A 57,671-nucleotide genomic window follows, 5' to 3' on the forward strand; every position below is an offset into this window, starting at 1 on the left:
AGAGAACGTTGTTCTCTGAAAACTAGATAGTTGTTCAACACATTTGCTTGCTTGAAACCTTCACCGAAAGTACCCTAACCTACGTTTGTGGTTAAGTCCTCGACCGATTAGTACTAGTCCGCTCCATACATTGCTGCACTTCCACTTCTAGCCTATCTACCTGATCGTCTCTCAGGGGTCTTACTTCCTTATAGGAATGGGAGATCTCATCTTAAAGGGGGCTTCACGCTTAGATGCTTTCAGCGCTTATCCCGTCCACAGATAGCTACCCAGCGATGCCCTTGGCAGGACAACTGGTACACCAGCGGTGTGTCCATCCCGGTCCTCTCGTACTAAGGATAGCTCTCTTCAAATCTCCAACGCCCGCGACGGATAGGGACCGAACTGTCTCACGACGTTCTGAACCCAGCTCGCGTACCGCTTTAAGTCGCCCAGAAAAAATGGTGACAAATGCGAAAATAAATACGATAAGAGAATAGGCCGTATAAACTTCTGTTCTCTCCCATCCGAAGGCATCGACTAATGACTGGTTAAACAAACTCCACGTGTAGATCCCTCCAATACATAGCTGCATCATGACACCGCCGAGCAGCACTTTCCATCTTTCTGCAGATTGTTCCATATTCATTCCCCTTTTCAGAAATAGTATAGCAGATTATTAGTTTGGCAATCAAAGCGAATTGACTTATTCTACTCCATATTTAACTATGAATTCCCTTTCACAAGACATGACTGATAATGGTATACTGTTGTTGCATATAGAAAGGTGGAGATTAACTGTGCTGGCAGTCCTTTTACAGTCTTTTCAATTTTTACTGGTCATACTAGTGGCCTACTTATTCAAACAAGCTAAAATACTGAGATCAACTGACGGAGTAGCCCTGCAGAAAATCATACTTAACCTGACCCTTCCTGCGACGATTGTTGTCGGATTTAACGGGGTTTCAGTAGAACCTATTTTGTTTATCATGATCTCTCTCGGTCTCCTCACGAATATCGCTCTTGTCACCCTGGGTGGCTTTTTATGGCGTAATAAAGAAGCCCCACTTCAGTCCCTGATGATGTTCAGTCAGGCTGGATACAATATTGGCAACTTTACTATCCCTTTTGTCCAGGGGTTTTTCCCGGCAGCCATTCCTTATATAGGTAGCTTTGACATGGGAAATGCACTCATGCTGTTCGGCGGATCCCCAATGATCGTCGATAAAATGACCGGACAGAATCACTCGAACGATGGTTATATCAGAAGGATCTTGAGGTTGTTCCGATCCCCTTCTTTCACTACTTATATTGTCATGTTTCTTCTTGCACTTATCGGTATTGTTCTGACAGAAGAAATGCTGTTAGTTTTCAGACTCTTTTCAAGCGGGAATGCTTTCTTGTCCATGTTCATGGTCGGCTTGTATCTAGAAATACGCATCGACTCAGTATCGTTCAAGCGAGTCAGACAGCTCCTGGCTACCCGGTATATTATCGGTAGCCTAGTCGCCGCTATATTTTTCCTGGTCCTACCACTGCCAGAATTGGTCCGTATCTCATTAGTACTCGTTGCCTTGGCACCGATCGGAACAGTTTCTACTATTAATATGATAATTTACGGCAATAAGCGGTCCTTAGCCAGTTTTCTGTCCTCAGTAAGCATCATCATCTCCTTAATTATGATGACCGGTGCTCTTCTGCTGATTATGTAAGTCCTGATCGGTACCGAAGTTGTTTTCACTTTGCTTTTTTTCTGTCAGATGAGGAAATTGGGAAGGGTTCATCCTTAGCGAACCCTGATGGCAATAGTTATGGATAAAACTCGTTTCTTTGATAGCAATGTTTTGTGATCTTTACGCCCTGTTTTATTGAGGAAGTAAAGTTCCTTGATCCAACGGGGTATTTGCTTGTTCTGATTTGGAGTAGTTGGATACTTCCAGTGATTTGGGGGATTGGGAGATTTTTTTGGGGAAAAAGTGTCAGCTCGCTGGGTATGGAGGTGTCGAGTTGGACATAAGATCCGTTTTGCGACAAACTCGACACGCTTTCTACCTCCGAGTTGGGCATAAGATCCGTTTTGCAACCAACTCGACACGCTTTCTCCCTCCGAGTTGGACATAAGATCCATTTTGCGACCAACTCGACACGCTTTCTACCTCCGAGTTGGACATAAGATCCATTTTGCGACCAACTCGACACGCTTTCTCCCTCCGAGTTGGGCATAAGATCCAACTATTGCTTTCGTCACAAACAGAATCTTTAATTGGATGGCAGCTGTCAGCATGACAGCTACCTAATGAAAGTTAGAACACAAAAGTTATCCATAAGCAGAAACTTTCCCGAGCTTCTTTTCTGCAACAAAAAAAGCAATGAGGTGCCATTAAATATGGAACAAACTTCACTGCTTTAGCGTATTTAAATTGGTATCTATCAATTCCCAGGTCAGTTAAACGATTCTGTGTACATGAACATTTCTGTGATGCCTTTTTAGTAATCTTCAGGCATTATCATGGCCAAAATGATGTACAGAAGCAGGTTTGATGGAAGGATCAGGAAAATCAGTCTGACAGCCAGTGACGAAATACCGAAAAACTCTGCAATTCCTCCACATACGCCTGAAATAACTCGATCATCTGAAGATTTTCTTAATTTATTGCCGTTCATAGTCTATTCCTCCTCAATTAATTATCTCTTCTTTCACTTTACTCCAATAAATCAGTAATCTCAAGCATGAGCATAATTCTTCACAAGTATTTTTTCCTTCTCAGATAAATTGCCACTGCTGCTCCAAGAAGGACTGATATCAGGATAACAACAATCGTTCCAAATGGGGACTGCCGGCCGACCAATCCCCCGGTATTCATCCCGAACAAGCTGAAAATAAGGGTCGGAATGGATATGACCAGGGCGATTGATTCAAGAAATTCCATGATGCTGTTCAATCGGTTATCGATGCTGTCCGAGAGAAGTCCACTTGTGGATTCAATCAGTTCTTTATATAGCTGACTGTTGAAGAGACTTTTACGTATAAGGAGTCTCACGTTTTCTCTCTCTTGGTGAGTACATGTTCTCTCTATCGTTGAATCTGATAACCACTGATGAAAGGTTTCACCATAATCTTCAAGCCGTTTAGAAAAGATAACCATTTCCTGTTCGATATCAGCCAGACTCAACAGCACTTCTCTATTGGCTTTTTCTACAGTTTCCGACTTCGCCTCACGGATGTTCTGGCTTAATCGGTCCATTCGATTGTCCACCGCAATATACATACTGACTATCAGATCCATCATTACCTGATGAGGCGATCGGTCTGAATTGAGCTTATCAAGCAACCCTTCGTCTGAATACCCGTTCAGTACGACTAAAACAGATGCCATTGAAAAAATGAACGTAAGTGTTGTGGATGTATCTGCAAGATGATTACTTTCCAGATCGTTAAAAACAGGGAGGTGCAGTACAGACACACGTTGCCCGTAATGATCCTTCAGGCAACTATAGTAGGACACTGTCCTATCTTCCAAGAGAGAGGAAATATCCAAATCTGCTGAAAATTTATCGGTCTCTTTTTTCACATCGTCTCTTACAGGATCAGTTACCAGCACCCATTCAGTAATAGAGTCCGTCCTTTCCGTATTCCCTTTACTGATCATGTCACACCTGCTTCCTCAATTGTCCTAAGTCAATCATACTCTAAATTGACTTTAATCTCTATTAACGACCGTTGACTATTTTAGTGTTCCCTACTGAAAATATATGACGAATAGTGTACACTTTGAGTATTACATAAAGATAGACTGGAAGAAAGAGAGGACAGCTGTCTCAAACAGCTCAACTGATTATGTGGATACCTTTAATTTTGGCTGTCAGCTTCGTGCTGATTCATTTCTTATCTATATACATATCATTACCGAAAGCTTTATTAAGACGATTCATTTCGTTTTCTGCTGGTGTGGGAATCGCCTATGTCTTTATCCACCTGTGGCCCCAAGTTGCACACACCCAGGAACTGGCTGAACAGGAAATACGCTGGCTGGAAGGACACATGCTGCACTATGCCTTATATATCATTGCCTTGCTTGGTCTAACCGTTTTTTATGCGATGGACCGTCTGATTGCACGCGCTTATGAAACTAAAGAGCAGACCAATCCCAACTTGATTGAATCCCGCCTGTTCTGGGCCCACATTGCCTTCTTTTCTTTATACAATACCATGATCGGCTACCTTCTGACAGAAAGGCGAGAACCGGATGCCACATTAGTTGTATTCTTTATTGCTTTTGCTCTTCATTTTGTGACGAATGACTGGGGGCTCAGACATCACCATGAATCTGTATATGATCAGTACGGTCGGTATATTCTTTCCCTGGCTATTATTGTCGGGTTCGGAATCGGGGTATTTTCTGATTTTCCAGAGTATATATTTGGAAGTGTTGAAGCTTTTGTAGCGGGCGCGATGACACTGAATGTCATTAAGCATGAGCTTCCGTCTGAAAGAGAAGGAAATCTAGAAGGCTTTCTGACGGGGGTAATTTCAGCCGGTTTCCTGTTTATATTCATATAAAAGAAGTGATGCGGCCGTCTGAAAGAGACCGGGCATCACTTCTTTTATTATAAATAGTTTCTAAGTTCCCCTATATAGGAGATGAGCAGATCTGCTCCTTCGAGTTCCTCACGTTTTCCGAAGCCATAGGTGCATCCTATAGCGTAGACTCCTTCAAGTTCAGCTGTTTCGATATCCTGGAATCGGTCGCCTATCACAACAATATCTCCTTCAAAGTCCTGTTTTAGCAGTTTAACGATATCTTTCTTTGATTTCCTGAAGTTGAACTGTTCCGTACAGTACAGTCTCTTAAAATAGTCATTCAGTCCAAACTGTTGGGCATGCATCTCCATGTAACTGATTGAGCAGTTGCTTAAGAAAATCAGGGTATATCCCTGATCTTTGAGATACTGAAGAGTGTCAACTGCGCCTGCATACCACCGGGCTTCATTTCTCTGAATCATTTCAAGCATCGTTTTACCGATAAGTCCAGATGCATCCTGACGAAATTCCGGATCGAGGTCGGGCATGAACAGCTCCCACATTTCCTGCTTGCTGTAGCCCAGCCATTGGGTAATTTCTTCATCTGACCAGTTTTTTTCTTCTGCTTTGTTATTCTTCACAAGATACTTGTATGCGCGTTTAAACGCGGGAATGTATATTTTACTGCTGTCATGAAGCGTACCGTCATAATCAAAAATGATTGTTCTGACGTGACTCAATTCATTCTTCATTTCAATTTTTTCATGAGGTTGGCCATTTCGATTGCTCCAACGGCTACTTCTCCACCCTTGTTACCAGCTTTTGTTCCGGCACGTTCAATAGCCTGTTCGATCGTATCGACTGTCAGCACGCCGAACATGACAGGTACACCTGTCATGTCTGATGCTGAAGCCACTCCCTTGGATACTTCTCCACAGACATGGTCGTAGTGAGAGGTTGCACCTCTGATCACTGCACCAAGAGTAACCACTGCATCATACTTTCCGGATGCCGCCATTGTTTTCGCTACTAATGGGATTTCATATGCTCCAGGTACCCAGGCAACGTCGATATCCGACTCTTCCATTCCGTGTCTGACTAATGCATCTACAGCCCCATCAAGCAGTCTTGACCCGATAAAGTCATTGAAGCGTCCCACGACGATTCCCATTTTTAAATCCTGTGCAATTAACTGTCCTTCAATCTTATTCATAATTCTGTTCCTCCAGATTCATTTTTTAATATTCTAAATAGTGTCCCATTTTTTCTTTTTTCGTGCGCAGATACTCCTTGTCTTCATCGAAGGGCGTCATCTGTATCGGTACCCGCTTTTCGACTTTCAGCCCGTACTGATCCAGACTTGATATCTTGAGGGGATTGTTGGTCATCAGATTAAGTCTGCTGACACCAAGATCATCAAATATCTGCTTGCATTCGTAGTACTCCCTGGCATCTATCGGGAAGCCTAGCAGAACATTGGCCTGAATGGTATCGTGCCCCTGATCCTGCAGCGCATATGCTTTGATCTTGTTGACCAGTCCGATTCCGCGGCCTTCCTGTCTCATGTATAGAAGCACGCCTCTGCCTTCTTCTGCAATTTTTTCCATGGCAGAATCGAGCTGCTGACCGCAGTCACACTTTTTAGATCCGAACACATCCCCAGTTAGACATTCCGAATGGATGCGACAGAGAACAGGTTCCCCATCTGATATATCTCCTTTGACAAGCGCGACATGATGTTCACCGGTAAATTTATGTTCATACACATAAATATCGAATTCACCGAATTTTGTCGGCAGCTTGGCTTTTGATTCCCGGAAAATAACCTGTTCATTGGCTTTCCGGTATTCGATCAGTTCACTGATCGTTGCCATTTTCATATCGTGTTCTTCTGCAAAAGCCACAAGATCATCACGTCTGGCCATGCTCCCGTCATCATTCATGATTTCACAGCACAAGCCGACCGGTTTCAGACCGGCGAGTCTCATCAGATCTACAGTGGCTTCCGTATGGCCATTTCTTGCCAGCACACCCCCGTCAACCGCTTCAAGTGGAAACATATGACCAGGACGTTTAAAATCTTCCGGACGGCTGTCATCATCCACTGTCTTCATAGCGGTCAGTGAGCGCTCGCCAGCTGATATTCCTGTAGTGGTATCTATATGATCGATGGAGACTGTAAAGGCTGTCGTGTGATCATCCGTATTGTACAGACTCATTTGAGACAGGCCCAGTTTCTTCGTATAGTCCTTAGTCATAGGCATACAGATAAGCCCCCTGGCATACTTGGCCATAAAGTTGACATTTTCAGCTGTCGCGAATTCTGCTGCACAGACGATGTCTCCCTCGTTTTCTCTGTCTTCATCATCTACGATAATGACATTTTTCCCCTGTTTCAGATCTTCCAGTAATTCTTCAATTTTATTGAACATGCCCTCACTCCTGTTTCTTTCTATCTATAAAAACCCGTTAGTCTGCAGAAAGTCTTCGCTCAGTTTTAACTTCGTCTCGCTCTTTGGAGCCAGGCCCATCAGCTTTTCTACATATTTTCCGATCATGTCGCATTCAAGATTGACCTTGTCGCCGATTGAATGGCTCAGCAATGTGGTTTGCTCAGACGTATGTGGGATGATCGATACTTGAAAGTCATTATCTGATACAGCTGCGACCGTCAGACTGATGCCGTCGATTGCTATGGATCCCTTTTCGATAATGTATTTCAGCAGGTTCCTGGAGGCACCGACTGTGACCCAGACCGCATTATCGTCTTTTCTGAAATGAGTAATGACTCCTGTTCCGTCGATGTGTCCGCTGACCATATGGCCACCTAGTCTGGTCTGAAGCGTCAGCGCACGCTCAAGATTGATGCGGCTACCGGAAGTCAGCGTTCCTAATGTTGTTCTGTCAAGTGTTTCTGACATGACATCAGCTGTGAAAAATGTTTTTTCGAAAGTTGTGATCGTCAGACACACGCCATTAGTCAATATACTGTCTCCTATGGCTGCATCTTCCAGAACTTTCTCTGCTTTAATAGTCAATTCGCTTGATTTAGCACCTTTTTTTATGGCTTTGATTACTCCTATTTCTTCAACAATTCCTGTAAACATTTAATTTTCACTCCTATCTATATAAGCTTCAATATGCAAATCGTCTTCAATCCTAGTTGTTTCAACTGATTTCACTTTGTAGGCATCGGTCACGTGCTGGACCCCATGTCCCATGACTGGAGATATCGCTTCTGCTCCACCAAGGAGCTTAGGTGCAATGTAAACGGAAAGTTTGTGTACAATTCCAGCTTTCAACGCAGCTCCATTGAGGGTTCCTCCCCCTTCAAGCAGAAGGCTGTCTACGCCATATTCCCCGATGATGCGCATGGCTTCGTCCAGATCGACATGTCCGTCAGATTCCTTGACAATCTTAACCATCACACCTCTTTTTTCAAGTGCCTCTTTTTTTGCCGAAGGTGCTTGATCAGTCGTCAGTATCAATGTCTCCGCTTTATTCTGCTCAGTCAGGACTCTTGCGTCCATAGGGATTTTCAATTGACTGTCCATAACAATACGCACTGGCTGAGGTAGTCCATCAACCCGACAGGTCAATCGGGGATCATCCTTCAAGATCGTTCCTATTCCAACCATTATCCCGCTGAGCTGCCCTCTTAAATGATGCGCATGATTTCTTGATGCAACCGATGAGATCCATTTCGACTCTCCAGTTTCCGTAGCTATTTTTCCATCAAGTGTCATTGCGTATTTCATTACGACAAAGGGACTTCTAGTAGTAATAAAATAGTTGAACACTTCGTTCAACTTTCTACTTTCTTCCTCAAGAACGCCTGTCACCACTTCAATTCCTGCATTTCTTATACGCTCAATGCCGCTTCCAGAAACGACCGGGTTCGGATCGAGCGCGGCTACAACTACTCTCTTCAGCTTTTTGTCGATAATCAGATCCGAACATGGCGGCGTGCGGCCATAATGAGAACACGGTTCAAGCGTGACATATATCGTTGCCCCTTCTACTGGTTCATCCGCAGAGTTGATCGCATTGACTTCTGCATGCGGTTCTCCAGCCTGATGATGATACCCTTCGCCGATGATTCGCCCGTCTTTTACTATGACAGCCCCTACCATAGGATTAGGAGAAGTATGCCCCTTCGCTTGCGCTGCTAAATATAATGCCCTTTTCATATAGCTTTCGTCCGTTGTCACTTTTTCACCTCATTAAAAAACCCCGAATCAATTAAGATTCAGGGCTTGAAAAAATTTGATCAGTTATACACATGGTAGTCACAGAGAATCGCCAGTCAAACTGGACGGCTGGACCTACATAAGAAAAACCCTGGAATAAACTATTCCAGGGCTTGAAAGGTCATCTCAATCTGCACTTTGAAAAGGCCTAGTTATCCTCTTGAAAGTCCAATTGTGCATATACTTGTCTTCTTTCATCCAGACTATACTGTCGGCTTCGGAATCTAACCGAATCTGCCTTGCGGCTCGTGGGCTTTACCACCGGTAGGGACTTGCACCCTGCCCTGAAGACTATTTACTTGGTGAACTACCCACCACTTAAATCCTTTGGATTTTGAAGTGGGAGCTTCCTACGAACTCCATTCTTGTTTGCACAAAATTCATGCAGACAGAGGAATCGGATATGGGTAGGCTCAAAAGGCAGTCCCTGCCTCATAGGTTTTCTTTTACTTGGCTAATGCCAAGGAATACTTAGTAGGCTTGGTTATCGCCTAAGTATAGACTTGGTTTTCGTCTACACAAGAAGTATACCAAATGAAACGGAAGTTCGCGACTTCAAGCTATCGCTTGACCGAAATTCATCTCCCACTTTCACTGGTGCTTCGTACCCATACGTTTAGAAGTGGGAGACTTCTTTCGGAATTACGTTAAATAAATCATATATGGAAAATATAACGGTGTCAACTATTAATATTCATTATCTGTATTTTTAACCAGAACAGCTACTCCCATGCCTCCACCGATGCATAATGACGCCAGACCGTATGTCAGTCCACGCTGCTTCATCAGATGAACAAGTGTGACCAGAATACGGTTCCCACTGGCACCAACTGGATGACCAAGCGCAACAGCTCCTCCATTGAGGTTTGTCCGTTCAAGCATATAGTCTTTGTCTACTCCAAATTCATCCGATATTTCTTTGATGACACCCAGACTCTGACTGGCAAATGCTTCATTCAGCTCGAATACATCGATGTCTTCAAAACTTATTCCTGCACGCTTGACTGCCTGCTTGATAGCTGGAGTTGGTCCTAGACCCATAACTGAAGGATCAACGCCTCCTTGACCTATCCCGACGATTTCAACGAGGGGAGTCAGATTATTTTCAGTCAGGTAGTCTTCCCCAACGATCAGAGTTGCGCTGGCCCCGTCATTGATTCCGGAGGCATTCCCGGCTGTAACGGACCCGTCTTTTTTGAAAGCCGGTCTTAGGCTGTTCAGTTTTTCTTCTGTCGTATTACGATTGGGGTATTCGTCTGTGTCGACAGTAACCGTTTCTCTACGGACTTTAGTCTCCACTGGAATGATTTCATTATTGAAGGCCCCCTTGTCTATCGCTTCGATCGCTCTCTTTTGAGATGTGTAGGCAAAGTGATCCTGATCTTCTCGAGTCAGATTGTATCGTTCAACGATATTCTCTGCCGTCACTCCCATATGATAGCCTTCAAAAGCATCTGTTAAGGCATCATCTAGCATGTGGTCTCCCACTTTATAACCGCCCATTTTTTGACCACTACGGGTGCTGCCTGGAATTAGGTAGGGTGCCTGACTCATTGATTCTGTGCCCCCTGCAATGATCGCTCGATATTCACCGGCTTTAATTCCCAGATAAGCGTTCATTACCGATTTTAATCCACTTCCGCAGACCATATTCAATGAATACGCTGGAACGTCAACTTGAATTCCTGCCTTGATTGCTGCCTGACGAGCGACACCTTGTCCCTGTCCAGCCGGCAGTACATTTCCCAGAACAACTTCATCGATGTCCTTCTGATCGATTTTGCTCTGTTCCAGCACACCTTTTATTGCGTAACTGCCTAAATCGGAGGCCGACACATCTTTAAGTGCGCCTAAAAATGATCCAATGGGTGTTCGTTTTGCTCCTGCGATGTAAACTTTACTCATTCCATTCTCCCTTTCGTCAGCTGCTTTGATTCTTTCTAGTCATAGTATTGACCACTAGTTGGAACAAGTAAAGTCATATGCAGTAATTTTAGAACAATCTTAAACTCTTTATTTTTTATTCGTCAACTGGTAGAACCGCACCATCCCAAGTGTCCAGAATGAATTCCTGAGTTTCTTCTGCTCTAAGCACTTCAACCAAACGGGCAATCAGCTCGCTGTCTTCGTCTTCTGAACGTACTGCAACGATATTGGCATACGGCGACGAACTGCTTTCCAGAGCGATTGCTTCTTCAACTGGACTGATGTCCTGATCCACTGCAAAGTTTGAGTTGATGAAGAACACATCTCCTTCGTCCTGAGCGTACAATGTCGTCATCAGCGCTGCATCGTATTCATATTCGAACTGAAGGTTTCGTTCATTTTCTACAATATCATCGAACGATGCGTCAATCAGATCGATCGAGTCGTCTACTGTGATCAGCCCGGCATCCTGAAGAATACCCAGAATACGTCCGTGATCGGCAACACTGCTGCTGGCAAGAATCGTTGCCCCTTCAGGCAGATCTTCCAGGCTGTCGTGACGGTTTGAGTATGCTCCTAGAGGTTCGATATGAATCCCACCTGCATTGGCGAAGTCAAAGTCGTTTTCTTCTACTTGTGTTTCAAAATACGGCACGTGCTGGAAGTAGTTGGCATCGATATCCCCATCAGAAAGAGCTAGATTCGGTATAACGTAGTCATTATACGTTTCGATCTTCAGTTCAATGCCTTCTTCTGCCAGTGTCGGCTGAATGAATTCCAGGATTTCTGCGTGAGGCACATTGGTCGCCCCGACTCTCAGAACCTGAGACTCTTCAGTTGCCTCTTCTGTTGTTTCAGTTCCATTGTCTTCTGCCGGCTCCGGGCTGTCTCCAGCTGTATCGCCATTTCCATTCCCGCATGCTGCCAGTAAGAATGCACTGCTCAATAAACCTAGTCTGATTGCTTTTTTCATAATATATTTCTCCCCTATTCTCTATTTTTTATCTTTTATCAATATAAGAAACCCAACGGTCCCCTATAAACTGGATAACAAAAACAATGAGTAAAATTACTAATGTGGACACTAATGTGACGGTCGCCCTTCCTCGCTGGAAACCTTCCAGATAAGCCAGATTCCCTAAGCCTCCTGCTCCAATCACCCCAGCCATCGCCGTGTAACCGACGAGACTGATCGCCGTAACTGTAATCCCGGAAATGATGGAAGGCAGGCTTTCCGGAATATACACTTTCATGATGAGTTCAAATTTAGACGCACCCATCGCTTCCGCTGCTTCGATCACGCCTTTATCCACTTCTCTGAGTCCCGTTTCCACCAGCCGTGCATAGAACGGTGCAGCTGATAAAATCAGGGCAGGAAGTCCTGCAGTTGGTCCTGTAATGCTGCCGACGACCACCCGTGTAAAGGGAATCAGCAGAACGATCAGGATAATAAACGGAATCGACCGGAAAATGTTGACCATGACTGATACTGATTTGTATAAGGCTACTGACCAGATCGTCTGGTTGTCTCTCGTTTCATATAGAATCAGACCAAGTATCAGTCCGAGAACGAAGACGGCAATGACTGACAAGGCGCTCATATAAATCGTTTGCTTTGTTGCCATCCATAATCTATCCCATGAAACAGTTTCAAAATTGGTATATTCTGTCAAGATACCTGCTATTGTCAATTGATTTAACATTTTTATTCAATCACCTCTACTTGGACCGGATAGGTTTTGAACAGTTCGAGTGCCTGTACTTGCTTGCTCTGGTCACCTAGAACCTGGATGATCAGTGTACCTACCGGCGTGTTATGTGTCGACTGGATCGTCCCTTGAATAATGTTGATGTCGCAGCCGCATTGTCTGCTGACTTGAGTGATCACTGGTGAGCCGATGTTGTCTCCTTGGAAGAACAGCTGAATGATTTGACCGTCCGGATAAGCTTTTTTTAGTTCAGTCAGTGCCTGACGTGTTTCCTTATTGTCTGTTTCCCTGTCCTGACGGATAAATCGTTTAGTAATGTCTTCCTGAGGATTTCTGAATACCTGGAGGACAGAGCCTTCTTCAACAATGTTACCTTTGTTCATAACCGCTACACGATCACAGATTTTTCTGACTACTTCCATTTCATGAGTGATCAGAACGATCGTGACATTCAGTTCCTCATTTATCTTGGCGAGAAGGTCAAGCACTTCATCTGTCGTCTGAGGATCGAGGGCGCTGGTCGCTTCATCACAGAGCAGGACTTTCGGGTCATTCGCCAGTGCTCTGGCAATCCCGACCCGTTGCTTCTCTCCACCAGACAACTGTGCAGGATAGGCTTTTTCCTTGTCACTTAATCCGACCAGGCTGATCAGTTCTCTGGCTCGATCTACCCGTTCAGCTTTAGGTACACCGGCAATTTCAAGTGGAAAGCAGATATTTTCCAGTACAGTCCGGCTCCAGAGCAAGTTGAAATGCTGGAAAATCATACCGATGGACTGACGTTCTTTTCTCAACTCTCTTTTTCCTAGAGGAGACAGTTCCTTGTCGTCGATGATGACAGAACCTGAAGACGGCCGCTCAAGTCCATTAAGCATTCTGAGCAAGGTACTTTTACCGGCTCCGGAATACCCGACTATGCCGTAAATTTCTCCTTTGTTAATTGTTAAATTAGTTTCTTTCACAGCTTCAAACGGCTGTTTTTTGTTTAAAAATGTCTTGGTCACTTTATTTAAAGTAATCACTTTTGTTCACTCCTGTTCTAATACGGTCTCTAAACCTGAAAGGGATAATTTCCTGATAGGTCCAGAGAAACTCTACAGATTATAAAGAGCAATAAAAAACGCCCTTTTCAAGTCTCTAAACTTAAAAAGGGCGAATAGGTCTATTCGCGGTTCCACCTTCGTTCGTCACTTCATTGCTGAAGTAACCTCTGCCAGTACTTAAAAGCCTGTCTGCTTCTGCATACTGCGGCACTATAGCGGGTGCACCCGGAAATGGCTCATACATGTACTCACCATTTCAGCTCAAAGACCATTTTCCAGATCGATCCTCATGCTCCCTTTCACCAGGCGAGAGCTCTCTGAGATGAATCTCTAATCTGTACTTATCTTTTCAACGCTAACTGTTCTCATTTAAATTTAATTAATGTTGTGACTGATTAATAGTCTATCAGATGGACTAAATCCGTGTCAACACTTTTATTTTTTATTTTCTAAATCTATGTCAACGATCTGAGTACCATGGAACTGGTCCGTGTGAATCAACTCAGCTGCTTCGGCCAGGTTTCTATATGTCAGGCCACCACCAGCAAGAATTTCAAGACGTCCTGAAGCTTCTTCAACAAGCTGATTGATCCATTTATAATGTTTTAGAGCCGACCCTGCTTTTGCCCCTCGTGTCAGCAGTCTGTTTATTCCATGACCAATCAGTTCTGAAACTGCAGCCAGCTGAGTTGTATCGGCGAGCTCGTCAAATGCCATATGGAAAACCGTTTCCTTGTTTCCGCCGCATTCGACCAGTTTGTCGATAAATGGCCAGTCGATTTGTCCATCTGGCGTGAGTGCACCGAAGACGATTCCGTCTGCTCCAAGTTCGACTGAACGAGCAGCAGATTCAACCATCATCGCTTTTTCTTTGTCCGTGTAGACAAAACTGCCTCCACGTGGCCTGATCATTGTTATAACCTTGGCCTGATGCTGATGAGCGAATGCCAGTACCTCTTTCTGGACCTGTTCAGAAGGGGTGGTTCCTCCAACATCCAGCCTGTCACATAATTCCACCCGGTCAGCACCAGCACGGATAGCTTCAGGTATGTTGCGAAAGTTTTCAGCACAAAATTCTCTTAACATGTTATCTCCCCTCGTTTTACCCTTCATTAGTGAGAGGCTGCGCATGTTTAGTGCCGTAAAGATACCCCAGTACACATACAAGCGCTGAGAATCCTATGAAGATCGGCATGTAAAACGGATTTGAGAACCAGCCGCCCAGCAGGATGACCAGCGAGCCGATCGTACCCAGTACTGGGGCAACGTAACCTAAGAATACACTAGTGATGCGTTTTTCCTTCTTCAGCTGAATGACTTTGATATACAAAATGATATAAAGAACATAACTGAATACGATGGCGATCTCACTGATATCTCCTCCGGCCAGGATATCCCATCTTTGAGTAATGTAATGCATGACAAGCCAGAAGACAGATAATCCGTAAGCTGTCAATGCAGCGAAAGGAGACAGACCTTTTGCTTCATCCAGATTCCTTATCCGACCGCTCATCGGCATCATATTTTTCATGGCCAGAGTATGAGGCAGGCGAATATAACCCAAGCTGATCCCATTGACCACTCCAAGGATGGATATGAGCACAAAGCTTGTCAGTATTCGTTCACCGTAGATGTCCAATATCGACTGTCCAACCTGACCGATTGCCTGTTCGCCTGCAGAGAGAATAAATTCCACTCCAACGATTGCTATCAGCCCAAGGAAAAAGGCCAGATACACAGCAAGAACAACAAGTGGACCGATTGTCAGAGCCAATGGCATCGTGCGACGGTGATTTCTCACTTCCTGAGTGATCGTTGTAGATACAATCCATCCATCGAAAGAAAAGGCTACCGGAGCCAATGCTCCAAGCCATGCCCATCCCACATTGCTTCTTTCAACCAGAGCTATTCCTTCAGGAAGAGCCGGTGCATTTTGGTTCCAGAAAATACCTAGCAGTCCGATTCCAATCAGAGGAATCATTTTAACAACTGTGGATATATTCTGGAAACGACCTCCGCTCTTGTATGAAAAATAGTTCATAGCAAAGAAGAATGTCATGTACATCAATCCTAGAATAGTCTGCAGTTCCAGACTGGACTCCAGACCAAACAGAGAAATGGTATAAATTCCTGATACCCAGCTGACAACTGCTGTGATTGTCGGGAAATAGACATAGAGCTGGAACCATCCAAAGGCATTCGCTGCTTTTGATGAAACAAATTCCTCATAGTAGGAGACGACTCCTCCTCTCATGGAAGACCGACTTGCAAGTTGTGATAATGTGATACTTCCGAATATGACACAAAGTGCCCCGATAACGAAAACCAGAATGCCCAGCCAGACACTGCCTCCAGTTGCAATCAGAATTTCATCTGCTTTAAAAAATATACCTGAACCAATACTGATTCCAACGATCATGGAAATGGCCGTTCCCAGACCGTAGTGTTCTCTTTCTCTCATTATTACTCCCTCCTCCATTGCTTAAAGGCAATGGTTAAAAATGCATTATTCAACTATATCAAAAAGAGGAAGTGAAATAAAGAGATAGAACATGTGTTATTTATGATAATGGTCTCAGTTAATAGTGTTCTCATTCTCATTAGACATAAGGATTTAATACCTTACTACTTTTCTCATAAAGTGATAGTCAGATTCCGGCTTCGAGTACTGTTCTATAAATCCAAATTTTTCCTAAAGATGTCTTGCCCGTTCATTTCCCAAGCCTCAACTGTTCTATCTTATTCAGCGCATACCCGTCCTTATGATATAATGTAAGCAAACGACGCTATAGAAAGGACAATTAAATGTCAGCCGACACACTGATTTACCGCCCTATTGAAACAAGAGATTATACAGAGGCGGCCCAGATGATCAAAGATACCTGGCAGTACGAGAAAGTTGTTTCCCCACGCAACGCCCTGCATATGGCATCTGTATTTCTATATTCCAGTCTTGCCCATCATAATTTTTCACAAGTGGCCATCCGAGACGGAAAGGTCGTTGGACTGATTCTGGGGCGAACAAATGATGTTCCACTTAAAGAAAAGCGCTATTATCTTAATATGAGCTATCATCTGATCAGGCTTCTTCTGACTTCTGAGGGGAAACAGGCCGTTCAGTCTTTCCGAAGAAATTTACAGGTCAACCAGGCCCTGCTTAAACAGACTTACGAAACATACGATGGAGAACTGACATTTTTTGCGGTTGATGCGTCAACCAGACAGTCAGGCATCGGTTCTCATCTCTTCTATTCCTATCTGACTTTTATGAAAAATGAAGGAGCCAGAACATTCCGTCTGTTTACTGATACGAGCTGCACTTATGGATTTTATGAATCTAAAGGGATGACGCGCATCGGAGCTGTCACCAGACGCATGCCGTTTTTAGATAAGGAAATGAGCTTTTTCCTATATAGGGGAGACCTGCAGGAACTAAAGACAGACAAGGCCTTATAGGCACTCATCTTTATTTTCAGCTGCTTATCACATCCACTTAGATCGGTTATATCAGAATTGGCCAGTGAAGAGTTTTCACTGGCCTTATTTTGTTGTTATTCTATCAGTTATCAGACACTAAGTATTTTTACATCTAGGTCATCCTGCCGTTAATGATTCAATTTATTACAGCCGGAAGAGGGATAAACTGTCACTAAGATAATTCTACTTGCAGCTGCGAGCACAAATTCCTTCACTTACTCCCATCAGAACAGATCTAGATGCATCTCCATCGATAATTATTGTCACAAATACCGCTATAGAGGTTCTAGTTATAGCCCTGAAAGAATCTTTATAACTAAACTACTGCTAGACCCCTTCTAACTGTATCTTACAAAATTCCCTATCCATATAATTCAGTTAAACACGCATTACTTTGAGTTCAGTACTCACTTTAGTCTTTATACTGTAATTAAAAGCAGTCATAGCTGTAGTTCGCTGTTTCTAATTGGTGATGAGCTGCCATTTAGACACCTATTTTCGACTTTTACATTCCTTAAGTGACCTGACGTGACCCGTCTCTCAGACAATCGTAACATTTCTGCACTATTTGAAGCATTTTATAATCAGAAGATTTGAGAAGCTCAAATCTGACCTAATTTGATCATTTCCTTCCTAAAGACAGTAGAAACGATCGAGCTGACAGGTGCAAAGAAAAACCTCATCCGGATAAGAGCAGGCTTTTACTCCATAGATGAGGTTAATCATTCTTAAGTTTTAATTAGTCTGTTCAGCTGTCTGGGCTTTTCCTTTTCTTTTCGGATTGAATTTAACCAGCCCGAAGACCAGGAAGAACACGGTGATGACGGTCGAAATAATCAGGAATACTACGGGGCCGAACTGATAAATGAACGGCAGTGATGCAGCCGTCACCAGTCCCCCTCCAACGAAAGGTTCAAACAGGATCTGTTTGTAGCCGAATCCCATCAGCGCGGGAGTCTGATATTCCGGATCGGCAATTTTCATCAGTAGAAGTCCGGTCGCTGTCATACCCGTTGCCTGTCCAAAATCACCAAGTCCTCTTTCAAACCAGTGCTCCGGAATCATCCGTGGACCGAGGTACAGGAATGCAAAGACGTTCCAGGCTGTAGCGACGATTGCCAGCAGGAGGAACGCCAGGATATTTTCTCCAATGACCTGCAGAGATAATGTAGCCAGCGCAGATACAAGAAGCACATCCAGAGCAAATCCGGATATTTTGCTGATCAGGTTCTGATCAATATACATATGAATATCTAGCTTATCGAAGAAAATCTGAACGATGACTCCACCGATCATAGCGAGCGGGAACAGGGGCACATAAGGGAATAAGACTACATCTGTCCACGCTCCCCATGTACTGGCTTCCAGCAGGATAAGACCTTGCTGCAGGACATAACCGATCACTATTGCAAATGCAATGAGTGACAAGTGAAAGGCAAGTGGTTCGATCGCTTTGGCTTCTTTCACTTGAGGTTCCATTTCGAATCCGTGAGACTCACCTAAACGTTCTTTTTCTTCTTCAGTAAAGTAATCTTTCCCTCCGACATGTTTAGCGAAGCCTTTTCGGTATCCAATATTGATGATGATGATTCCTGCAACAACTCCAACTAAAATACCGACTGTAGCTAAGCCGAGAGCGAGATCTGCCCCTTCGGCAAAGCCAAGGTTTTCAAATGTGCTGGCCAATCCGGCAGCTGTCCCATGACCACCTACAAAACTGATCTCGATCAGTGCTCCAGCCAGGGGATTCATACCGAATAAAGGGGTCAGGACCAGCAACGTAAGCAGTAGTCCGATTACATATTGTCCCCACGAAACTGCCTGTCCCATTACGATCTGAGGACCTGCCACATTCCATATTTTCTTGACTCCGGGGACTTTCTTACCTAAGAAAAGAGCGGCAAATACGATATTGATGAACATGCCTGGGAGAGGACGCCACACATCGAGAATAAAATCAGGAATCAGTCCATTATAAAATACGGACTCCTGCTCCAGAAATTGAGACGTCAATCGCCCCAGGACATCAGGACCTAAAAACAAAGCAATAAATCCTGCGATGATCGAACTGGGTAAAAACAGATTGCGCAACCATTTCGTATGCAGGCGCACAACTTTTCCGATAATTAGAAATACCCCGATCATCAGAAAACTAAATCCCACCATATTTGGTGTCATAACTCATTCCTCCTAGTACGTGATTATAATTACACATATTTCACTATTATAATCTAAATTTCATTTTCTAACAACTATTGTGAGTTTACGTACGAAATATTCAGGAGTAGAATGATTAGATCCTTAAATATAATATTATGTTCTTATCCTTCGACTAAATTACCTGGTAATCTTTTTACACTAACAAGTCAATCATCGGGCAGCTGCTTGCTGATTGTGAAATCTGATCAACTTAATCTTCGTTATCGTTTTCCATTTCTTCTTCTCTAAATGCGGCTCTGGTTTCTCTCGTTTTCTTGGTTCTCTGAATTTTCACCTCGGCAAGATATTCGACTACTTCCTTAGGCTTCCTGATATCAAAGGCTTCAACTGGTTCAGGTCCTCTCATTGTTTCTCTCTTGATATGCAGAACCCCATTCTCATTAACTTTTTCCTTCCATCGCACGAGCCGTAGCATTCCTTCCGTCAGTTCCAGAGCAGTTATGCTTGCCGGGTAGATACCACACCCTGTATTGAAATAGGGAATCTGTTTGTTGTTCGGAAATTTAAATCGGTGTGTATGCCCGCAGATCAGTGCGCGTCTATGCTTTTCGATCCATTTACTGTAGTTGCGTTCGATCTTATGTCGTTTAGTTACGTTCTTGACTGGACTCGCCGGATTCTTGATTCCTACCCGGTGGAAAAAACGCCAGAAATATTTGATTGACAACATAGTAAAGAACCAGAACTGATCATTTGGTGCATCCCCCTGGTGACCATGTAGGACAAACAACTCCTGACTTGTATTACGATGTTTGAGGATAACAGCTTCGTGGGGTTCGATCCCCTTTAGAAAATCATAGAACACTTCATTATATTCGTCATAGTTGATAAACAGATTCTTCTTAACATACTTGGGATTATCCAGATAGATATCATGGTTGCCGAATATACGTATATAACGGTCTTTATCGAAAAATTTCTTAATGGCCTGATATGTATCCGTATGAGCATTTTTGATATGCTCCATTTCTGAATACTCAAGCAGTTCTTCTCCATCCCCAACTTCAAAAAATGTATAGCCATTTTCATAGTATTCATTCAATGCATGTACAAATAAATTTCTGCTTTTTAAAAATTCATCAGATGTACTTCCATCCCCACGATGGGCATCGCTCATGAACACAATACGGGAATGATCGTCGAAGTACATTTTCTTTGCATTCTTATATGCTTCCGTCAGTCTTTTCTGAGTAAACACTTATCGGCACCTCCTAGATACTTTATTGATCTCTTTAAGTATAAGCTACTGCAGCTTGATAATGAAAATGGAATACTTCTCTAATAATCCTATGAGTAATACTGACACCTCACCAACAATATGCTAAGGTTAATATTGTAATAACTAAAAGGAGGGGCTGTATGAAATTTGGTGTAAGAAAACCGAGCCTGAAAAAAACCATTAAAGCTCGAACTACTGGAAAGATTAAACGTAAAGTAAAATCTTCAGTAAATCCCTTGTATGGGAAAAAAGGTATGGGGTACGTGAAAAATCCTAAACGAGCCGTCTATAATAAGATTTATAACAAAACTACCGTGGGAATCAATCCATTATCTAAACTGTCCACACCTTCAGACACCTCTACGAAAACCTCTTCTATTAAAAGTGAACAAGCTATTGGATATACGAAAAAAGAGAAAAAGCAGGAAACAGTTACTGTCAGAAACCCAGTGGAAAAATGGATCCGACGGGTCATCAGAAAAGACTCTTCAGATACTAAGATAATCACTCGCACCGTAATTACTGAACAATATACTGTGAAAGAAATGCTGGCTATTCAAGATGAAGCCAGATCTTGCCTTCATAACTATAACCAGTCCATGCGCTATCTGACAGACACTAATAATGCCGATGTCTTTTTCCCGAGACTTCAGGAGGCTGAAATGTCTTTATCAACCCTAGTCAGTTTAACTCAGAATCATTCTTTCCTGGTAGCTGAAGGAGATGATGTCATCGAAGCTCAGAATCGTCTACTAGAAGAGAAAGAAAATATCATCAAGCAGTTTGTCCATACTCATATTTCCGAGTCGATTAAAGGAGCTAATAATCTGAAAACGGACCGAGGACGTCGCAATCGTTTAATATCGAATTACAATGAACTCAGCACCTACTTCTCTGATCTTCCTCGATCGACTGTTGAAATGATCAATACTATCTGGAACAGCCTTATTCCTCAAGAGGATTTAATAAACAGATAATAGATAATAGAGCAGGACGTTCTAAAAAAACGTAAAAGAACAGGACAAAGTCCATAATTGGATTCTGGCCTGTTCTTTATCTGTTTAAATGCTGCTTGATTAAATCTGATTTCTCACGATTACAAATTTTCGCTTCTTCAAGGTTTATATTACAATGAAAAATGTGCGGGAGGTGTTCATTTCCGGTCCGCCATATTTCTTGTATGTGACATCTCCTCCTGCTTCCTTCAGCAACCCCACCATGGGAAGGGGTGCTTTAGTGAATACGATTATTTTTCATTTAACTTTCTGATCGGTCTGCCTTCTGAATCATATACGTAATTTCTGAGTTTCATAGAGTCAGCCATAGCCTGTACTAATCTGTCCTGATACGGTTCTGCCAGTTCTTCAAAAAGATAGGCTTCCTCGTGAAGGCTGTGTTTGGAACGCAGAGCTTCCACCTCTCCGGGTTTTCGTAGTTTATATTTCCGACTAGGTAAGTTTCCTTCTATGCTGCGTTTCTCGATGCGATAAAAGTGATTATCATCATTATAAATAATTTCCAGAGCACCTGAATTGGTCCGTTTGTACTCAGCATGCGGGTAGGCTTCTTTATGAAGTTCCCACCAGGCTTTGATTCCCTTAATTGCCTCTTCCTCGTTTTCGTAACTCCCGTGCTCTTTTTTTACATTACTCAGCCGATTCTGCCAATAGGTGGTGTACACTTGCTGTTCCATTCACTTCACTCCTTCTGTTTGAGATACCTCTAGTGTATAGCATCTTTCATTTAATTCAAATGGAATCGGATGCAAATCATCTTTTGTAAGGAGACTGTAAAATACACTTTTACCTGTCAGTAAAAATATCCAAAAGTTTTCTGATAACTAATGCTATCAATGTTCCTGTAAAAGTGACAAAGCCCAGATTCAACAGAAAAAATCCAGCTGAATAGTTTAAAGCCAGTTCCTGCTGCATCTGGTTCACTTCTTCTGAAGTAAGTCCCGCAAGCACATCCACAGGAACATCAATCGCCCAAAGGAAATAACCGATGATTATCATGATCAGGCTGATGAACAGACCCGCGACCAGCCATTTATTCACTCTATTTCTCATATTCCGACTCCTTTGACTGAGTGATCGGTCTCCTAGTTAAGGATGCGGCACTCCTTGTTCTTTCAGTTAGTTTATCAGTCCCGATTACTGAAGTAAACCAGTTTTAGTATACACAGGCTGTATTCTAGAGAGAGTAAGACAACTGGCCTGATTTTCCGGTAGACGTTATTCTGATCGATTCTGGTCAAGTCTCATTTTTTAAAGATGAATGTCATATATCTGTTTATGAACCATTCGCACCTGTTTTCATTCCGTGAATACACCATATAGTTATTTATGACACATTCGACCACCTTTTTTCGAAATGAACAGTCCATATATCCATTTATGGCACATTCGAGTCTTCTATATGCCTCACTTTCGATCGGAAAAGAGGCTTCCGCCTCTTTGATCTCATCCATATAGTTGGCGAATGCCTCAAATCTCTGTTTTATGAGGCATTCATCTTAATTTTTAGTTGTGAATACCTCATATTTCTATCTTATGAGGCATTCGTTCTTTTATTCTGGATGCGAATACCCCATATCTCTACTTTATGAGGCATTCGGTTCTTAATCATTCTAAAAGTCAAAAGATTTCTATTTGAAAAGAGGCATCCGCCTCTTTTTCTTCTATCTATTAATGGGTTTATGAATTATGGACCAGTAAGTCCAGTTTTTTCGACAACTTTATCAAAAAAGAGTCCTGACCTGGTCAGCGACTCTTCTTTTATCTTGTTTAGTGTATTTATTATCATCTGATTGTTTTCAGTCCACGACTCCATGAAACAGTTGTATCGATTACAGATTTGATTGTCGGGTTGTGTACTTCTGAGGGACGGAATGTTGTCATGTCTTCAAAGTCAGTGAAGAGACTGAATCCACCGGTAGGTCCTACTGTAGCCACGTTGGCATTAGATAGAATCGTACGCAGACTGATAGTCGCCGCTACCCCTAAGGTCGACCCGTAACCAACGATTCCTGCCGCTTTATTCCCCCACTCGGAAGCAAGGTAGTCAATTGCATTTTTCAATGACGGAGTGATCGACTTGTTATATTCAGGTGTGATGAAAATAAACCCGTCGAGTGAGTCGATTTTCTCAGACCATTTCTGATTGCCTTCTTTGCCATACTGCTTGTTTGCCATTAATGGCGGAAGGGCCTCGTTGAACATCGGTAGATCGTAGTCTTTGATATCTACGATTTCAAACTCTGCATCCTGTACCTCTTTCGCTTTTTCAAGTACATACTCAGCCACCTGATTATTGACACGTGTATCTCGTGTACTACCCGTTATAATTCCTATCTTTACCATAAAAAACTCCTCCTTTAAATGCTAACTATTCGTAAGTCAGCTGCATTGCTTATTATATGACAGCTTGACTTGAAAATAAACCAACAGTATAGTAGATGTGTTGTTTAGATAACAGACATATCCGTCTGTTTAACATTCCAAGAGAAAGGCAGACAAGTACAGTGCAAGTTAAAAAAGATCCCCGTGTGACACGTTCAAGAACACAGATTATCGATGCTTTTGTTCTTCTTTCAGGAAAAAAGCCATTTTCCTCTATTACCGTTAAAGATATCACTACAGAAGCACGGATCAATCGGGCCACCTTTTATAATCATTTTCTAGATAAATATGACTTGCTTGAGCAGGTCGTCAGTGAAGCCTTGCGGTCAAACCTTGGCTGCAACAGTCATCCTGATATCAAAGAGCATTTGTCGACTGAAGATACACTCAGAGAACTTTTTAGTTCACTGATTCGTTTCGAAAAAACACTCGATTCGTATTCAGATGGATCGGAGGAGTCTGAGATGATCGCCCTGGTGATTCTTTCTCATCTGATTGATATTCTATCTTCACATCTGGCTCTCCATAAACCTGGGATAGAATCTTCGGTTCATCTTAAGCTGGCTAGAATGCTGACCCATGCGTTACTGGGAATGACCAAGAATTACTGTGAGTCTTCACAGGCTGAAGCACCAGAAGTCTATATCGATCCTGTTCTGACCGCTTTAATCAATGGACTAGATACATTATAAAACGCTGCCGATTGGTCAGCAGAGAGTCAGGAATAGAATACCCTGATTTTTCTGCTTCCAGCAATCGGCAGCGTTATTTTTTATCGATCAGCTCATCATGGCAAAAAGTCCGTTCAGCTGATAGCTGGCCCCTTCTCCTCTAGCTGAATGCAACCGTTTATCTGTGAATGTCGAGGCCCGCTCTACTTCTATATTTTCATTTTTGATTCCCGCTTCTTTCAATATCGACAGATTCGCATCCGTCATGCTCATCTTATATTTAGCCCCTGTCTTCCTGAAAAACTGATCCCTTTCGGCAAATCCGGCAAATGCTTCATATACTTCCGGCCCCACTTCATAATTATCTTGGTCGATTGATGGTCCGACGTAAGCAATCAACGTTTTAGGATCCGTATTATACTTACTGATCATCTTCTCTATCGCTTTAGTGGTGATGCGCTGAGTCGTCCCCCGCCAACCCGAATGGACATTGACCAGTATTTCATGCACAGGATCATAAAGAATAATCGGTGTACAGTCCGCATACTTGATAAGCAAGCCGACTCTTTTTTTGTCTGTCAGCAGACCGTCTGTTTCCTTGAATGTCTTGCCGAAGACAAATGAATCGCCGTTTGATCCATCCGCATAGGTGACATTTGCACTATGGACCTGTTGTCCCGTATAAATCTCATCCGGTTTGTCGGAATCTATTTCATTTAAAAGCCTGTTCATATCGTCAGCCACTTTGCTTCCTGCGGTCTGATACCTGAAATTATAATCAGATCCTGCTACTTTAGTTATGACACCGTATTTTTCAAGTAATCGTGAATGCATTGCCTTGAGCCACCCTATCCCTAATTTTTGTCTATTATAGCATAAATCATCTCTTTCTTAGAATTGGACCATTCAACTTTTATAATCCATCTGATGACACCTTTGGTTCTTTTATTATTGCCTAAATTATATGAGTTCAGTCCTTGGATCCAAAAATACTCAAATAGTAAAAAACACATGATCTGTCCACCTTCAAAACAGACTTAACTGCCTAAATGAAGATCTGACGGATCATGTGGTTTATTGTAATCTTTCCTAACTTATATTTTTAACGGTTCAGAATCGATTTTGTATGCGGATTAAATATGCTTCGAGTGCCTCTAACTGCAGCAATCCGTTCTTCTGCCAGGATATCCGCCGCTTTGTAAGAAGGAATGCCGTCACGTTCTGCGATGGCAAATACTTTTTCAATCTGATCGTACACTCTGTCGATGGACATACGTGCACGTGCTTCGTTGTAGCCCCCGTTGAACTCGTCTGCCACTTGAATGACTCCACCTGAATTAATAATGTAGTCCGGAGCATAGATAAGTCCCATTTCTTCAAGTTTATCTCCGTGCCGAGCTTCTTTGAGCTGATTATTGGCGGCTCCTGCAATGACTTTTATTCCAGCGGCTTTAATCTGTTCAAGACTGTCATCATTGACCGTTGCTCCAAGAGCACAAGGAGCATAAATATCTGCTTGAACTGAAAACAGGTCATCAGAAGCAACGATCTGGCATCCTAAATCACGTGCTCGCTTTCTTGGTTCCTCAAACAGATCAGCAGCTATGACATGAGCCCCTTCTGTTATAGCTTTTTCTGCTAGAATGTAACCAACTTTACCGACACCTTCAATCAGGATACGTTTGCCTTCGAGCGACGGGGAGCCGAACGCTTTGTTAGCAGCAGCTTTCATCCCCACGTAAACACCATGAGCAGTTGAAGGAGAAGGATTACCTGACGTTCCCGGTTTGAGTCCAGTTCCTGCAACATAGTTCGTTTCCTGATAAATATAATCCATCTCGATTTCAGTTGTGCCGACGTCCGCCGCAGTTATGTAACGGCCGTTCAACCCTTCGACAAATCGTCCGAATGCTCTGAACATTGCCTCTTTGTTTACTTCTTTATCTGGATTCTTTAAAATTACCGTTTTCGCTCCGCCTATGGGCAGTCCACTTGCAGCATTTTTGTAGGTCATTCCCTTAGCCAAACGCATGGCATCCAGAATCGCTTCTTCCTCTTTTTCATATGTCCAGTAACGCGACCCGCCAAGGCCAGGGCCTAATGTCGTATCGTGAATACAGGTGATGGCTTTCAGGCCTGTCTCTTTGTCATTCATAAAAATCAGTTGTTCGTAGTCATATTCTTCCAGTGCTTTAAAAATATCCATTTGTCTACTTCCTTTCTGTTTTTAAATTTGACTAGATATAATTCCGTTAAAACTAGGTAATAACTGACTCATTTTATGCTGCCGTTTACTCAAGTCATGTATAATGAACAGACGAGCATATTAATAATAAGGATGGATCCGATGGATATTAAACAGTTAAAATATTTTATAGAGATCGCCAACACTAAAAACTTATCGCAAGCTGCACGCAACCTATTCGTGACGCAGCCGACTTTGTCTTTTACGATTAAAAAGCTTGAATCCGAGCTGAATACCCATCTGTTCAACCCTCATGACAAATCGTTCAATCTGACCCGGTCCGGAAAACTGCTGTATAAGAAAGGTACGCAGATAGTGAACGACTTTGACGATCTGGTTCATAAAATCCAGCATATGAAAGCGGATACAAAAGAAACCATCAGGCTAGGCTTGACTATTCTGTTTGCCGTACAGTATATGGAACAGATATCAAGCTTCATCGCTACACATCAGAATGTCGATCTGATCATTACTCAAAACGGATCACGTAAAATACAGACTATGCTGGCGAATGACGAGCTGGATATTGGCCTCGTATCATTTCCGAATACCCAGTCGAACGCCATTTCGATCGAAGCTCTGAATACATCGACAAAAGGGTACAATGTGCATGTCGTTATGCCTGAAACGAATCCCTTGGCTGATGCCGAAGAACTGACCTTTATAGACTTGAAAAATCAGCGTTTTTCTACACTGAACGAGAATTTCATGCTTGGTCAGATGCTACTGGAGCGCAGCCGTCACCTCGGATTCGAACCGGATATTGTCATGTACCATGATGACTTGCAGGTTCTTTTATACAGCCTGCAGACGCTTAATTCGATCTGTCTGCTGCCTATTGAGTATCGCTCGATCGGAGCTCTCGATGGATTGAAATGGATTCCTCTAAAAGATAAGAATGATTATTTTTCAATCGGTATCGCCTTAAAGAAAGGCAAAGCTCCGACTAAAGCGATCGAAGAACTCATTGCTGAGATTAAGAAGAACTGACTCCCTTAACCCATCCTACGTCCCTCTCACCTCGAGGGGGATTTTTTTATTCAATACAAATCGGATTCATCAGAGAATCGGCCGAGGTTTTCTTTTACAGTCTGAAGGAAACGTCCAGCCTGCAGCCCATCAATGATCCGATGGTCGATCGACAGACATAGATTGACCATATCTGCTGCTTTAAAGCCGCCTTCTTCAGTAGGAACAAATCGCTTATTGATGCTTTCCACCTGCAGGATCGCAGCTTGAGGATGATTAATAATTCCCATCGACTGGACTGATCCGAAACTTCCAGTGTTGTTGACGGTCATCGTTCCACCTTGCATATCTGACGTGGTCAACTTGCCTTGCCGGGCGAGTCCTGCCAGGCGACTGACTTCTTTGGACAAGCCATTCAGTGAGTAGCGATCAGCCTGGTGGATAACAGGAACAAACAAATGCTCGTCAGTAGCGACCGCAACCGAAATATTGATGTCTTTATGATAGACAATATTTCCATTGTCCCACGAGGTATTAATAACTGGGTGCTTCTTAAGTGCCTGAACGACTGCTTTTACAAAGAACGGGAAGTAGGACAGTGACACGCCTTCCTGCTCTTTGAATGTAGCTTTTGTCTGTTCTCTCAGTTTAACGATATTGGTCACATCTGCTTCGACCATCAGCCAGGCATGCGGGATCTCAGTTGAACTTTGAACCATTTTCCGGGCAATGGCTTTGCGTATGCCATCAGCGGGAACCACTTCGTCGCCATTTGGCAGAAGTGAAGCTGCCGGTGCTGCTTTTTTAGGACGCGTCGGTTCTGCTTCAACTGGAATTGATTCCTCAGATCGATTTTCTTTCTTATCAGTAGACTGTTGCGCAGCAGGTTTCTGACTGTCTACATCGAATGCTAGCACATCTTTTCGAGTGATTCGCCCATGTTTCCCTGTACCTTCAACTTGGGACAGATCGATGCCCCGCTCTTGTGAAATACGAACAACTGCCGGAGAATAACGGGTCGTACTATCGGAATCTCTCTGGGTATCCTTTGGAGGCGACTGCTTCTCATCACTCGTCGTCTGTCGCTCCATCGGTTCCCTTTCCGCTTCCTTGACGATTTCCTCGTTGATATGGTCAGTGAACTCCTCACCTGTTTCAATTCCTGTTTCCGAGCTTTCTGAATTCTCTCCCTCATCCTCTCCTTCTTCATCTGTCTGAATTTTCACCATTGGTGTGCCTATTTCAACATCCGTGTCTATGTCTATCAGAAATTCTTTGACTATTCCGGAATAATTGGAAGGGATCTCTGTTGTCACCTTGTCGGACACTGCTTCTGCAATCGGGTCGTATTTTTCGATCCGATCTCCTTCTGAAACCAGCCATGCAGCTATGGAGGCTTCGGTTACACTCTCACCTAGGTGAGGCATTTCAATAATTTCAATACTCATCAACTGATCCTCCTTAAAACTCTGCCAGTTCTCGCATAGCATTCGTCACTTTTTCTTCGTTAACCAGGAATTCGCGTTCCAACGCAATAGCGTACGGCATGCTTGGAGAATCCGGCCCGGCAAGTCTCTTGATCGGTGCATCCAGATCGAAAAGCGCTTCTTCAGCAATAATCGCTGATATTTCGCTCATGATGCTGCCCTCCAGGTTGTCTTCTGTAACCAGTAGGACTTTACCTGTTTTTTTCGCTGCTTTGACCAGCGTCTCCTTATCCAGTGGATACAAGGAACGCACATCGACAACTTCTGCTTCGTATCCCTCTTTGCTCAGCGTCTCAGCTGCTTTCAATGCATGATTCAGAACCATGCCATAGCCGATGACCGTAATATCCTCACCTTCGCGTACGACATTTGCCTTGTCAAGAGGTACGACATAATCGTCATCGGATACCTCTTCTTTAAGTAGGCGATACAACCGTTTATGCTCGTAAAACAAAACAGGGTCGTCAGAGCGGATTGCCGCTTTGATCAGTCCTTTGGCGTCATGTGGAGAAGATGGCGTAACGATACGCAGTCCAGGCTGACCGAACAGGACCTTTTCTGTAGATTGAGAGTGATACAGCCCCCCTCTCACTCCACCTCCATAAGGTGCACGGTAGACAATCGGTGCTGTCCAGTCTCCTTTCGTACGGTAACGCATACGTGACGCTTCCGATATCAATTGATTGACGGCAGGCAGGATATAGTCGGCAAACTGGAATTCTCCGATCGCCCGGTAGCCGACGAGTCCGAGTCCTACTGCCAGTCCACCAATCTCACCTTCTGTCAGCGGTGTATTAAAACAACGGTGATCTCCGAACTGTTCAGCCAGTCCTTTTGTGACTCCGAACACACCACCTTTTACTCCTCCGACGTCCTCGCCGAAGATCACTACATTTTCATCACGTGCCATTTCTTCTTCTATTCCTTTTCGAATGGCTTCTAAATACGTCATCATTGCCATAGGCTTCTTCCGTCCTTTCAGAATCTATTTTTCTGCATAAACGTGGTCAAGAATAGTGTCAGCCGTCGGTTCCGGCATCTCTTCTGCCTCGTCTGTCGCTTTATTGATCTCTTTTTTCAGCTCAGTATCAATGTCTGTCATTTCTTCACGGGTCAGATACCCTTCATCGATCAGCTGCTTTTCAAAGAACAGAAGCCCATCGTTTTTCTTCAAATTTTCAATATCTTCTTTGGAACGGTAGACGGTGTGGTCATCGTCAGCAGAGTGAGAGGTTAGCCGTGATACCATCAGTTCGATAAGCGCCGGCCCCTTTCCGCTGCGCGCACGCTCTACAACTTCTTTGAATGCCAGATAGGTTTCGACAAAGTCATTGCCGTTAACTCTTTTTCCCGGGAATCCATAAGCAGGTCCACGTTCTGCCATCGTTTCATTGGCATACTGTTCATCCGTGCCTACGGAGATAGCATAGCCATTATTTTCAATGACGAATATCAGCGGCAGTTTCTTAACTCCTGCAAAGTTCATCGCTTCCTGCACTTCGCCCTGGTTCGCAGATCCTTCACCGGTAGCGGTCAACGTGACATAGTCCTGTTTTTTCAGCTGTGCCCCATAAGCCACTCCTGTAGCGAGCGGGAACTGTGTACTAACCGTTGATGAATGGGACACAATATTATGCTCTTTAGAGCCGTAATGGTTTGGCATCTGCCGGCCGTGAGACGAAGGATCATCTTCTTTACCGAGCGATCCAAGCATAATGTCTTTAGCTGTCATCCCCCAGACCATACACGCAGTCATATCACGGTAATAAGGGAGGAAATAATCCTTTTCAGGCTGGAATGCCATCGCCATCGCTACCTGTCCCACTTCATGTCCCTGACCGGAGATATTGAAGGAGGTCTTCCCAATCCGTGTCAGCTGCCATAAGCGTTCATCGAGCCGGCGCCCCATAAGAATATGTCTGTAGGCTTGAATGATTTCTTGTTTTGTTAAACCAGATTCTTCCAGTTTTTTCATCGCTTCTTCACTCACTTTCTTATTTATGAATCGCTAATTTGTATACATCCAGAGCGGCTTCCTGAATGGCTTCAGATAAAGTCGGATGAGGATGGATCGCCTCGCCGATTTCAATTGGGCTGGCATCCATATAGATAGCTGTACTCACTTCAGAAATCAGATCCGTTGCATGGGGACCGATGATGGATACTCCAATTAAATCATCCGTTTTTTCATCTTTGATTACTTCTACAAAGCCGTCCGTTTTACCTCCGATCAGTGCTTTCCCGTTCGAATTGAACTGGAAGGTTCCAGTCTTTACTTTCTTCCCTTCTGGAACGGTCTCTTTAGTATAGCCGACACTGGCTATTTCCGGAGACGTATAGGTGCATCTGGGTACGTTGACATAATTGATCGGCTCACTAGTATCATGGACAATGTGGTCCACCGCCAGCTCTCCTTCTTTCATAGCCACATGAGCCAGCTGAAGGGTGTCGATGCAGTCGCCAATGGCATAAATATGGCTCTCGGACGTCTGGTAATGGGCATTGACGTGAATGCCTTTTGCATCATATTTGACTGAAGTGTTCTGAAGACCGATGCCTTCCACCACAGGCTTACGTCCAATTGCGACCATGACTTTATCCACTACGAGTGGCTTGTCTTCTCCTTTAATGGTGAGAGACACTGTTCTGTCTGCAATCTCAGCCTGTTCAACAAGCTGACCGACTTTGACATCGATTCCTCGTTTACTGAACTGCTTTTGTAGGGCCTTGGATACTTGCTTACTCTCATTGATTACCAGGCGGTCCAGGGCTTCAAAGATCGTGATCTCAACACCTAGACTGTGAAGCAGGGAAGCCCATTCAACTCCGATGACACCTCCACCAATGATCGCCATACGCTCAGGCAGTTCTTGAAGCCTCAACATCCCATCTGAAGACAGAATCATTTTTTCATCAAGAGGCAGGTGCGGCAGAGAGTTAGGAACAGAGCCTGTCGCAATAATCAGTTTCTTAGGAACGTAGATCTCTTCTTCTTTGTCAGGATCATCAAAGGTAACAGCCACCGCACCGGATACCGGAGAGAAAATAGATGGTCCGAGTACTGCTCCTTTGCCTTGAACGACTTTTATCTTATTTTTCTTAACCAGACCTTGAACCCCTTGATACAGCTGATCAACGATGGCCTCTTTTCGGTTAGTCACTTTCGAGTAATTGACTTGCGCCGTTTCTCCGATTTCAATTCCGAATTCATCTGCCATTTTGAAGGTATCCATAACTTCTGCGCTTTTCAGCAGAGCTTTGGACGGGATACAACCGCGATGCAGGCAGGTGCCTCCCAGCTTGTCTTTTTCAACCAGGACAACATCCAAGCCTTTCTGGGCTGCCCGGATAGCTGCAACGTATCCACCGGTGCCTCCGCCAAGAATCAGTAATTCTGTTTCAATCGCCATAACGTTCTCCTCACATTTCCTTAATAGTGTTTCACCTGTTCTTCATTATTTAATACGCGAATCACGCCTTCAAACAGTGCTTCCATTTCCATTTCGCCGGGATGGACGATTACAGGTGCAATCCAGTCCACCCGCTCACTGATTTGTTCTACTACAAGCTTAGCATAGGCGATTCCCCCAGTCAGAATAATAAGATCTACCCTGCCTTTAAGAACAGCTGCCATTTCGCCAATGGCTTTCGCTAGCTGATAGGTCATCGCCTCCAGAATGAGTCTTGCTTCTTCATCGCCATTATCGATGCGCTCAATAACATTCCTCAGGTCGATTTCTTTTAAGTACGCGTACATGCCACCTTTTCCTGCGAGTCGTTTTTTAATGTCATCCAGATTCAAATTTTCTTCCAGAATCATCTTGGCAAAGTCATAGAGGGGCAGTCCGCCCGTTCGTTCAGGAGTGAAGGGGCCCTCCCCATCCAGTCCGTTGACTACATCGATCATCTGCCCCTGATCGTGTGCGGCAATACTTGAACCTCCACCCATATGGGCCACGATCAACCTGCTCGACTCGTATGTCTTTCCCTTTTCTCTTAAAACCCTTCTCGCAACCGCTTTCTGGTTTAAGGCGTGTACAACACTTCTCCGGTCGATCCCTTTCAGACCTGAAATTCTGGCGACATCGTTCAGTTCATCCACAACGACAGGATCAACAATGTAGGCTTCGACTCCTGCCAATTCTGCAATTTCATAAGCCAGTACAGCTCCTAAATTAGATGCATGTGTATTATATTTCTCTTCTTCAAGGTCTTTAAGCATGTCTTTCTCTACTAAATAAGTACCGCCGGGTATGGGCTTAAGAAGACCGCCTCTTCCTACTACAGCTCTTAATGTCTCTACCGTGAACCCCTCTTCTAACAGAAATGAAAGAATCAGCTCCATTCGAAAGGCTTTCTGCTTCATGACGCCGTCAAACTGACCAATTTCTTCTGTGCTGTGCCTGATGGTCCTTGTTGCTACTTCTTCCTTTTCATTAAACAATGATACCTTGGTAGATGTGGAACCTGGATTGATTGCTAGTATATACTCTTTCATTTAAATCCTCCTGCTAATGACTTACTGATTACTCTCGGCCTGCATCAAGGCAAACCGCAAGGCATATAATTTACTTCTGACCTTATCGCTTCTTGAGGTCAGAACGATCGGTACGTTTGTTCCTACAATCGTTCCACCAATCGTTGCATCGCCAAATAGAAGAAACGTTTTGTACAGGACATTTCCGACATCGATATTAGGAACGACGAGGATATCCGCATCTCCGGCTATTGGACCAGTAAATCTCTTACTTGCTACTGCTGCTTCAGAAAGAGACAGATCCAGTGATATGGGCCCGTATACCGTCGCTTCTTTATGGTCTTTAAACCGCTTCGTCAACCGGTCAGCCGTCAATGATGAAGGCATCTTAGGATTGACATTTTCAGCAGAACTTATCAGTGCCACTTTGGGCTTAATCAATCCTATGGACTGGCCGACTTGTATGGCATTATTTATGATCTGCTCCAGCTGATCATCATCGGGAGTAATATTCATCCCGGCATCCGTCAGCAGAATACGCCGATCGAGCGCCGGCAGATTAACTAAAGCGACGTGCGACAGAAGGTCCTGCTTTTTAAGCTTATATTCTTTTTTGAGAACTTCTTTCAAGAGGGTATGCGTTTTTATCCCACCTTTAAGCAGAATACCTGACTCTCCGGAAGCGACGCTCCTGACGGCTTCTCTAATCATTTCTTCTTCGGATGAATACCCCCGGTACTCCCACAGGTCATCTAAATCAATATTATCTTCAGTATCAAATACAATAAATTTCACCTGGTCTCCCCAATCTTCAAGACTCAGTTGGACCAGCTCTTTAATCTCCGATTTCGAGCCCCCGGCAACTGCTACAGTATGCATAAATAATCCCCCTATTTTATGTAAACGCTTAATTTAAGTTTACCTTATATTCATTTAACTTCAAATACTTAAAACCTATAGTGCTATAAATTCTATCTATACTCAGACTATTCTCATTTTATTGTAGTTCCCTTTAATTACTAGATTTCTGAAAATAATGACTCTTTATGGTATCAAAAGTTTTTATACCTCAATCATTATTTTCTATATGCAAACGCTTCCTTTTCACGTTCTAATGTCACTTTGTGTATTTAATCACTATTTTTCATCATTTACATGCTGAAACTTGCCCTTGTTCCGCTTAATATAAAGCGTTACACTCACTTTGTAAAACGCATTCAAAAGGAGGTTCGTTTTAAGTTTTTTATAAATGAGCAAAAGATTAGAAAATAATTCAATTATACTCATTTATGATGTATACTAATTTAATGTTGTTCATTACATAAAGAAAAGGAGTGTTTAATTATAATGGAACAAAAAAGAGAGCAATGGGGATCCCGCTGGGGCTTTATTTTAGCTACTATGGGTTCTGCAGTAGGTTTGGGAAACATCTGGCGATTTTCATACGCCATGGGGGAAGGCGGAGGTTCAGCATTTCTGATTATTTATTTATTAAGCGTCTTGCTCCTCGGATTTCCTGTCATGCTGATTGAATTCTCTATCGGACGCCGCTCACAGGCTGATGCCGTTCAAGCGTTCAAGAAGCTTGCTCCAAAATCACCCTGGTTTATAGCTGGAGGACTGGGTGTGCTGGCAGCCTTTCTGATTCTGTCATTTTATGGCGTAATCGGAGGCTGGTCACTGCGATACACCTTCGAGTATCTGACTGGAGGCATTACTGGAGATTCTTCTGAATTCTTTTCAGGCTTCATAGGCAGCACTGTATCCCCTATAGTCTGGCAGTTCATCTTCATGGCTCTGACTATAGGCATAGTCTTTATCGGGGTTCAGAAAGGAATTGAGTTATCCAGCAAATGGATGATGCCTATCCTGAGTGTGCTAGTCATCATACTGGCTGCATACAGCCTGACTCTCGGTGGAACTGCAGAAGCTCTGGATTTCATGTTCAAACCAGAATGGAGCGCATTCGCTGACCCTAATATCTATCTCACTGCCATGGGTCAGGCATTCTTTACCTTAAGTCTTGGAATGGGTATTATGCTGACATACAGCAGTTACTTGAATCCCGATGTGCGTCTGACTTCTGCTGCTGCGATTGTCATCGTTTTGGATACTGTGTTTGCAATTATTTCCGGCCTGATCATCTTCCCGGCGTTATTCGCTTTCGGACTTGATCCTGCTGAAGGGGCGGGACTTGTGTTTATCGTCCTTCCTAATATATTTGAAGCCTTAGGTGGCATTGGAACGATTGTCGGCCTCGTATTCTTTATCTTATTTTCATTAGCGGCTCTATCTTCAGCCATTTCACTGCTTGAAGTATCCGTATCATACTTTATGCGTCGGTTGAATATGTCCCGTAGAGCAGTCACTTTGATTGTCGGCGTTGTTATTTCTCTCCTGGGTGTATTGAGTTCATTAAGCCAAGGAGCCATGGAAATAACAATTATGGGAGACAGTTTCCTGGACTTCATTGATGGCTTCACCGGAAACCTACTCCTTCCATTGAGTGCTTTGATCACAGTACTATTTGTGAGCTGGACTTGGAAGAAAGAGGATATCCTAACTCATACAGATACAAGCGGAACTGCATGGTCAGGGCTCTTTATCTTCACAGTGAAGTTCATTGCGCCAATTGCCATACTCGTAGTGCTGATCATCGGCATTCTGAACTGGTAAGCAGCATCACCGATAAAATTCATCCTCATGGGTATAGAGGATAGCCTTGTTTTTAATCATAATAAACAGCAGAAAACCAGAGCTTTTAAAGCTCTGGTTTTCTGCTGTTTATTGTTTAATTGTTATTCTTTTTCATATGTCTTTGTGCTTCTTACTGTATCGAAGTGTCTGATCTGACTTTCAATCGATTCTCTGCTATTCTCTAGGAATGGAGGAAGCGACAGTTTTTCTCCTAATGTTTCATAAGGTTCGTCGCCCATGAATCCTGGACCATCTGTAGCCAGTTCGATCAAAATCCCTCTCGTTACTCTCGCATACAGGGACTGGAAGAAGAAGCGGTCGACAAATCCTGAATTAGGAAGCTGGAACTGCTGATAGTGAGTGATCCAGTCTTCAATTGCTTTTTTATCGTCCACTCTGAACGCCACATGGTGAACTGTTCCGAATCCTTCACGATGCACTGGCAAGTTTTCCTGAACATCAACAATGACTTGAGCACCATTTCCACCTTCGCCCATTTCAAACAGATGGAAGGTTTCTTCTTGTCCAATTTCTCTCATATTGTATACTTGTTCAAGGACAGCTTTGATGTAATCGAAGTCAGCATAAGTCAGGAAGATCGGGCCCAGTCCAGTAATAGCATGTTCCAGAGGAATCGGTCCTTTCTGCCATGGCGTTCCAGACTCCACTCCTTCATTTTTCTCATCTGAGATCAGCTGATACTGCTGATCATCGAAGTCTGTAAATCTCAGTATTTTTTTCCCGAACTGTTCCTGTATTCCATCATTATCAATGCTTAGTCTCTCAAATCGTTTAACCCAGTATATGAGCGACTCATCTGTCGGCACCCTAAATGACGTTCTTGAAATTTCATCATTTCCGTGGACACCTTTTGGAATATTAGGAAAGTCGAAGAAAGTCATATCTGTTCCTGCACTCCCCTTTTCGTCTGCAAAAAAGAGATGGTAGGTCTGAATGTCATCCTGGTTGACTGTCTTCTTAACCAGTCTAAGTCCTAAAACATGCGTAAAAAAGTCATAAATCTTCTCCGCGCTGCTGGTAATTGCTGTAACATGATGAATCCCTGTCAATTCTTTCATTATAAATCTCCTCCTGTATTTATTACCATTGTTTGTGAAATATTATTCAAACTCATCTTTCTCATATAGAGCTTGCTCAGGCGGTTTTTACTATAAAGGTGATAATGCATTTGAGCAATTTATTTCGAATTCGAAGCAATTATACCGTGTCTGTTTTTTATTGTCAAATTATTGCATTTTTATTAAGAATAAATCTTTTTAATAATATTTAATATTTTTGATTGCTAAACGGCTTCCAATAACTTATACTTCCATATATATAGAAAGCGTGGGATGAAAATGAAATTAGGAGAAATCATAAAAATCAAACGAAAAGAACTTGGTTTGACTCAACAGCAATTGGCAAAAGATATCTGTGCACAGGCTCTGATCAGCCGTGTGGAAAAAGGAGATATTGTGCCGAAAAAAGCCATTCTTGATAAGCTCGAACAAAGGCTGGGTCTTGAAGAAAACGAACTGATCAAAGCTGAGCACGACAACAGTAAAAAGAATGAGCTGCAGGATGTTAAGAAAAACATCCGCCAATACTCTCTGAACAGAGACTACAAAACAATAGAATTACTGCTTGATCATCACAAGCTATTAATTAATAGCTCTCGCGATGTCAATGATAAAGTTTTTTTTGCAATGATCGAGGCATCACTTCAGTATCATTTAAATGATCATGCAGATCGAGCTCTCGAGATACTCAATGGCATTTATCTTGATGATGTTGAAACTGAACTAGCTGTTGAAGTTTACAATACACGTGGAGTTATGTATTATAAAAAGGAACAGTACGAAGAAGCAATGAATGTCTACAAAAAGGGTATTGACCTTTTGGATGAAACCATTAATTTTGAAATTAGAGCAAAAATCACCTTAAACTATGCACTTTCATTAGAACAACAAGATTTAAATAAAGAAGCATTATCGTATGTATCCGAGGGAATTGACATGCTTGTTAAGAATAATTCCCTTTATTCCCTAGGTGATTACCACCATACTAAAGGACACATTTTTTATAAACTAGGTAATCTAGTCGATTCTAAAGAATGTTTTGAACTTTCTTCCAGTATTTTCAAGCTTCAAAACAACAAAAAACTTTTATCTTTTTCTCAGCTGGCACTGACGGAAATTAACAACAAACTATCGCAGAAATAAGGAGGATTCTCATGAAAAAACATAAAAAAGTTTTTGCATTAGTCTTAGCTGGTTTCATGGCTTTAACCTTTCTTGTATCACCTCTAACTGTCCCAAGAATACCACCGTTACAAGAACGAGCAGCAGTAGAAATAGAACATAACGTAGCGTAATTGTACTTCCCTGTCATCTGAGAAAGATAAAAAGCCTCCCGTAACGAAAACGACTTTACTGCCAGCTAAAGATCATCTTAGCTGGTTTTTTTCTTAAAGCATTTTATTACAGCTTGCTGCATGATTATGATAATCTTACTATATCAAACAAAAGGAGTGGTATAGTTGGCAGACAGAAATAACGATCCGCATAGACGTGAAGAAAATCGACGCACCGGTCTCTTTGCCCTGTTTCTGATTGCACTAGTCATTATAGTCGGAGTAATCGTCGTCATGTTCTTCATGGGGGATGGAGGAACCCCTACTGACACGGATAATGGTGATCAGACGGAAGAACAGATTGATGATGGTGGCGATGATGCCGATCTGGATGTCGATGTCGACATCGATGGAGACGACGGAACTGATGGCGAAACAGACACCGATATTGATTCAGGCGACGGGACAGAGACTGAAGAGGAAGAGTAAGGTCTAGACTACAGGAAGTGGGTATCCTGAGTTTGCCTTTATAATGAAGTAATTTTTTTAAAGCACCTGTCTGTTATTAGCACATCTATTCTGTGCTGAAGCAGACTGCGTGCTTTTTTCCTGCTCTTCTATAACCCGCCCCTTTAAAAAGGGTTCTTGTCATTCTTTTATAGTTTAGAGATAATCGTACCAGGCATACAGATATCTAATAAGCAGGACAGTCGATCTATTTAATGAAGGGCAGGATTTCGCATGAGTAAACAAGTCAAAACAAATGTCATCAGAAAATTGGAACAGCAGAACATTGATTACAAGGAACACCACTACTTCGGCTCAGATGTCTCCAGTGGAACAGACGTTGCAAGAAAAATGGGCAATAATCCTGACCAGCAGTTCAAGACACTAGTTACTCGAGGAAAATCTAATGAAGTCTATGTCTTTGTCATTCCAGTCAATGAAGAACTGGATCTGAAAAAAGCAGCACAATCTGTCGATGAGAAAAGCGTAAGCATGATCAGGGAGAAAGAACTTCTGCCTCTGACTGGTTATGTACACGGGGGATGCTCCCCCATCGGAATGAAAAAAACTTTCCAAACCGTCCTTCACTCCTCTGCAGAACAGTTCGATACGATTATTTTCAGTGCCGGTAAAGTCGGGGTATCAGTTGAAATCAGTCCGGATGATTTAATGAGACTCATTGATGGTCAGTTTGCTGATGTTGTAAAAACTAACTGCTAGTAAAAAAAGTCGGACACTGCCATTCCTAGTGTCCGACCTCCTCTTATCGTTTCTTGTTCTTCAATTCAGAAGCAGCTAAGTCAAAATTCTTCCGATGGTTCTCTTTCATGCCTTCGAAAAAAGTATAGCGCGTTCTGCACTCATCTTCCAGTTTCTCAAAATCTGTCGTCAAGCTGGTTAAGTAGTGATCTGAAAAGTTCAGCCTGTCCATGACCTCTTCTTTCGAGTCAGTCACATTTCCATGTCCGGGCACATGGTAGCTGATGTTGTAATTATCCATGATCGATTGTGCTTTCTTCACTGTCCTCTTATAATCTTTGTAGCTACTATAGATGAATGGAAACTCTACATCAGAAAGATAGTCTCCTGATAAAAAGAAACAGTAGGGTTCAACTATCGTAAACAAGCCATCTTCCGTGTGGCCTGGGGAAAGATAAAATTTAAGCGTCACCTCACCCAGCTTCAATAGATCATTATCTGTCGTTATCAGACGGTCGACGGTCGGGTAGCAATGCTCGTAGTCTCTTTCAATGTAATAGCTCCGGTCGAATGCCTTCATCTTATCAACGATCTGGTCTTTTCGTTTATTATGATGAAAAGCTCGCGAGGCGATAACAAACGCATCCGGAAAAGCACCAGCACCTATCAGATGATCATAATCACTATGTGTATAAATGATATAAAGTTTTCTGTCGCCTAGGCGCTCATCGATATAACTTCTGATTTCCTTCACTTCTTCAGGAAGCCAGTTTGGATCAGTCATGATTATCGCCTGTTCTGTTTCAATGATTACTGTGGTCGTTTGAAATAATGTACTTTTGAATACCGTGAGATTTCCATTCTGAAAATGAAGCATAGCCACTCCTCCAATTGTCCATCATGATTGTCTTAACTATACCACAATAGATTCTTCGCTGTTACTGTTCTTTGCTGAATGTGGTACGCTTCATATCTCCCCACACCTTGCTTTTCTTTCTATAGGTCAGAAATGCACTGAACCGCCACCAGGCAGTCAGCTGTCTGTAACCCACATTTTCAATAATGCTGTAAAGCATGAGCAGCAAGTATTCCTTAATTTCCGAATACTTTGAGAAATTATACTCATCCAGAAGAATGGCACTCGTCGAAAGAAAAATCCCATATAAAATGGATACAGCCAGGAAAAGAGTAAAGAATTCAAAATTAATGAGTCCCAGCCAGAAAGAAGCGATAAATGTCAGATAGCCTAAGGTTTCCACTATTGCTCCAAGCATCTCAACAAAAAAGTAGTAAGGCATAGCCAGCATACCAACCACTCCATATTTTGGATTGAACATCATTTTCTTGTGTTTGATCATACTGTCCATGAGTCCAATATGCCAGCGTTTCCTCTGACTTTTAAGGACAGCCGTATCTTCGGGTACCTGCGTCCAGCAGACCGGGTCAGGAACAAAGACAATCTGATAGTCTTTTCCTTTATCGCGCATCATTCGGTGAATTTTAACGATCAGTTCCATATCTTCTCCGATGGTATCCTCCGTGTACCCTCCAGCGTCAATGACCGTGGTCTTTTTAAAGACACCAAAGGCACCTGAGACGATGAGAAGCGCATTGAGGCTTCCCAGACCCAGACGTCCGAAGAGAAAAGCTCTCAAGTATTCTACTGTCTGGAATCGTGCCAGGTTGCTCTTGGCCAACCTTACTTTTTCAATGAATCCTTTGTCCACGGTACAGTCGTTGACCGGTCTTACGACGCCACCTGAAACGACAACCGTTGGATCTTCCACAAAAGGTCTGATTACTTTGATCAGCGAGTCTCTTTCAATAATGGAATCCGCATCGATCGATGTGATGATCGGGTATTTAGACATATTGATGCCTGCGTTAAGAGCATCGGCTTTTCCGCCGTTAGCTTTATCTACGACAACGATATTTTCAAATAAGGCGGATAAATACAGCCCATTTACTTCTTTGGTCTTGATTTCTTTCCGGTAGGGCATGTCCATTTTTACCATATCGAATTCCCTTATCAGCTGGCCGAGGGTATCATCTTTTGATCCGTCATTTACTATAATGAGTTCAAATTCATTATATTCCAGACTCAAGAGAGCTTTAACATTATCAACAATTGTCTCCTCTTCATTGTAACTTGGCACAACTATGGATAAAGGAGGAGTATAGGCTGATCCCTCCATATCCGTATATGACCAGTAGCGTTTCTTTTTCCGGTCAATGTACAAGGCTCTGATGGCCACAATAAAGAGGATGGCGTAGAACGTATTGATACTGACCATATAATATAGAACAAAATAGTTAAATCTAATTATAAATGCACTTAAAAATTCTGCTATAGCGTACATGTAAGTCTCCTAACCTTGTCTTCTACCTCAAACTGACCAGCTGTTGCCTGATCAACAACTAAAATGAACGGGACAGTGCATCTTTGTCTAATACCGCACGAGCTGTTTCTCTGGCAAATGTATCTTCCGAGTCCAGCAGTCTGATCAGTGCTGTACGTCCCAATTCATCATGGTGAAGAAGCGACTCAGCTGCGTTTCGGCGGACATGCCAGCTGGAGTCCTGCATATATTCAACAAGAACATCTACTGATTTTTCCGACGCTACTTTTCTCAAAAAACGGGCCAGAAACGCCCGGACCTCCCAATATTCATCTCTGACTGCAGAAAACACAGCCTTCAAAAAAGCTTCATTTTCTATATGACCGATACTGTAACTGGCCTTCAAAGCTGCAATTCTAAGTTCCTTATCTCCACTTTGAATCAACTCTGTGATCCAGTCAACACTTTCGCTATACTGTCTCTTTCCAGCTTCTTCGACCGCAATCGCTTTAAGGCCTTCTTCACCGGTTTCAACGACTTCTTCAAGAATTCCACGAATGTCTCCTCTTACCCCCTCCAGCAAGGACAGAATCTGATTTCTAGTCAGCTCATCTTTGGAGGTAACTGCATTAAGAATATCCTTAAGGTATGTGTCATCGGCCAGACTGATCAATGCCTTTGATGTGATGAACAGGAGGTCATGGTCACTTTTATTCAGTTGTTTTCTAATTACAGGAGTGAGTGACGTCAACTTGTATTCACCAGCCAGATATATTCCGATCTTCCTGTTCCACACGTTTCTGCTTTTAATCAGTTTCTCTACATCTTTTTCAACGGCCTGACCTTCTTCTAACTCCAGCACCTTTTTCAACCGATTTTGTTCGATATACATATTGTATTGAAGAAGAAGTGATCGAAAAACTTTCTTTTCAACTATCGTCTGTGGATTTATTGAAAGAGAATCATCCTGCCCGGCAATAAATCTAACGAAGGCCTCTTCATATTCTCTTCTTACAGGTTCTTTTAGGTGATTAACTCTGTTCATAATCATCTTCTTGATCAATACAAAAAGAAACAGAAGGACATTGACTGAAATCAGTACTGTCAGCAGTAGCCATATGATGGATGATGTCATTTTGAGGCCTCCTTTACGACGTCAGTAATTTCTTGATTTTATGTTCCAGAACATCTAAAGAAAAAGGCTTCTCAAAAAAGTCGTGCGCGCCTAATCTCAGGCTTTCAAGAACAGATGATTCGCTGTGTCTTCCCGAAATCATCATGATTTTTGCCGTCCGGTTCAGCTCTTTTCCTTTAATTCGTTTAAGCACTTCTGTGCCCGTCACTTTGGGAAGCATGATGTCAAGAAGGATCAGATCATACTCGTTTGCTTCAAGTTTCAGCAAGGCTTCCTGTCCGTCTTTTGCGTGATCGACATCATAGCCGAGATAGCCTAGTCTAGTCTGTATAATGCTGACCAGCAGCTGCTCATCATCAACAACGAGTATTCTGTTCTTTTCAAGTTCCTTCACTTCATTCTGCATGACAGTGAGGTTCTTCCCTTGTTCCTTGGCTGCATATAAGGCTTTATCGGCCTTTTCGAGCAGTGTAGTTTTCGTCTGTTCTTCTGAAGTATACTCAGCGACTCCTGCACTGAAAGTTAATCTGATTGCCTCTCCAGTCTGCTTGTCAGTCATATTCAAATCATTGACGTCTTCCCTCAAATTCTCAATAATCTGTTTCGCCCGGTCCCCTTCACTTTCCGGTATAAGAAGAAGGAATTCATCTCCTCCAAATCTGAATACAGATCCATCTGGTTCAACGTGAGTACGCATGACCTCAGAGAACTTTACAAGGACATCGTCACCTGCTAGATGCCCATATGTGTCGTTGATACTTTTAAAATCGTCAAGATCCATAAACGCAACAGCAAATGGTTGTGCGTTCTCAAGAAAAAGATTGCGATTTTTTTCGAACTCTTCTATAAAATGTTTGCGTGTGTAAACACCAGTGAGTTCATCTCTGTTATCCCTGCTGGCATTCAGTTTACTCTTGCGTATCAGTCCATTGATTCGTGCTATCAGTTCATCTGAATCAATCGGTTTCTGCAGATAATAGTCTGCACCTTCTCTAAATGCTTCGCTTCTAAACTCTTTACTGCTGAGTCCGGTCATGAAGATAATTGGTAGCCGACTGTTGACCGCCATGATTTCCTTATAGATATCAAGTCCGGATTTTTCAGGCATCACCATATCGAGAATAGCCAGGTCGACTGACGAGACTTTAATATGTTCAAGCGCCTCGTCCGGTTTATCTGTAATTATCGCTTCGTAACCCTGACTAGTCAGAACCTGATCAAGATAATTGAGCAACGTCACGTCATCATCCAGTACGAGTACTTTTCCATTGAAGAGTGCACTGTCTTCTTCTTTTTCAGTAGTCACAGCATACTCATTTCCTTCCATCAGGATCTGCTCGAGATGCATCTCTACTAAATGTAAAAGATGGCCGGTTCCTTTTACCAGTTTCTCCATCACATTCTGAAAATTGGTCTGATGGATCTCACGGTCAGTCATCAGTTCTTCAAGTTCTCCTGCAGTTTCCGATATTTCCATCAGCTGGATTGTGCCGGCCGTCCCTTTAACTCTGTGGAAAAACTGGTACAATGACTGGAAGTCGTTTTCGTGTCGGTTATTCAGAAACGCAATTAGATTACGGGAGATGTGAGTGAGCTGTTCATTGTGTTCAATCAGAAACTTTCTCTGACTTTTCTTTATCATTTGTTCAAATTTTTCGTTATTCAAAATACCCCTCCTGGTTGGATAGTACATACACCTTATCAGTCGGTATGTCCGGTCTGTTTCTCCCACAAATCAAGGACAATGACAGACAAATCATTAAGTGAGTATGGCTTGACAAGGTAGTCTGTCAGATTGAATGTGCCTGCTATTTCTGCCGTCTTGTCCACTGCCGATGATACAATAATCGGCAAGTCTTTCGTCTTGTCATTTTCTCTGATTTCACTGATCAGATGCCATCCGGAAACACCATCTTCCAGAATGAGATCCATCACTATACCTATTAGAGGCTGCTGACTGGCAATAGAAACGATATTCTGACTGCTAAGATAATGGATTACTCGGAACCCATTGGCTTTTAACGTTTCTGACAGCATTGATGCGAAACTAATGTCATCTTCAACAATAAGCACGGTTCCTTTTATTTCTGTATGCTGATCCATATGCGCACCCATATCTAATGTAGAATATTCCGGACTCAAAGGAAGACTAATGTAAACTGTCGTGCCTTCATTTTCTACAGAGTCCAATTTAATTGTCCCGTGATGAGCCTCAATGATGCCTTTACTTATAGCCAAACCAAGACCTGTGCCGCCGATTTTCTTGCTGGCGCTATTGTCTATTCGCTTAAATTTCGTAAACATGTGAGGCAGCTCAGATGATGGAATACCAATGCCGCTGTCTGTAATACTGATACTCAGTTCATTTCGTCTGTTTTCAAGTTTGATGGCTATCTTACCTCCATCTGGTGAGAACTTAACAGCATTACTGATCAGATTGGTCAGTACCTGAACCATCCGGTCGGGATCGGCCTGTATGGCAGTAATGTAAGCAGCATCCTGAAGGTAGATGGAATGACTGGTCTTATGTCTGAAACTCTCAATCACCTGCATGATCAGTTCACTCATATTGACTTCTGTCTTCTCGTAATCCTGCTTACCTGATTCAATTCTCTGTATATCAAGGAAATCGTTGATCAGGTTAGTCAGTCTTTTCGCTTCTTTGTAAATAGTCTCAAGATAGCGTTTCTGCTTCTCCGGTTTGAGTTCTTTCATCATCAGCATCTCAGTAAATCCGAGAACGGACGAAAGAGGAGTTCTCAGCTCATGACTGACCGTACTGACCAGTTCAGATTTCATCCTGTCGATTTCAAATTCTTTTGTAATGTCACGGTACATAAAGATCGTTCCAGTCTTTTCACCGGCAGTCATGACGGGTGAAGCATAGATTTGTATCTGTCTTTCCTGTCCGTCCTCAATCTGACATCTTATCGAGCTCAGTCTTTTCTGTTCCGGCGCCATCGACTGATGGTAGAATGCTTTAAGTTCTTCAGGTTCATTGCTTCGGCTGGTAAACAGGCTGATCCAGTCGGATTCGTTAACAGATTCCTTGTCAAGCAGACCTTCTGCCCCAGTCAAACGGATAAGAGTATCATTAGCCTGTAGAAGCTCTCCTTCTGAAGAGACAAGCTGCAGCCCTTCTCTGACATTCTGGACAATGCTCTCATTGAGACTACGTTCCTTAAGCACTGCTTCGTACATGGTGATTCTGCTCCATGCTACATTAAGCTGACTAGTCAAAACAGACAGTTCCTTGAGTTCTTCATCCTCAAATGGCTCTCCTTTTCTAGTCACTGCCAGTACCAAATCAAGGTCATCTGTTCCTCCAGATACGGAAATATACAGATCCCAGCAGTTGAAGTCAGTATCAGCAACGCCCTTTTCAGAACTTGACGCTTGACGCTTAATGATAAACAACTGTTCAGATTTGAGCCTTTCAGCCATTTCTCCATGACCATCTTCTGCCATGAACCTATCAATCAGGTCTGGTGTCATGTTGACTGATTGATAGTCCTTCTCCTTCAAACTGATCAGCAGGCCTTTATCAAATGTTACTGCGCCTCTGATATAGGCTAGTACCTGATCCAGGAATTCCTGTCTATCGACTGTAGCCGTCAGCTCTTCATTCAGCTGACTGTACCGTTCGATTTGCTCATTGGATTCCTGCATCTCTGTCAGCATATGCTCCAGCTTGAGTTCATTTTCAATGTTATCAGAAATATCGATGCCAATAAGAATGTATCGATAAGGTATACCTTTTGAATCAAGAAACGGTACGATTGTTGCATTGATCCAGTAGTAAGACCCATCCTTCTTCTCGTTCTTCATTTTTCCAGTCCAGATTTTCCCTTTAGTGATGGTCTGCCATAGATTTTTGAAGAACCCTTTGTTCTGCTGGTCTGTCTTAAGTATCCGAGTCGTGTTTCCTATCAGTTCATCTTCATCATATTGAGAAATTTTACAGAACAAGTCGTTCACACTGACGATCATGCCATTTTCGTCTGTAATACACAAAAGTGCAGAGTCATTCAGTGCTTTATTGATTGCTTCAATCTCAACAACATACTCCTGCATCTTCTGCTGACTGAATTCCAGTTCGTCCTGCTGAGCCAGCAGTTCTTCATTCTGACTAGTCAGCTCCTCTTCCTTTTCCTGAACTTCCAAAGCCAGTTCATTGAACGAGTCAGCCAGCATGTGCAGCTCTTTAAATCTATACTGGGACTTCATTGACCATTCTCTATTCTGTCTAAATCCTGATGTCGCATAGATAAAATCATTGATCGGATGAGTTATGTCATTCAGAAGTTTGCGTGTAATATAGACAACAGTCAGAAGGCTGATCAGACCTAAAATCACAAAGCCAGTAATGAACTGATACGTCAAGTCGATGGCCTGTTCATACAAGGCATCTCTTTCATCCTGACTTTCCTGAAGATAGGTCTCCGTGAAGGCTAAAAACTCATTAACTTGAGCATTCGCCCCGCTTCCGGCTAACTCTCTAAGTGATGCATAATCGTCGTTTTCTACAAACCCGATTGCTTCAGGTAGAATCGACTGTGTATAAATATCATAGAACTCCGCCAGCCCTTCTCCTAGAGCCTCTTCTTCCGCAGTCAATGGTAGAGACTGAAACCTATCGATACTTTCAGACAATTCATCGATGTTCTGATTCAACAGATTCAGTTCCTGCTCTTCCTGAAAAGCATAATACCCTCGTGCACGGAAAAAGACTTTGTTAAGATTTTCTTCAAGCTCTTCGATCACGTTATATTTTTCTGTGCTTTCTGCATATTGATTGTCTATCCGGTTCTGAGCTCTGTTCATTAAAAGAATGCCTACAGTGGTCATAAGATAGAGGATCAAAGCAAGAATCCCTGCCTGTCTGTAGATTTTCTGTTTTATCTTCAGCTGCTTTTCCCTATTATCAGCCATTAAGCTGCTCCTCCACGACCGTGTACAGTTCCATAGGACTGAACGGTTTTTTCATAAAGATGTCTACTCCCGCTGAAGCCGCATTTTCCTGATCTTTTTCCTGGGTTTTTGCGGTCAGCATGATGACAGTCGTCTCATCAATTACGTTCTGATCCAGCTTTTGAAGCAACTCAATACCCGTCAGTTCAGGCATCATGTAATCCAGGACCAGAACATCGTATACATTATCCTTTATCATCTTTAAAGCCTCTGTTCCATTCTCTGCTTCATCGATTTCGCAGTCCAGGTCTTCCAGACTGTCCACAATCAGCATTCTCAGAACAGCTTCATCATCTACAACTAATACTTTTTTCATATGTCATCTCCTGTTAATTAGATAGTCCTGAAGAATATAGTAGGACTGTTTCACTCGCTCCGTGTATACGGGTATTTCCCAGTTTTCCCAAGTGTATAGAATCGATTCGTTTTCTACAGGCAGCTGCTGGATGATTTCTTCATCATTTACTGCCAATAGTTTCAACCCAATCCCATCGATCCATTCAGAGCTTTCAAGACCATTAGTATAGAGATCGCCCATCACTTCTTTGTGACTGGGGTCCTTAAAGTTAAGAAGCAGCCAGGGAATTCTCACTTCATAAACGCCTCGTTCTTCATCGTAGTAATAATCACTTAGTGAATCATAGTCAACATGTGATGGATCTCCGATACCTTCTCTAAGCAAACCAGTTTCATAGTAATCAAATGCTATCTCTTCTCCAGTCGATGGAATAGTCATCGGTTTTGACAAGGCATAATGGACAGGGGTAAAGACTCCACTGTCTCGTTCTGGTGCATCATTACTTTCAAGATCGTTTCGTTCGACCCCATACTGGAAATAAAAGGGATCATAATAGCGGTCTATCCAGATTCTGCTCTGGTTTACCTGACTAAGCTCAATCATAAAATCTATACCCATTTCAAATGAGTCAGATGAAAATCCGTCGATTGACTGATTCCCCTGCTCAGGTATAGTATCCAGAAGAATGGCCAGGCTGTGTGCCGATGTCCATTTATCAGTATCCACTTCTGCTTTGAAATACAAATACGCTTCATCATGATCAACGCTTAATGTTCTGATTAGCCCCGACTCGTCCGTAAGCAAACTATCTGTGTCTACCCACGTATCATCCGACCCATTCAATACGTGCTTGAATGTCTCGAATCCCAGTAAGCCAAATCGCTGCTCATTCGTCTGAACATTGGACCAGTATGGTCTCTGATCAGGGTTGTCGAGCTCCATGGTGTTCCAGGTACGCTTGAACCATTCATCCTGCCAGGTGAAAACAAGTCCTCCTGCAGCGCCCTGTTCAAATAAATCATCAAATAGGCGGACGACTGTCTCTCCCTGTTCCTTTTCCGACATGAATCCCTGATTCCAGCCGAAAGGGTTTCTATGGGTCTGTCCCCTTGAAGCAGGGATACCGAACTCTGCAACGATAAGGGGCATTCTGTGTGCACTGATCAGATTGTTCAAGTAGCCGGCATAGCTGTTTTCTTCTCCACGATGATCAATAAAGGACAGGTACTCCGGATCGTGATTCAGAAAATCTGGATAGTAAGGGTACACATGGTAGCTGGCAAAATAGCCTGCTTCCATGACGTCCGTTTCATAAATATGGTTCGGATCGACACTGACCAAATCTTCTTCTACTGATGGTTCTGACGGGTGATCTAGCAGATCGGTAGTCGGCCAGTTGGTAAAACTGATCGGACGCATAGCCTGATAGGTCTGAGCTTCGTAAGTGACCGTATAGTCCATCCTGGCAGCCAGCCATTTCTCAAATGCATTAGCTTCCTGAGTTGTGAAGTACTCTCCTTCAAATTCAGGCGTATCTTCGTGACGATCATTCGTCTGCTCGACCATCCTAGGGTACCACTCTACACCTAGAATGTATCCGGCGACGTATGGTGAAATGTCATACGTAAAATTCCCTGATGCATGTCCTCGTCTTTCAGGAATTTCAGCCTGACCATGAATCACATCCACGACATCTCTTATTTCAGCTTCAAATGTATCAATAATTTCAGGAGTATAAGCGTCCAGCTCTGTTTCCAGCTGCTCTTCTTCCACCCACACCCCATGCATGATGTAAATCGGTGTATCGCTGTTTTGATTATGCTGCCAGACAGCCTGGTAGAATTCGGGTGGGTGTATGGTATAGACTCGAATGACGTTGGCCCCCATGTCGTGAATCTGTCTGATCCATCGGGTGTACTCATCCAGGCTGATCGCCGCTTCTCCTGGCCAGGAACCAGGTCTGGCCATTCCCATATTGACGCCTGCAACATCCAGTATCTGCCAGTCGTCTTCTTTCAAAATTTCAAAGTCCTTTCCGTTAATGCGGGTAGTAACAGCAAGTTCGTTCGTTTCTGAGGCAATAATGTCTCCTGCTTCAGCATCAGTTTCTTCATTATTATTAGTGTATGTATCCTCTAGTATCTGACTGATCATTGGGAGATAGGCCCGATAGTAAAAGGCTTGGGTGCCTCTAAACTGAAGTCGGCTGATCAGTCTGTTCAATGCATCGAATCCCCTGTACTGGTAAACTGATGGTGTCTGTTCAAGATCCGCATAGTCACCAGCAAAATAGTAGCGTGGCGTTTCTATGCTTCCAGTTCGAGTCACCGCTGGCAGAATCTGATCTAATCCATATCCTTCCATCACTTCCACTCCTTTATCTGTCAGTCCAAGATCGTATTCAGCAAGCACCTCTGCCTCTTCAGCAACTATGACATCAAACCAGTAGGCGTAAGTTGATATGAGGGTTTCATTAAAATAGTCGCGACCACTGTCAGTAAATCGGAACGTCACGCCTTCTCCTTCAAAATCCTCGCCAGCTGTCAGTACGATAACCTCATCTTCTTCACTGACGAATACGAGACCAGAATCCTTAAACGCCCATTCATTACCGGAGCGTGTTTCATAACTCGACATGAGCCAGTTTGGAAGCTCATCAGTTTCAGTGGGATCAAGTTCTGAAAAGTACCTTCCAATCCATCCCGACCAGCTGATTCCTAGTAATGATGTAAACTGCGTCCTGACTTCGGTTTCGGTCGGACTCGCGAAACTATTGAATTCAGCTATGAGCGGTGTCTCAAGGATCTGAACGCGCCGGGTGATTTCCGTCACATCCTCTTGAGTCAATCCTCCAGCTATTAGTTCAGAACGTGATCCATTAACCTGACTGTTATTAAAATCATTCTCATATACTCCGTACGTATCTGCAATATAAAGAAGATCAGCCGGTGCATCCGCAGCACTTTCCAAGTCTGTCAGACTATATGATCCATCTTCTTGAGGATGGAAGCCAATGTAGTCTTCAGATAAATCATAGGTATTTCCCTCGCCGGTCAAATACTTGTAGTGATTTAGTGCCCACATAATGCCACTGTGTTCTCTATAGGTCATATCAGGTACTGTCTTATCCAGAATAATTACATCGAGGTGCCTTCCCGACTCCGCATGCCAGAGCAGATACGGCATTACAGCCAACAACCCGGCTAGAAAAAGGAAAGAGTATAACAGTTTTCTTTTCATTTTTAAGTTCCCTTCATACTTCAGACCGTTCCAGCTAGTAAGATAGGACAGATGATATATCATCACTCTTTATACATTCTTATAGCCAATTAAGTCTTTAGATCGTTTGAATTCATAACGCTTTGGAGCAATTGTATCATATGTACAGCACTATACCCGCACATATATGTACATTATTTTACAATTATTAACCCAATTTAATTGTATTAACTCCTGTGTATATATCGAGTTAAAAATGTATAACAACATGGCGACCCCTTTAAATTTCCTCTTTTTTAAAAGATCATACTGAGAAAAATTTTACCGTTTGTATTAGTTTAAATTGTATGCAACCCTGCATTTACAGGGAAACCTCTTGTTCTGCCTTTAGATCTAATTAAGATCAAAAAAAGACGGCTACCCAAAGTGCCGTCTTTTATACTTATTCAATTAAAACGTTACAGGAATGCTCTCGTCATCCTTCTTAAGTTTCAATGTTACTTTTTGTGGTGTCAGTTTCAGAACTAAGATGTTCGGATCGTCTTTCCCCTTATAGGTGTCGTCCATATAGTCATTCCATGCACGGTCGATAAGGTCCGGATCCTGAGTCATCGACACAGTTGCTTCTATTTCAAGGTAGTTTTTATCGAATACACCTTCTTCGTAGCCGATGAGCACAAATGCATGATTGTTGGCTTCTATATCTTCAACTTTTTCAGTACGCTTATCTGTAACTGTATACAATACAAAATCATCACTTTTAAAGTCCATATAGCGTGCTACAGGCTTGTTTCCTGATACAGTAGCTAAAACGCCTACTTCATTCTTGTCCAAAATTTTCAGTGCTTTTTCTTTTGCTTCTGTCATGTTTCACATCTCCTTAAAGGTTTGTATATACTATGACAGGAATCAGGATGACAAGCAAAAAATCTGCCTGAATACCTCCTATGTCTAACGAGGTATTCGGGCAGGTTTAACTTCAAGCTCGATTTCTCAGCTTACTTTTTTCATAAAGTATTCAAGTACAGCAAAGTCATCAGTGAGTTCTGGATGATGGGACGTCACCAGCACATTATTCTGTTCGGCAGCGACAATTCTTCCGTCCACTTCTGCCAGGACAGTGACGCCTTCTCCGACTTCCTGAATATAAGGGGCACGGATGAAGACCGCTTCAACCGGCTTATCGATGCCTTTGAAGTCAAGCTTTGTTTCAAAACTGGCTACTTGCCTGCCGAATCCGTTGCGCTCGACGTCCATATTGATGAACCCCAGACGAAGATCCTGCGTTGGGTGACTGTCATCCGTACTACAGAGAATCAGCCCGGCACAAGTCCCGAATATGGCTTGTCCATCCTGATGAAATTGTCTGAGTCTATCTTCCAGATGGTGCTCTCGAATCAGACGACCGATAGCTGTCGACTCGCCTCCCGGTATGATCAGTCCATCGATTATGTTAAAATCTTCCTCTTTCTTTACTGAAACAGCTTCGACCCCAATCTTTTCCAATGCTCGAATATGCTCGCGTACGGCTCCTTGAAGATTTAACACGCCAATAGTCTTAGTCAATCCTACCACCCGCGTTCCTGCATGCGTTCTGATTCAGCTAAGTGGCCGATCTCAATACCCGTCATAGCTTCACCCAAGTCTTTAGACAGTTCAGCCAGCAATGTGTAGTCTTCGTAATTTGTCGTTGCTCGAACAATGGCACGCGCAAATTTTTCTGGAGATTCGGATTTAAAGATGCCAGATCCCACGAAAACGCCGTCCGCACCAAGGCTCATCATCAGCGCCGCATCTGCTGGTGTAGCGACACCTCCAGCTGCAAAGTTGACGACAGGCAGTTTCCCTAATTCCTTGACTTCTTTAACTAAGGCATATGGTGCACCAAGGTCTCTGGCAAAGGTCATCAGTTCGTCATCGGACTTTGTCTGTAGGGTACGAATCTGGCTGTTCACTTTACGCATATGACGAACCGCTTCAACGATATTCCCTGTTCCCGGCTCTCCTTTTGTTCGAAGCATGGACGCCCCTTCACCGATTCGTCTCAGGGCTTCTCCAAGATCACGGCAGCCGCAGACGAACGGGACGACGTAGTCTGACTTCAACAAATGAAATTCTTCATCTGCCGGCGTCAGCACTTCACTTTCGTCGATGTAATCCACACCCATGGCTTCAAGGATTTTAGCTTCAGAGATATGTCCAATTCGGGCTTTGGCCATGACCGGTATACTGACAGCGTTCATGACTTCTTCTATAATCGTCGGATCAGCCATACGGGCGACTCCGCCTGCTTTTCTGATATCAGAAGGCACGCGTTCCAAGGCCATGACCGCTACGGCACCAGCCGCTTCCGCAACCTTTGCCTGCTCAGCGTTGACCACATCCATGATCACTCCGCCCTTCTGCATTTCAGCCATTCCTCGTTTGACTCTCTCAGTTCCGACTACTCGTTCACTCATTTAAATTCCTCCTGTATGCATTAACTATTTTCCATTGACAACAGTATAGTTTTTTTAAATCAAGCTGAACACATCCAATTGGACTATATTTTACCCATCCAATTTATGCTATACTATTTTAAATTGATAAAGGGGGATTCAAATGTGGGCATTGGATAAGACGGACGGTAAGCCATTGTATCAGAGCATCATGCAACTGATCGAACGTAAAATGAAGGAAGGTGCGCTGCTGCCCGGGGAACGTCTGCCTTCTGAACGGAAGCTGGCTGAATCACTAGGAGTCAATCGCTCAACCGTCATAAGGGCTCTTGAGGAATTGACTGCTCAAGGTGTCCTTGTTCGTAGAAAAGGCAGTGGAACATTTGTTAATGCGAATAAATGGAATCTACAGACTAAGCCGCTTGTCAACTGGGGGATATCTCCAGAAAATGAGCTTTTGTATAAACCGACTGTTTATGAAACTGCCGCAGCCTGTCGACGTGCTGATTCATCCTCCTCTATTCTTGATTTGTCAAAAGGCGTTCTGCCTCCGGATCTATTGCCGGATCTGGAGATTCCCAGTCTCCACTGGAATGAGCTGGTCGAACAGGAAATCAGACAGTCGTCTTCTCATTCAGGAATTCATTCATTGAAGGAAAGCGTCCAGATGTATATGAAGAAATCTTATCAGATGACTGTTCCTTTAGAAGAAATCATGATCACTTCAGGCACACAGAATGCTCTTTTCCTTATTACCCAGGGGCTGTTTAAACCCGGTGACGCTGTTGGAATCGAGGCTCCTTCCTACTTCTATTCACTCCGCCTTTTCCAAGCAGCGGGACTTCGGATCGTGCCCATTCCAATGGATGCGGAAGGTATGACGGTCAAGGGACTTCAGGAAGCGTCCCTAAAGTATCCTTTAAAAATGGTATTTCTGAATCCAATTTTTCAGAATCCGACGGGTCTTGTCATGTCTCCTAGACGGAAAGCGGAAATTCTTGAGTACTGCCTGATGAAACGCATCCCCATTGTGGAAGATGATGCATACGGCACATTGAGTTTTGATCCAGACTTGGACAATCGACCGCTGAAAATGCTCGACCAGAATCAGCAGGTCATTTACCTCGGTACCTTGTCCAAACTTGCCGGACGTCACCTGCGAATCGGATGGATGGTTGGTCCCGAGGCTATATTGAGAAACCTGTCTTCAATTCGCGCTCAAATCGATTCAGATTTGAGTTTCCTTCCTCAGTTTATGGCGGATCACTTTTTACGTCATCAGATGGATCAGTATCAGGACAACATCATTCGGGAATTGCGTTTACGCAGTAGTGAAATGGAGAAGTGGCTGAGAGAAACATACGGGGATAAGGTGAATTTCACACGAGCGAAAGGCGGATTTCATTTGTATTGCCGCCTGAAAGATCCCGAACCTGGAGCGACCGATTCGTTTCTTACTCAGCTCTTGAATCAAGGGGTAATCGTCACAGAAGGGCGTCGATTCGGTAGCCAGACGGATGGCTTCCGCTTAAGTTTTGTTAATTATCCAGTGGAAAAATCTGACTGATCAGATTTTTTCTTTATTTAGATTTAGAGTGTGGATGCGAATGTACCATATAGTTGTTTATGGTGCATTTATCCGTTTTTATGATTGCCGAACGGTTCATAAATTTATTTATGGTACATTCATCTGCCTGATTTATCAGTTAAAACCTGCTTATACAGAAAAAGAAGTTATTCTGCCGCACGTTCGCAACAAAATAACCTCTTTTTTAATTGTAAAGAAGGATCAGTATGATAATTAAAAGCGTCAGGAGTGCCGCGACGGGTACTCCCAGCTTGAACAGGGGTTTTTGGGTCTTGTGTCTGAACCGGTACATTGCTGTGAACGATCCGATGCCTCCTCCGATGAAGGAAGACAGAATCAAATGCTTTTCAGATATACGGTACTTTCTCTTTACCGCCCGCTGCTTATCTATATAAAATAATCCAAACGTGTATAGGTTGATCACAAAGATGAAAGTCAACGTGATCATCTGGAAGTAAGATAATTGCTGAAACATGGTTACCTCCTAAATATAAACTCTAATATATTTTATCAAGCCTATCGACTATCTTCTCATGATAAATTAAAATTTTCAAGAAAATACGTTAGAACTGATTAATTTATGATTGGGTCTTTACGTTTGTTCAATTTAATAGTTCTTTTTTTAAGTAGAATTCATTAAGATCCGCATTAGGATAGTAAAGATGACCGAATTCTTCGTAGCCTTGTTTTCTATAAAAATCGGGTCCTTGAAAATCGAAGGTAGATAGCTGAATAATCCTGCATCCCTCTTGGTGTAAGTCTAGTTCTGCCTGTTTCAATAATAAAGACCCTATTCCATTTTGTCGTGATTTTTCATCTACCCACAACGTATCAATGTAGCCAATTTTGTAGTAAGAGGAGTATGCCAGTATCCCGCCTACTATCTCCCCTTCTTCTTCTGCAACATGCTGGAATGTAATAAATGCTTTATCCTGTTCCAATGGTTTCTGTTTTAAGTTATAATTTTCAAGCTTTTGCTCAAAAAAGCTCACTTCTTCATTTGAGGCTTTTCTGTACTTAGTCATTTTTTTGATCACTTCCTCCATTTTGAAAATACGATTCATTAAACGTTACGGATTTATTTTCTGTGTCCAACTTTGCTTCGATTCCGTAAGGCAGAAGACATCTTGGGTAAGCATGCCCGAATGGCAGATTATACAGAATTGGAATGGTCTTGTCTTGCAAAATTTCTACAAGAACAGATTTATACTCCTCGTAATGCACCTCGTTTTGAGGTTTTCCTACCAGAACACCATTGATGACGTCAAACAGCCTATAATTTTTCAGAACTTGTAACATCTCTTTAAATTTATCTGGGGACGGCCTTTCTTCACTGGTTTCGATAAAGAGAAGTGTGTTCTTCCATTCGTCAAGTGAAGGGAAGATAGTGAACTACCCACCACTTAAATCCTCTGGATTTTGAAGTGGGGGCTTCCTACGAACTCCATTCTTGTCTGCACAGGTTTCATGCAGACAGAGAAATCGGATATGGGTAGGCTCAAAAGGCAGTCCCTGCCTCATAGGTTTTCTTTTACTTGGCTAACGCCAAAAGGTTCTTGCTGGCATTGATGTCTCGGTCCAGATACTCCCCGCAATTAGGGCACTCCCATTCCCGTATGTGGAGGGGTTTCTTGCCGTCACGGTGTCCACAGGCAGAACAAATCTGGCTGGATGGATAGAACCTGTCCGCTTTGATGAGTGTACGTCCTTTTTGTTCCGCTTTGTATTGCAACTGGCGGACGAATTCATGCCATCCGGCATCGCCGATGCTTTTTGCTAGTTTATGGTTCTTCATCAGGTTCTGGGTGGGCAACGTTTCGATTACGATGACT

53 protein-coding genes, 1 riboswitch and 2 other annotated features (1 of these 56 running past the window's edge) are annotated in these 57,671 nt (G+C 43.0%); of the genes, 12 read left to right on the top strand and 41 right to left on the bottom strand.

All coding sequences use genetic code 11. From position 1 onward, the window contains the following. Positions 1 to 88: 88 nt before the first annotated feature. Positions 89 to 691: a sequence feature (23S ribosomal RNA rRNA prediction is too short), on the bottom strand. An 88-nt stretch (positions 692 to 779) separates the two neighbouring features. Further along, positions 780 to 1,691 (top strand): AEC family transporter, encoded by a 912-nt coding sequence (locus tag BLR76_RS03910; protein ID WP_091265707.1) that lies wholly within the window; start codon positions 780 to 782, stop codon positions 1,689 to 1,691. 775 nt (positions 1,692 to 2,466) lie between these two features. On the opposite strand, the gene BLR76_RS03920 is transcribed toward BLR76_RS03910, so the two are convergent. Together BLR76_RS03920 and BLR76_RS03925 are read right to left on the bottom strand one after the other, a co-directional pair. Beyond that, a complete protein-coding gene (locus tag BLR76_RS03920) occupies positions 2,467 to 2,643 on the bottom strand; it encodes a PspC domain-containing protein (RefSeq protein WP_091265713.1) in 177 nt (58 codons plus the stop codon). Positions 2,644 to 2,723: 80 nt separating this feature from the next. After that, positions 2,724 to 3,629, bottom strand: a complete 906-nt coding sequence (locus BLR76_RS03925) for a CorA family divalent cation transporter (protein ID WP_091265718.1) — start codon at positions 3,627 to 3,629, stop codon at positions 2,724 to 2,726. A 188-nt stretch (positions 3,630 to 3,817) separates the two neighbouring features. Between BLR76_RS03925 and BLR76_RS03930 the strand changes: the two genes are divergently transcribed. Next, on the top strand, positions 3,818 to 4,540 hold the full coding sequence (locus BLR76_RS03930; RefSeq protein ID WP_143009184.1) for a hypothetical protein: 723 nt from the start codon (positions 3,818 to 3,820) through the stop codon (positions 4,538 to 4,540). Between the two features lie 47 nt (positions 4,541 to 4,587). On the opposite strand, the gene BLR76_RS03935 is transcribed toward BLR76_RS03930, so the two are convergent. From BLR76_RS03935 to BLR76_RS03985, 11 genes are all read right to left on the bottom strand, one after another. After that, entirely contained in the window at positions 4,588 to 5,253 is a 666-nt protein-coding gene (locus BLR76_RS03935; protein ID WP_091265722.1) for an HAD family hydrolase, read from the bottom strand. Continuing rightward, positions 5,250 to 5,714: a 6,7-dimethyl-8-ribityllumazine synthase gene (gene ribH / locus BLR76_RS03940; RefSeq protein ID WP_091265724.1), complete on the bottom strand. Its 465-nt coding sequence runs from the start codon at positions 5,712 to 5,714 to the stop codon at positions 5,250 to 5,252. The genes BLR76_RS03935 and ribH overlap by 4 nt, the downstream gene beginning before the upstream one ends. A 25-nt stretch (positions 5,715 to 5,739) precedes the next feature. Then, positions 5,740 to 6,933 carry a bifunctional 3,4-dihydroxy-2-butanone-4-phosphate synthase/GTP cyclohydrolase II gene (locus BLR76_RS03945; RefSeq protein WP_091265727.1) on the bottom strand — a complete coding sequence of 398 codons (1,194 nt, stop codon included), beginning with the start codon at positions 6,931 to 6,933 and terminating at the stop codon, positions 5,740 to 5,742. A 24-nt stretch (positions 6,934 to 6,957) separates the two neighbouring features. Next, on the bottom strand, positions 6,958 to 7,608 hold the full coding sequence (locus tag BLR76_RS03950; protein WP_091265730.1) for a riboflavin synthase: 651 nt from the start codon (positions 7,606 to 7,608) through the stop codon (positions 6,958 to 6,960). After that, positions 7,609 to 8,712, bottom strand: a complete 1,104-nt coding sequence (gene ribD, locus BLR76_RS03955) for a bifunctional diaminohydroxyphosphoribosylaminopyrimidine deaminase/5-amino-6-(5-phosphoribosylamino)uracil reductase RibD (RefSeq protein ID WP_245683022.1) — start codon at positions 8,710 to 8,712, stop codon at positions 7,609 to 7,611. A 221-nt stretch (positions 8,713 to 8,933) separates the two neighbouring features. Continuing rightward, positions 8,934 to 9,047: riboswitch (FMN riboswitch) on the bottom strand. 391 nt (positions 9,048 to 9,438) lie between these two features. Then, positions 9,439 to 10,656, bottom strand: a complete 1,218-nt coding sequence (locus BLR76_RS03960) for an acetyl-CoA C-acetyltransferase (RefSeq protein WP_091265735.1) — start codon at positions 10,654 to 10,656, stop codon at positions 9,439 to 9,441. 115 nt (positions 10,657 to 10,771) lie between these two features. Next, positions 10,772 to 11,650 carry a MetQ/NlpA family ABC transporter substrate-binding protein gene (locus tag BLR76_RS03965; protein ID WP_091265738.1) on the bottom strand — a complete coding sequence of 293 codons (879 nt, stop codon included), beginning with the start codon at positions 11,648 to 11,650 and terminating at the stop codon, positions 10,772 to 10,774. Between the two features lie 28 nt (positions 11,651 to 11,678). Further along, a complete protein-coding gene (locus tag BLR76_RS03970) occupies positions 11,679 to 12,380 on the bottom strand; it encodes a methionine ABC transporter permease (RefSeq protein ID WP_091265740.1) in 702 nt (233 codons plus the stop codon). A gap of 2 nt (positions 12,381 to 12,382) precedes the next feature. Beyond that, positions 12,383 to 13,408: a methionine ABC transporter ATP-binding protein gene (locus BLR76_RS03975; RefSeq protein WP_091265745.1), complete on the bottom strand. Its 1,026-nt coding sequence runs from the start codon at positions 13,406 to 13,408 to the stop codon at positions 12,383 to 12,385. Positions 13,409 to 13,531: 123 nt separating this feature from the next. Then, positions 13,532 to 13,791: a binding site (T-box leader), on the bottom strand. 73 nt (positions 13,792 to 13,864) lie between these two features. Then, positions 13,865 to 14,515, bottom strand: a complete 651-nt coding sequence (locus tag BLR76_RS03980) for a copper homeostasis protein CutC (RefSeq protein WP_176759600.1) — start codon at positions 14,513 to 14,515, stop codon at positions 13,865 to 13,867. A 16-nt stretch (positions 14,516 to 14,531) separates the two neighbouring features. Then, positions 14,532 to 15,890, bottom strand: coding sequence for an APC family permease (locus BLR76_RS03985; protein WP_176759601.1), 1,359 nt, complete (start codon positions 15,888 to 15,890; stop codon positions 14,532 to 14,534). A 344-nt stretch (positions 15,891 to 16,234) separates the two neighbouring features. Here BLR76_RS03985 and BLR76_RS03990 point away from each other — a divergent pair, with 344 nt between their 5' ends. Then, positions 16,235 to 16,885, top strand: coding sequence for a GNAT family N-acetyltransferase (locus BLR76_RS03990; protein ID WP_091265752.1), 651 nt, complete (start codon positions 16,235 to 16,237; stop codon positions 16,883 to 16,885). A 756-nt stretch (positions 16,886 to 17,641) separates the two neighbouring features. On the opposite strand, the gene BLR76_RS03995 is transcribed toward BLR76_RS03990, so the two are convergent. Both BLR76_RS03995 and BLR76_RS04000 read right to left on the bottom strand, forming a co-directional pair. Continuing rightward, entirely contained in the window at positions 17,642 to 19,084 is a 1,443-nt protein-coding gene (locus BLR76_RS03995; protein WP_091265755.1) for a sodium/glutamate symporter, read from the bottom strand. A 232-nt stretch (positions 19,085 to 19,316) separates the two neighbouring features. Continuing rightward, positions 19,317 to 20,324, bottom strand: a complete 1,008-nt coding sequence (locus BLR76_RS04000; RefSeq protein ID WP_218121388.1) for a metallophosphoesterase — start codon at positions 20,322 to 20,324, stop codon at positions 19,317 to 19,319. 161 nt (positions 20,325 to 20,485) lie between these two features. On the opposite strand from BLR76_RS04000, the gene BLR76_RS11995 reads away from it, so the two are divergent. Further along, a complete protein-coding gene (locus BLR76_RS11995) occupies positions 20,486 to 21,322 on the top strand; it encodes a hypothetical protein (protein WP_218121389.1) in 837 nt (278 codons plus the stop codon). A 269-nt stretch (positions 21,323 to 21,591) separates the two neighbouring features. Here BLR76_RS11995 and BLR76_RS04010 read toward each other — a convergent pair whose 3' ends face one another. The 3 genes from BLR76_RS04010 to BLR76_RS04020 all read right to left on the bottom strand — a co-directional run bounded on the left by BLR76_RS04010 (position 21,592) and on the right by BLR76_RS04020 (position 23,707). Then, a complete protein-coding gene (locus tag BLR76_RS04010; protein WP_091265757.1) occupies positions 21,592 to 22,038 on the bottom strand; it encodes a hypothetical protein in 447 nt (148 codons plus the stop codon). Between the two features lie 109 nt (positions 22,039 to 22,147). Beyond that, positions 22,148 to 22,414: a hypothetical protein gene (locus BLR76_RS04015; RefSeq protein ID WP_091265760.1), complete on the bottom strand. Its 267-nt coding sequence runs from the start codon at positions 22,412 to 22,414 to the stop codon at positions 22,148 to 22,150. Between the two features lie 732 nt (positions 22,415 to 23,146). Further along, positions 23,147 to 23,707 (bottom strand): NADPH-dependent FMN reductase, encoded by a 561-nt coding sequence (locus tag BLR76_RS04020; protein WP_091265762.1) that lies wholly within the window; start codon positions 23,705 to 23,707, stop codon positions 23,147 to 23,149. 185 nt (positions 23,708 to 23,892) lie between these two features. Between BLR76_RS04020 and BLR76_RS04025 the strand changes: the two genes are divergently transcribed. Next, positions 23,893 to 24,438 carry a TetR/AcrR family transcriptional regulator gene (locus BLR76_RS04025; protein WP_218121390.1) on the top strand — a complete coding sequence of 182 codons (546 nt, stop codon included), beginning with the start codon at positions 23,893 to 23,895 and terminating at the stop codon, positions 24,436 to 24,438. A gap of 87 nt (positions 24,439 to 24,525) precedes the next feature. On the opposite strand, the gene pgeF is transcribed toward BLR76_RS04025, so the two are convergent. Next, entirely contained in the window at positions 24,526 to 25,251 is a 726-nt protein-coding gene (gene pgeF, locus BLR76_RS04030; protein WP_091265767.1) for a peptidoglycan editing factor PgeF, read from the bottom strand. Positions 25,252 to 25,519: 268 nt separating this feature from the next. Further along, positions 25,520 to 26,623, bottom strand: a complete 1,104-nt coding sequence (locus tag BLR76_RS04035) for a Glu/Leu/Phe/Val family dehydrogenase (protein WP_091265770.1) — start codon at positions 26,621 to 26,623, stop codon at positions 25,520 to 25,522. Positions 26,624 to 26,764: 141 nt separating this feature from the next. Here BLR76_RS04035 and BLR76_RS04040 point away from each other — a divergent pair, with 141 nt between their 5' ends. After that, positions 26,765 to 27,652 (top strand): LysR family transcriptional regulator, encoded by an 888-nt coding sequence (locus BLR76_RS04040; RefSeq protein WP_091265775.1) that lies wholly within the window; start codon positions 26,765 to 26,767, stop codon positions 27,650 to 27,652. A gap of 50 nt (positions 27,653 to 27,702) precedes the next feature. Here BLR76_RS04040 and BLR76_RS04045 read toward each other — a convergent pair whose 3' ends face one another. The 6 genes from BLR76_RS04045 to BLR76_RS04070 are packed head-to-tail and all read right to left on the bottom strand — an operon-like array spanning position 27,703 to position 34,474. Then, positions 27,703 to 29,079 (bottom strand): dihydrolipoamide acetyltransferase family protein, encoded by a 1,377-nt coding sequence (locus BLR76_RS04045; RefSeq protein ID WP_091265778.1) that lies wholly within the window; start codon positions 29,077 to 29,079, stop codon positions 27,703 to 27,705. A gap of 13 nt (positions 29,080 to 29,092) precedes the next feature. Next, positions 29,093 to 30,079, bottom strand: coding sequence for an alpha-ketoacid dehydrogenase subunit beta (locus BLR76_RS04050; RefSeq protein ID WP_091265780.1), 987 nt, complete (start codon positions 30,077 to 30,079; stop codon positions 29,093 to 29,095). A 24-nt stretch (positions 30,080 to 30,103) separates the two neighbouring features. Further along, positions 30,104 to 31,093, bottom strand: a complete 990-nt coding sequence (locus BLR76_RS04055; protein ID WP_091265835.1) for a thiamine pyrophosphate-dependent dehydrogenase E1 component subunit alpha — start codon at positions 31,091 to 31,093, stop codon at positions 30,104 to 30,106. A gap of 19 nt (positions 31,094 to 31,112) precedes the next feature. After that, complete coding sequence (lpdA, locus tag BLR76_RS04060; RefSeq protein WP_091265783.1) at positions 31,113 to 32,528, bottom strand: dihydrolipoyl dehydrogenase; 1,416 nt, start codon at positions 32,526 to 32,528, stop codon at positions 31,113 to 31,115. Between the two features lie 20 nt (positions 32,529 to 32,548). Then, positions 32,549 to 33,616: a butyrate kinase gene (buk, locus tag BLR76_RS04065; protein ID WP_091265786.1), complete on the bottom strand. Its 1,068-nt coding sequence runs from the start codon at positions 33,614 to 33,616 to the stop codon at positions 32,549 to 32,551. Positions 33,617 to 33,637: 21 nt separating this feature from the next. Beyond that, the gene (locus tag BLR76_RS04070) at positions 33,638 to 34,474 is read right to left on the bottom strand and encodes a phosphate acyltransferase (RefSeq protein WP_091265789.1); all 837 of its coding nucleotides are present in this window, start codon (positions 34,472 to 34,474) and stop codon (positions 33,638 to 33,640) included. 468 nt (positions 34,475 to 34,942) lie between these two features. Between BLR76_RS04070 and BLR76_RS04075 the strand changes: the two genes are divergently transcribed. Further along, positions 34,943 to 36,271, top strand: coding sequence for a sodium-dependent transporter (locus BLR76_RS04075; protein ID WP_091265792.1), 1,329 nt, complete (start codon positions 34,943 to 34,945; stop codon positions 36,269 to 36,271). Between the two features lie 122 nt (positions 36,272 to 36,393). Here BLR76_RS04075 and BLR76_RS04080 read toward each other — a convergent pair whose 3' ends face one another. Beyond that, on the bottom strand, positions 36,394 to 37,374 hold the full coding sequence (locus BLR76_RS04080) for a ring-cleaving dioxygenase (protein WP_218121391.1): 981 nt from the start codon (positions 37,372 to 37,374) through the stop codon (positions 36,394 to 36,396). A 270-nt stretch (positions 37,375 to 37,644) separates the two neighbouring features. Here BLR76_RS04080 and BLR76_RS04085 point away from each other — a divergent pair, with 270 nt between their 5' ends. The 4 genes from BLR76_RS04085 (at position 37,645) to ybaK (ending at position 39,872) form a co-directional block, all read left to right on the top strand. Continuing rightward, on the top strand, positions 37,645 to 38,514 hold the full coding sequence (locus BLR76_RS04085) for a helix-turn-helix domain-containing protein (protein ID WP_091265796.1): 870 nt from the start codon (positions 37,645 to 37,647) through the stop codon (positions 38,512 to 38,514). A gap of 11 nt (positions 38,515 to 38,525) precedes the next feature. After that, entirely contained in the window at positions 38,526 to 38,666 is a 141-nt protein-coding gene (locus BLR76_RS11760) for a hypothetical protein (protein WP_176759602.1), read from the top strand. Between the two features lie 165 nt (positions 38,667 to 38,831). Next, the gene (locus BLR76_RS04090) at positions 38,832 to 39,134 is read left to right on the top strand and encodes a hypothetical protein (RefSeq protein ID WP_091265799.1); all 303 of its coding nucleotides are present in this window, start codon (positions 38,832 to 38,834) and stop codon (positions 39,132 to 39,134) included. Positions 39,135 to 39,386: 252 nt separating this feature from the next. Beyond that, positions 39,387 to 39,872 carry a Cys-tRNA(Pro) deacylase gene (gene ybaK, locus BLR76_RS04095; protein WP_091265801.1) on the top strand — a complete coding sequence of 162 codons (486 nt, stop codon included), beginning with the start codon at positions 39,387 to 39,389 and terminating at the stop codon, positions 39,870 to 39,872. Between the two features lie 43 nt (positions 39,873 to 39,915). Here ybaK and BLR76_RS04100 read toward each other — a convergent pair whose 3' ends face one another. The 10 genes from BLR76_RS04100 to pdxS all read right to left on the bottom strand — a co-directional run bounded on the left by BLR76_RS04100 (position 39,916) and on the right by pdxS (position 54,272). After that, on the bottom strand, positions 39,916 to 40,728 hold the full coding sequence (locus tag BLR76_RS04100) for an MBL fold metallo-hydrolase (protein ID WP_091265804.1): 813 nt from the start codon (positions 40,726 to 40,728) through the stop codon (positions 39,916 to 39,918). A gap of 61 nt (positions 40,729 to 40,789) precedes the next feature. Then, entirely contained in the window at positions 40,790 to 42,211 is a 1,422-nt protein-coding gene (locus BLR76_RS04105) for a glycosyltransferase family 2 protein (protein WP_091265806.1), read from the bottom strand. A 58-nt stretch (positions 42,212 to 42,269) separates the two neighbouring features. Next, positions 42,270 to 43,325, bottom strand: a complete 1,056-nt coding sequence (locus BLR76_RS04110) for a HEAT repeat domain-containing protein (RefSeq protein WP_091265808.1) — start codon at positions 43,323 to 43,325, stop codon at positions 42,270 to 42,272. A 13-nt stretch (positions 43,326 to 43,338) separates the two neighbouring features. Beyond that, positions 43,339 to 44,991 carry a response regulator gene (locus BLR76_RS04115; protein WP_176759603.1) on the bottom strand — a complete coding sequence of 551 codons (1,653 nt, stop codon included), beginning with the start codon at positions 44,989 to 44,991 and terminating at the stop codon, positions 43,339 to 43,341. A 35-nt stretch (positions 44,992 to 45,026) separates the two neighbouring features. Then, on the bottom strand, positions 45,027 to 48,257 hold the full coding sequence (locus BLR76_RS04120; RefSeq protein ID WP_091265812.1) for an ATP-binding protein: 3,231 nt from the start codon (positions 48,255 to 48,257) through the stop codon (positions 45,027 to 45,029). Then, the gene (locus BLR76_RS04125; protein WP_091265814.1) at positions 48,250 to 48,612 is read right to left on the bottom strand and encodes a response regulator transcription factor; all 363 of its coding nucleotides are present in this window, start codon (positions 48,610 to 48,612) and stop codon (positions 48,250 to 48,252) included. The genes BLR76_RS04120 and BLR76_RS04125 overlap by 8 nt, the downstream gene beginning before the upstream one ends. Before the next feature lie 3 nt (positions 48,613 to 48,615). Beyond that, the gene (locus tag BLR76_RS04130; protein ID WP_143009186.1) at positions 48,616 to 51,834 is read right to left on the bottom strand and encodes a hypothetical protein; all 3,219 of its coding nucleotides are present in this window, start codon (positions 51,832 to 51,834) and stop codon (positions 48,616 to 48,618) included. 429 nt (positions 51,835 to 52,263) lie between these two features. Continuing rightward, positions 52,264 to 52,680, bottom strand: a complete 417-nt coding sequence (locus BLR76_RS04135) for a pyridoxamine 5'-phosphate oxidase family protein (RefSeq protein WP_091265819.1) — start codon at positions 52,678 to 52,680, stop codon at positions 52,264 to 52,266. Positions 52,681 to 52,806: 126 nt separating this feature from the next. After that, on the bottom strand, positions 52,807 to 53,379 hold the full coding sequence (pdxT, locus tag BLR76_RS04140) for a pyridoxal 5'-phosphate synthase glutaminase subunit PdxT (RefSeq protein ID WP_091265821.1): 573 nt from the start codon (positions 53,377 to 53,379) through the stop codon (positions 52,807 to 52,809). Between the two features lie 2 nt (positions 53,380 to 53,381). Further along, on the bottom strand, positions 53,382 to 54,272 hold the full coding sequence (pdxS, locus tag BLR76_RS04145; protein WP_091265824.1) for a pyridoxal 5'-phosphate synthase lyase subunit PdxS: 891 nt from the start codon (positions 54,270 to 54,272) through the stop codon (positions 53,382 to 53,384). A 142-nt stretch (positions 54,273 to 54,414) separates the two neighbouring features. Here pdxS and BLR76_RS04150 point away from each other — a divergent pair, with 142 nt between their 5' ends. After that, a complete protein-coding gene (locus tag BLR76_RS04150) occupies positions 54,415 to 55,818 on the top strand; it encodes an aminotransferase-like domain-containing protein (RefSeq protein WP_091265826.1) in 1,404 nt (467 codons plus the stop codon). Between the two features lie 205 nt (positions 55,819 to 56,023). Here the strand turns inward: BLR76_RS04150 and BLR76_RS04155 are convergent, their stop codons facing one another. The 4 genes from BLR76_RS04155 to BLR76_RS04170 all read right to left on the bottom strand — a co-directional run. Further along, on the bottom strand, positions 56,024 to 56,314 hold the full coding sequence (locus tag BLR76_RS04155) for a DUF1294 domain-containing protein (RefSeq protein ID WP_245683023.1): 291 nt from the start codon (positions 56,312 to 56,314) through the stop codon (positions 56,024 to 56,026). 127 nt (positions 56,315 to 56,441) lie between these two features. Further along, the gene (locus BLR76_RS04160; RefSeq protein WP_176759604.1) at positions 56,442 to 56,864 is read right to left on the bottom strand and encodes a GNAT family N-acetyltransferase; all 423 of its coding nucleotides are present in this window, start codon (positions 56,862 to 56,864) and stop codon (positions 56,442 to 56,444) included. After that, positions 56,857 to 57,225 (bottom strand): S66 peptidase family protein, encoded by a 369-nt coding sequence (locus BLR76_RS04165; RefSeq protein WP_091265831.1) that lies wholly within the window; start codon positions 57,223 to 57,225, stop codon positions 56,857 to 56,859. Before BLR76_RS04165 ends, BLR76_RS04160 begins: the two co-directional genes overlap by 8 nt. Before the next feature lie 145 nt (positions 57,226 to 57,370). After that, positions 57,371 to 57,671 carry part of the coding region annotated (locus tag BLR76_RS04170; RefSeq protein WP_143009187.1) for an RNA-guided endonuclease TnpB family protein on the bottom strand (this coding region is incomplete at its 5' end). The annotated region continues 30 nt past the right edge of the window, so 301 of the 331 annotated nt are shown.

Origin of the sequence: Alkalibacterium thalassium, assembly GCF_900101165.1 — a bacterium.
In the GTDB taxonomy this organism is placed as follows: domain Bacteria; phylum Bacillota; class Bacilli; order Lactobacillales; family Carnobacteriaceae_A; genus Alkalibacterium; species Alkalibacterium indicireducens.

Coding starts and splice junctions, on each gene's coding strand:
- BLR76_RS03920 (WP_091265713.1), bottom strand. CDS start 2,643: ATGAACGGCAATAAATTAAGAAAATCTTCAGATGATCGAGTTATTTCA.
- BLR76_RS03925 (WP_091265718.1), bottom strand. CDS start 3,629: ATGATCAGTAAAGGGAATACGGAAAGGACGGACTCTATTACTGAATGG.
- BLR76_RS03930 (WP_143009184.1), top strand. CDS start 3,818: ATGTGGATACCTTTAATTTTGGCTGTCAGCTTCGTGCTGATTCATTTC.
- BLR76_RS03935 (WP_091265722.1), bottom strand. CDS start 5,253: ATGAAGAATGAATTGAGTCACGTCAGAACAATCATTTTTGATTATGAC.
- ribH (WP_091265724.1), bottom strand. CDS start 5,714: ATGAATAAGATTGAAGGACAGTTAATTGCACAGGATTTAAAAATGGGA.
- BLR76_RS03945 (WP_091265727.1), bottom strand. CDS start 6,933: ATGTTCAATAAAATTGAAGAATTACTGGAAGATCTGAAACAGGGGAAA.
- BLR76_RS03950 (WP_091265730.1), bottom strand. CDS start 7,608: ATGTTTACAGGAATTGTTGAAGAAATAGGAGTAATCAAAGCCATAAAA.
- BLR76_RS03960 (WP_091265735.1), bottom strand. CDS start 10,656: ATGAGTAAAGTTTACATCGCAGGAGCAAAACGAACACCCATTGGATCA.
- BLR76_RS03965 (WP_091265738.1), bottom strand. CDS start 11,650: ATGAAAAAAGCAATCAGACTAGGTTTATTGAGCAGTGCATTCTTACTG.
- BLR76_RS03970 (WP_091265740.1), bottom strand. CDS start 12,380: ATGTTAAATCAATTGACAATAGCAGGTATCTTGACAGAATATACCAAT.
- BLR76_RS03980 (WP_176759600.1), bottom strand. CDS start 14,515: ATGTTAAGAGAATTTTGTGCTGAAAACTTTCGCAACATACCTGAAGCT.
- BLR76_RS03985 (WP_176759601.1), bottom strand. CDS start 15,890: ATGAGAGAAAGAGAACACTACGGTCTGGGAACGGCCATTTCCATGATC.
- BLR76_RS03990 (WP_091265752.1), top strand. CDS start 16,235: ATGTCAGCCGACACACTGATTTACCGCCCTATTGAAACAAGAGATTAT.
- BLR76_RS03995 (WP_091265755.1), bottom strand. CDS start 19,084: ATGACACCAAATATGGTGGGATTTAGTTTTCTGATGATCGGGGTATTT.
- BLR76_RS11995 (WP_218121389.1), top strand. CDS start 20,486: ATGAAATTTGGTGTAAGAAAACCGAGCCTGAAAAAAACCATTAAAGCT.
- BLR76_RS04010 (WP_091265757.1), bottom strand. CDS start 22,038: ATGGAACAGCAAGTGTACACCACCTATTGGCAGAATCGGCTGAGTAAT.
- BLR76_RS04015 (WP_091265760.1), bottom strand. CDS start 22,414: ATGAGAAATAGAGTGAATAAATGGCTGGTCGCGGGTCTGTTCATCAGC.
- BLR76_RS04020 (WP_091265762.1), bottom strand. CDS start 23,707: ATGGTAAAGATAGGAATTATAACGGGTAGTACACGAGATACACGTGTC.
- pgeF (WP_091265767.1), bottom strand. CDS start 25,251: ATGCATTCACGATTACTTGAAAAATACGGTGTCATAACTAAAGTAGCA.
- BLR76_RS04035 (WP_091265770.1), bottom strand. CDS start 26,623: ATGGATATTTTTAAAGCACTGGAAGAATATGACTACGAACAACTGATT.
- BLR76_RS04040 (WP_091265775.1), top strand. CDS start 26,765: ATGGATATTAAACAGTTAAAATATTTTATAGAGATCGCCAACACTAAA.
- BLR76_RS04045 (WP_091265778.1), bottom strand. CDS start 29,079: ATGAGTATTGAAATTATTGAAATGCCTCACCTAGGTGAGAGTGTAACC.
- BLR76_RS04050 (WP_091265780.1), bottom strand. CDS start 30,079: ATGGCAATGATGACGTATTTAGAAGCCATTCGAAAAGGAATAGAAGAA.
- BLR76_RS04055 (WP_091265835.1), bottom strand. CDS start 31,093: ATGAAAAAACTGGAAGAATCTGGTTTAACAAAACAAGAAATCATTCAA.
- lpdA (WP_091265783.1), bottom strand. CDS start 32,528: ATGGCGATTGAAACAGAATTACTGATTCTTGGCGGAGGCACCGGTGGA.
- buk (WP_091265786.1), bottom strand. CDS start 33,616: ATGAAAGAGTATATACTAGCAATCAATCCAGGTTCCACATCTACCAAG.
- BLR76_RS04070 (WP_091265789.1), bottom strand. CDS start 34,474: ATGCATACTGTAGCAGTTGCCGGGGGCTCGAAATCGGAGATTAAAGAG.
- BLR76_RS04075 (WP_091265792.1), top strand. CDS start 34,943: ATGGAACAAAAAAGAGAGCAATGGGGATCCCGCTGGGGCTTTATTTTA.
- BLR76_RS04085 (WP_091265796.1), top strand. CDS start 37,645: ATGAAAATGAAATTAGGAGAAATCATAAAAATCAAACGAAAAGAACTT.
- BLR76_RS11760 (WP_176759602.1), top strand. CDS start 38,526: ATGAAAAAACATAAAAAAGTTTTTGCATTAGTCTTAGCTGGTTTCATG.
- ybaK (WP_091265801.1), top strand. CDS start 39,387: ATGAGTAAACAAGTCAAAACAAATGTCATCAGAAAATTGGAACAGCAG.
- BLR76_RS04100 (WP_091265804.1), bottom strand. CDS start 40,728: ATGCTTCATTTTCAGAATGGAAATCTCACGGTATTCAAAAGTACATTA.
- BLR76_RS04105 (WP_091265806.1), bottom strand. CDS start 42,211: ATGTACGCTATAGCAGAATTTTTAAGTGCATTTATAATTAGATTTAAC.
- BLR76_RS04110 (WP_091265808.1), bottom strand. CDS start 43,325: ATGACATCATCCATCATATGGCTACTGCTGACAGTACTGATTTCAGTC.
- BLR76_RS04120 (WP_091265812.1), bottom strand. CDS start 48,257: ATGGCTGATAATAGGGAAAAGCAGCTGAAGATAAAACAGAAAATCTAC.
- BLR76_RS04125 (WP_091265814.1), bottom strand. CDS start 48,612: ATGAAAAAAGTATTAGTTGTAGATGATGAAGCTGTTCTGAGAATGCTG.
- BLR76_RS04130 (WP_143009186.1), bottom strand. CDS start 51,834: ATGAAAAGAAAACTGTTATACTCTTTCCTTTTTCTAGCCGGGTTGTTG.
- BLR76_RS04135 (WP_091265819.1), bottom strand. CDS start 52,680: ATGACAGAAGCAAAAGAAAAAGCACTGAAAATTTTGGACAAGAATGAA.
- pdxS (WP_091265824.1), bottom strand. CDS start 54,272: ATGAGTGAACGAGTAGTCGGAACTGAGAGAGTCAAACGAGGAATGGCT.
- BLR76_RS04150 (WP_091265826.1), top strand. CDS start 54,415: ATGTGGGCATTGGATAAGACGGACGGTAAGCCATTGTATCAGAGCATC.
- BLR76_RS04155 (WP_245683023.1), bottom strand. CDS start 56,314: ATGTTTCAGCAATTATCTTACTTCCAGATGATCACGTTGACTTTCATC.
- BLR76_RS04160 (WP_176759604.1), bottom strand. CDS start 56,864: ATGACTAAGTACAGAAAAGCCTCAAATGAAGAAGTGAGCTTTTTTGAG.